General features: G+C 43.7%; 46 protein-coding genes and 2 pseudogenes (1 of these 48 running past the window's edge). 9 read left to right on the forward strand and 39 right to left on the reverse strand.

Annotation, left to right across the window (positions count from 1 at the left end; genetic code table 11):
• Positions 1-991: 991 nt before the first annotated feature.
• From M9196_RS04185 to M9196_RS04200, 4 genes are all read right to left on the reverse strand, one after another.
• A complete protein-coding gene (locus M9196_RS04185) occupies positions 992-3,007 on the reverse strand; it encodes a carboxylesterase family protein (RefSeq protein WP_250616283.1) in 2,016 nt (671 codons plus the stop codon).
• A gap of 213 nt (positions 3,008-3,220) precedes the next feature.
• Positions 3,221-4,435, reverse strand: coding sequence for a BamA/TamA family outer membrane protein (locus M9196_RS04190; protein ID WP_250616284.1), 1,215 nt, complete (start codon positions 4,433-4,435; stop codon positions 3,221-3,223).
• 107 nt (positions 4,436-4,542) lie between these two features.
• Positions 4,543-5,715 (reverse strand): patatin-like phospholipase family protein, encoded by a 1,173-nt coding sequence (locus tag M9196_RS04195; RefSeq protein WP_250616285.1) that lies wholly within the window; start codon positions 5,713-5,715, stop codon positions 4,543-4,545.
• A gap of 33 nt (positions 5,716-5,748) precedes the next feature.
• Positions 5,749-7,347: a hypothetical protein gene (locus M9196_RS04200; RefSeq protein ID WP_250616286.1), complete on the reverse strand. Its 1,599-nt coding sequence runs from the start codon at positions 7,345-7,347 to the stop codon at positions 5,749-5,751.
• 318 nt (positions 7,348-7,665) lie between these two features.
• On the opposite strand from M9196_RS04200, the gene M9196_RS04205 reads away from it, so the two are divergent.
• The 4 genes from M9196_RS04205 to M9196_RS04220 all read left to right on the forward strand — a co-directional run bounded on the left by M9196_RS04205 (position 7,666) and on the right by M9196_RS04220 (position 10,986).
• On the forward strand, positions 7,666-8,583 hold the full coding sequence (locus M9196_RS04205; protein WP_250616287.1) for a LysR family transcriptional regulator: 918 nt from the start codon (positions 7,666-7,668) through the stop codon (positions 8,581-8,583).
• A 127-nt stretch (positions 8,584-8,710) separates the two neighbouring features.
• Entirely contained in the window at positions 8,711-9,145 is a 435-nt protein-coding gene (locus M9196_RS04210; protein WP_250616288.1) for a hypothetical protein, read from the forward strand.
• Positions 9,146-9,209: 64 nt separating this feature from the next.
• On the forward strand, positions 9,210-9,479 hold the full coding sequence (locus M9196_RS04215; protein ID WP_250616289.1) for a hypothetical protein: 270 nt from the start codon (positions 9,210-9,212) through the stop codon (positions 9,477-9,479).
• A 52-nt stretch (positions 9,480-9,531) separates the two neighbouring features.
• Positions 9,532-10,986 carry a phospholipase D family protein gene (locus M9196_RS04220; RefSeq protein WP_250616535.1) on the forward strand — a complete coding sequence of 485 codons (1,455 nt, stop codon included), beginning with the start codon at positions 9,532-9,534 and terminating at the stop codon, positions 10,984-10,986.
• A gap of 333 nt (positions 10,987-11,319) precedes the next feature.
• Here the strand turns inward: M9196_RS04220 and M9196_RS04225 are convergent, their stop codons facing one another.
• The 18 genes and pseudogenes from M9196_RS04225 to rhaB form a co-directional block, all read right to left on the reverse strand.
• Positions 11,320-12,444: a glycoside hydrolase family 88 protein gene (locus M9196_RS04225; RefSeq protein ID WP_250616290.1), complete on the reverse strand. Its 1,125-nt coding sequence runs from the start codon at positions 12,442-12,444 to the stop codon at positions 11,320-11,322.
• A gap of 87 nt (positions 12,445-12,531) precedes the next feature.
• Positions 12,532-13,282: pseudogene (locus M9196_RS23675) on the reverse strand (sulfite exporter TauE/SafE family protein).
• Positions 13,283-13,446: 164 nt separating this feature from the next.
• Complete coding sequence (locus M9196_RS04240) at positions 13,447-14,214, reverse strand: IclR family transcriptional regulator (RefSeq protein WP_250616293.1); 768 nt, start codon at positions 14,212-14,214, stop codon at positions 13,447-13,449.
• An 11-nt stretch (positions 14,215-14,225) separates the two neighbouring features.
• A complete protein-coding gene (locus M9196_RS04245) occupies positions 14,226-15,533 on the reverse strand; it encodes a TRAP transporter large permease (RefSeq protein WP_250616294.1) in 1,308 nt (435 codons plus the stop codon).
• A gap of 6 nt (positions 15,534-15,539) precedes the next feature.
• The gene (locus tag M9196_RS04250; protein WP_250616295.1) at positions 15,540-16,049 is read right to left on the reverse strand and encodes a TRAP transporter small permease; all 510 of its coding nucleotides are present in this window, start codon (positions 16,047-16,049) and stop codon (positions 15,540-15,542) included.
• A gap of 55 nt (positions 16,050-16,104) precedes the next feature.
• Positions 16,105-17,088, reverse strand: a complete 984-nt coding sequence (locus M9196_RS04255; RefSeq protein WP_250616296.1) for a TRAP transporter substrate-binding protein — start codon at positions 17,086-17,088, stop codon at positions 16,105-16,107.
• Positions 17,089-17,107: 19 nt separating this feature from the next.
• Complete coding sequence (gene kduI / locus M9196_RS04260; protein WP_250616297.1) at positions 17,108-17,941, reverse strand: 5-dehydro-4-deoxy-D-glucuronate isomerase; 834 nt, start codon at positions 17,939-17,941, stop codon at positions 17,108-17,110.
• A 348-nt stretch (positions 17,942-18,289) separates the two neighbouring features.
• Positions 18,290-19,723 carry an aldehyde dehydrogenase gene (aldA, locus tag M9196_RS04265; protein WP_250616298.1) on the reverse strand — a complete coding sequence of 478 codons (1,434 nt, stop codon included), beginning with the start codon at positions 19,721-19,723 and terminating at the stop codon, positions 18,290-18,292.
• A gap of 140 nt (positions 19,724-19,863) precedes the next feature.
• Positions 19,864-21,003, reverse strand: coding sequence for an FMN-dependent L-lactate dehydrogenase LldD (gene lldD, locus M9196_RS04270; protein ID WP_250616299.1), 1,140 nt, complete (start codon positions 21,001-21,003; stop codon positions 19,864-19,866).
• Between the two features lie 359 nt (positions 21,004-21,362).
• Entirely contained in the window at positions 21,363-22,514 is a 1,152-nt protein-coding gene (gene fucO / locus M9196_RS04275; RefSeq protein WP_250616300.1) for a lactaldehyde reductase, read from the reverse strand.
• An 11-nt stretch (positions 22,515-22,525) separates the two neighbouring features.
• A complete protein-coding gene (gene rhaD / locus M9196_RS04280; RefSeq protein ID WP_250616301.1) occupies positions 22,526-23,350 on the reverse strand; it encodes a rhamnulose-1-phosphate aldolase in 825 nt (274 codons plus the stop codon).
• Between the two features lie 35 nt (positions 23,351-23,385).
• Positions 23,386-23,712 (reverse strand): L-rhamnose mutarotase, encoded by a 327-nt coding sequence (gene rhaM / locus M9196_RS04285; RefSeq protein ID WP_250616302.1) that lies wholly within the window; start codon positions 23,710-23,712, stop codon positions 23,386-23,388.
• Positions 23,713-23,722: 10 nt separating this feature from the next.
• Positions 23,723-24,721 carry an ABC transporter permease gene (locus tag M9196_RS04290; RefSeq protein ID WP_250616303.1) on the reverse strand — a complete coding sequence of 333 codons (999 nt, stop codon included), beginning with the start codon at positions 24,719-24,721 and terminating at the stop codon, positions 23,723-23,725.
• 20 nt (positions 24,722-24,741) lie between these two features.
• Entirely contained in the window at positions 24,742-25,725 is a 984-nt protein-coding gene (locus M9196_RS04295; protein ID WP_250616304.1) for an ABC transporter permease, read from the reverse strand.
• Positions 25,725-27,230: a sugar ABC transporter ATP-binding protein gene (locus M9196_RS04300; protein ID WP_250616305.1), complete on the reverse strand. Its 1,506-nt coding sequence runs from the start codon at positions 27,228-27,230 to the stop codon at positions 25,725-25,727. Before M9196_RS04300 ends, M9196_RS04295 begins: the two co-directional genes overlap by 1 nt.
• Before the next feature lie 132 nt (positions 27,231-27,362).
• Positions 27,363-28,361 carry a rhamnose ABC transporter substrate-binding protein gene (gene rhaS / locus M9196_RS04305; RefSeq protein ID WP_250616306.1) on the reverse strand — a complete coding sequence of 333 codons (999 nt, stop codon included), beginning with the start codon at positions 28,359-28,361 and terminating at the stop codon, positions 27,363-27,365.
• Between the two features lie 162 nt (positions 28,362-28,523).
• On the reverse strand, positions 28,524-29,786 hold the full coding sequence (gene rhaA, locus M9196_RS04310; protein ID WP_250616307.1) for an L-rhamnose isomerase: 1,263 nt from the start codon (positions 29,784-29,786) through the stop codon (positions 28,524-28,526).
• Positions 29,787-29,795: 9 nt separating this feature from the next.
• Complete coding sequence (gene rhaB, locus M9196_RS04315; protein ID WP_250616308.1) at positions 29,796-31,271, reverse strand: rhamnulokinase; 1,476 nt, start codon at positions 31,269-31,271, stop codon at positions 29,796-29,798.
• A gap of 243 nt (positions 31,272-31,514) precedes the next feature.
• Here rhaB and M9196_RS04320 point away from each other — a divergent pair, with 243 nt between their 5' ends.
• Entirely contained in the window at positions 31,515-32,342 is an 828-nt protein-coding gene (locus tag M9196_RS04320) for a helix-turn-helix domain-containing protein (RefSeq protein WP_250616309.1), read from the forward strand.
• Positions 32,343-32,651: 309 nt separating this feature from the next.
• Positions 32,652-33,802 (forward strand): annotated as a pseudogene (locus tag M9196_RS04325) (IS3 family transposase).
• A 137-nt stretch (positions 33,803-33,939) separates the two neighbouring features.
• On the opposite strand, the gene M9196_RS04330 reads toward M9196_RS04325, so the two are convergent.
• The 6 genes from M9196_RS04330 to M9196_RS04355 form a co-directional block, all read right to left on the reverse strand.
• Positions 33,940-34,281, reverse strand: a complete 342-nt coding sequence (locus M9196_RS04330; RefSeq protein WP_250616310.1) for a hypothetical protein — start codon at positions 34,279-34,281, stop codon at positions 33,940-33,942.
• A 192-nt stretch (positions 34,282-34,473) separates the two neighbouring features.
• On the reverse strand, positions 34,474-34,980 hold the full coding sequence (locus M9196_RS04335) for a Tn7 transposase TnsA N-terminal domain-containing protein (protein ID WP_250616311.1): 507 nt from the start codon (positions 34,978-34,980) through the stop codon (positions 34,474-34,476).
• A gap of 87 nt (positions 34,981-35,067) precedes the next feature.
• Positions 35,068-36,114, reverse strand: coding sequence for a GMP reductase (locus M9196_RS04340; RefSeq protein WP_250616312.1), 1,047 nt, complete (start codon positions 36,112-36,114; stop codon positions 35,068-35,070).
• A gap of 512 nt (positions 36,115-36,626) precedes the next feature.
• The gene (locus M9196_RS04345; protein ID WP_250616313.1) at positions 36,627-38,204 is read right to left on the reverse strand and encodes an NAD(P)H-hydrate dehydratase; all 1,578 of its coding nucleotides are present in this window, start codon (positions 38,202-38,204) and stop codon (positions 36,627-36,629) included.
• Positions 38,205-38,291: 87 nt separating this feature from the next.
• Positions 38,292-38,531: a hypothetical protein gene (locus tag M9196_RS04350; RefSeq protein ID WP_250616314.1), complete on the reverse strand. Its 240-nt coding sequence runs from the start codon at positions 38,529-38,531 to the stop codon at positions 38,292-38,294.
• Between the two features lie 24 nt (positions 38,532-38,555).
• Positions 38,556-39,464: a DUF6279 family lipoprotein gene (locus M9196_RS04355; RefSeq protein WP_250616536.1), complete on the reverse strand. Its 909-nt coding sequence runs from the start codon at positions 39,462-39,464 to the stop codon at positions 38,556-38,558.
• A 517-nt stretch (positions 39,465-39,981) separates the two neighbouring features.
• Between M9196_RS04355 and M9196_RS04360 the strand changes: the two genes are divergently transcribed.
• Positions 39,982-40,998, forward strand: a complete 1,017-nt coding sequence (locus M9196_RS04360) for an OmpA family protein (protein ID WP_250616315.1) — start codon at positions 39,982-39,984, stop codon at positions 40,996-40,998.
• A 169-nt stretch (positions 40,999-41,167) separates the two neighbouring features.
• On the forward strand, positions 41,168-42,121 hold the full coding sequence (locus M9196_RS04365; protein ID WP_250616316.1) for an ADP-ribosylglycohydrolase family protein: 954 nt from the start codon (positions 41,168-41,170) through the stop codon (positions 42,119-42,121).
• A gap of 107 nt (positions 42,122-42,228) precedes the next feature.
• Here M9196_RS04365 and yqfB read toward each other — a convergent pair whose 3' ends face one another.
• From yqfB to pepT, 9 genes are all read right to left on the reverse strand, one after another.
• On the reverse strand, positions 42,229-42,525 hold the full coding sequence (gene yqfB, locus M9196_RS04370; protein WP_250616537.1) for a N(4)-acetylcytidine aminohydrolase: 297 nt from the start codon (positions 42,523-42,525) through the stop codon (positions 42,229-42,231).
• 68 nt (positions 42,526-42,593) lie between these two features.
• Positions 42,594-45,638: an SbcC/MukB-like Walker B domain-containing protein gene (locus M9196_RS04375; protein WP_250616317.1), complete on the reverse strand. Its 3,045-nt coding sequence runs from the start codon at positions 45,636-45,638 to the stop codon at positions 42,594-42,596.
• Between the two features lie 5 nt (positions 45,639-45,643).
• Positions 45,644-46,786: an exonuclease SbcCD subunit D gene (locus M9196_RS04380; protein WP_250616538.1), complete on the reverse strand. Its 1,143-nt coding sequence runs from the start codon at positions 46,784-46,786 to the stop codon at positions 45,644-45,646.
• A gap of 175 nt (positions 46,787-46,961) precedes the next feature.
• On the reverse strand, positions 46,962-48,305 hold the full coding sequence (locus M9196_RS04385; RefSeq protein WP_250616318.1) for an ATP-binding protein: 1,344 nt from the start codon (positions 48,303-48,305) through the stop codon (positions 46,962-46,964).
• Between the two features lie 12 nt (positions 48,306-48,317).
• On the reverse strand, positions 48,318-49,022 hold the full coding sequence (locus tag M9196_RS04390; protein WP_250616319.1) for a response regulator: 705 nt from the start codon (positions 49,020-49,022) through the stop codon (positions 48,318-48,320).
• 364 nt (positions 49,023-49,386) lie between these two features.
• A complete protein-coding gene (locus tag M9196_RS04395) occupies positions 49,387-52,539 on the reverse strand; it encodes an efflux RND transporter permease subunit (protein WP_250616320.1) in 3,153 nt (1,050 codons plus the stop codon).
• On the reverse strand, positions 52,540-53,673 hold the full coding sequence (locus M9196_RS04400; protein ID WP_250616321.1) for an efflux RND transporter periplasmic adaptor subunit: 1,134 nt from the start codon (positions 53,671-53,673) through the stop codon (positions 52,540-52,542).
• Positions 53,674-53,808: 135 nt separating this feature from the next.
• Positions 53,809-54,651 carry a mechanosensitive ion channel family protein gene (locus M9196_RS04405; protein ID WP_250616322.1) on the reverse strand — a complete coding sequence of 281 codons (843 nt, stop codon included), beginning with the start codon at positions 54,649-54,651 and terminating at the stop codon, positions 53,809-53,811.
• A 27-nt stretch (positions 54,652-54,678) separates the two neighbouring features.
• Positions 54,679-55,908: a peptidase T gene (pepT, locus tag M9196_RS04410; RefSeq protein ID WP_250616323.1), complete on the reverse strand. Its 1,230-nt coding sequence runs from the start codon at positions 55,906-55,908 to the stop codon at positions 54,679-54,681.
• A gap of 288 nt (positions 55,909-56,196) precedes the next feature.
• On the opposite strand from pepT, the gene M9196_RS04415 reads away from it, so the two are divergent.
• The gene (locus tag M9196_RS04415) at positions 56,197-56,334 is read left to right on the forward strand and encodes a hypothetical protein (protein ID WP_250616324.1); all 138 of its coding nucleotides are present in this window, start codon (positions 56,197-56,199) and stop codon (positions 56,332-56,334) included.
• Between the two features lie 116 nt (positions 56,335-56,450).
• On the opposite strand, the gene M9196_RS04420 is transcribed toward M9196_RS04415, so the two are convergent.
• Together M9196_RS04420 and M9196_RS04425 are read right to left on the reverse strand one after the other, a co-directional pair.
• On the reverse strand, positions 56,451-56,642 hold the full coding sequence (locus M9196_RS04420; protein WP_250616325.1) for a hypothetical protein: 192 nt from the start codon (positions 56,640-56,642) through the stop codon (positions 56,451-56,453).
• A gap of 284 nt (positions 56,643-56,926) precedes the next feature.
• Positions 56,927-57,671: the 3' portion of a TerC/Alx family metal homeostasis membrane protein gene (locus M9196_RS04425; RefSeq protein ID WP_250616326.1), read on the reverse strand. Its footprint extends 209 nt past the window's final position; only the last 745 of its 954 coding nucleotides appear in the window; its start codon lies beyond the right edge, outside the window — the gene reads right to left on this strand; its stop codon occupies positions 56,927-56,929.

Below are 57,671 nucleotides of genomic sequence, written 5' to 3' on the forward strand. Positions count from 1 at the left end.
TAACTCCCAAATCAACTCCTATCGATAACCCCACACTAAAGCATGTTAAATTATGATTACTTTAATCACTTTTTTCGCTACTGACAATTAAGTAACGATAAATAATTGTTTCATCCTTAAAACTCGACTTATCATATTCACAAGTAGCAATTAATATAATCAGCTCAAGACAAATGTTCTTGAATGCAAAGGTTGCATCCAACTATCACGGAAGAGTCACAACTAATCAGTATATTTAAACTGGAGCTACATAATGGACATTGTTCATACTTTAATTCAAAGCTCACCATTTATAGCCTTATTTTTGACTCTATCATTAGGCTATTTGATAGTCATTCCACCCTAGCCATACCAACCTCTCCATGATAGAACAGACGTTTATATGATGACTCAATCGTCTCACCATGCTGACTAAGTGCATTCCACAGAGAAATTCCTTCCGTTATTACATCGAAAAAACAATATGATCAGGTGCTAAGTTCATTATTCCTCTGTGTAAACATCCACAAATGTAGTAAACATCCACAAATGTACTCGTATTCACCCTAAGTTCGACACACTGATTATATAACTTGGACGCCCTACCGCACTCAACGGTGGTCCACTCATATTGGCCAGTCATTACAAAAAGGGTTAGCCCTACCACGTTATACGAAACAGCAATGTGCAATAATCGATAAGTCATTGTTTTCGGGATTGATACTTTGAACACAAGATCTTTAAACCATTGCCGTAAGGGAGTGTGGAGAACGATGACGCCAACTACCTGACCAATGCAAGAACGATGCAAGAACGACGCAAGAAAGATGCTCTTCCATTAATAATAATTTCGACTAGTACCTAAGGCCGGCATGAGCAAACCCGTTGAGTCCTCTTTAGCATGCACAAGAAATTGAACCTCCCTTCTGTCCTTCTGTTTATGACCGGCATAAAAAAAGCTGCTTGGAAAACCAAGCAGCTTAAGCTAATGACATCATTTTATCGATTTACACTAGTCAATGAGGTAATGGGCCAGTACTCCCTCGCTTTCCAAACCTTTAAGACGGCCGTTTACCAATACAGGGTCAATGCCAGATTGAGTAACTAAATCCCAATCATAAACTGGCATATCCGCTGTTGCGCCGTCAATTACCCATACGTTATCAGTCCCTATTTCGTACTGTTCTCGTTCAAATAGGGATGGACTGAACCAAGCTCGAGACAGTTTATTCATCAAGGCTAGATCTTGGTCTGACACACTAAATTCAGACCCATCCGAACGAAAAGCTTTATTGAAAACAAAGGGTAATTCAGCACCATTACATGGTGTTCCAAATGAGCAGCTCAATGACTTAATCACCTGAATAATATCCGTTTCTTTCTCGTTTAAAAGGTTACCTTTGACCACCGAATTAAAGCTAGAACGATAGCTAAACTCATACATAATGACTGGCGCTTGTGTGCTAGCGTTCTCTCCAGCTTTCATCCGTGTCGGACCTGAATACAACATATCACTTGTCATTTGGTTAAATTGTTTCATGTTCGAGTACGCACCATTCAGTTCTTTTTCTGACTTCTTAGTGAAATCCTCGTAACTAAGTAATTGTTTGTTCTGATCGGCGTTGTTCAATCCATAGAACAGTTGTGTCACTGCTTCGTAAGCGGTATCGGGCAGTAAATCAATAATGTCTCCCAGTTCGAGCTGAGCGTTAACATCACCCGCTTCAATGCTCAATAATTTCTCACTGAGTTGATTTTTATGGACATCATCCATCAGCCAAGTTGCAATCATCTCAGGAATAGCTTCTGGTTCAGATTCTGAAATCAACTTAGGGTCAGAATCCATAATCAGCTCTACCACCATTGGGATTAAGAACGTGATATCTGCAATTGAACCAACCGTTCTTGAGTCGTTCGAATTAAACCCTATTACAGTCGGTACCGAAAGCTCAGTAGTAAACGGCTGTGCTTTGACGTGGTACCCTTCAATGTCCGTTCCAATCAGCTTGCTTCTATACTCGATATAAGGCGAGAACGGCATCATCGTTGCCATTGGCGTATTATCTGAACTCAATGGATTGATGCTTTGGGTTACCCAACTCACTAACTTGCTCGTCGGTTTAGATAACTCAGCTTGTCTATCCAGTATCTCAGTCAATGATAGATCTAATAAGTCTTCTACTTTATTAAGGCTTTCCGCGCTTTTACTGCCACGGAATTCGAATCCATACGGATTACTTTGCATGATTGCCTGTTGGAAATAAGAACCTGCAACGAACTCTTCACTATCTTGTTGTTGAAGGATACCAACAGACATCGCGCCAGCCCCTTGTCCCATTAGCGTTACTCTTGTTGAGTCACCACCAAATTGCTCTATATTCTCATTTACCCATTGGAGTGCCCGCTTTTGATCCCCGATACCGAAGTTGCCCCCTGTTTCTTCGCTTGTGTATGTACTGCCTAAAAGCCCTAGACGATAGTTAAAAGTAACAGCAATAAAAGGATTACCATCTAGTTGACCTTGAGCGACGATATTATCGGCGTGTAAATTTGCATCAGAACCCGAGCCTTGTTCAAAGTCGCCGCCGTGAATAAACACATAAACAGGAACTTTATCCCCATCTTCAAGGTCGCTAGGTCGCCAAACATTTAAATTTAAGCAGTCTTCTCCCTGTGTTTTTTCTGTGAGCACTAGCTGCGGGCATACCAAACCAAACTCAGTCGCGTAACCATCTTCTAAGGTGACCAACTCACTGTGTTTAAATCGAGCCGCTGTCGCATACGGCACACCTTTGAAGCTTTCAATTCTCACTTTTTTCTGAGCGCCATCTGTATCATAAACCACAACAGATTCGCTATTCGCGACCAGTTTTGCGCTACCAATTTCAGTTTCAATTGGATAGCTCAACCCAGGTTCAACTGGCTTGGGTGTAGAGGGTTTACTACTTGATGTGGTATCGCTACCTCCACACGCCACTAGCGTCAATGGAATGGCAAGAGACAAAATTGTTCGAATAGCCTTACTCATAAATTACCTTACTTTATTATATTGAGACGCACAAAGAGCTTCTATGACTTGCTCTGTGTTGTTGATGCGCTCATTTTATAATCAGCTTGGTTTTCGAGTTAATCGCATATGATGGATCACATCATCACGTTAGAACCCGATGTGAACCCATTGAATAGAAGCGGTGCGTATGCCCAACCAATGTATTCCCAACCAATGTCACTTGGAAAAGTGTTAAAAACCGGTCCCAACTTGAAAATACCCGGTTGCTTGATCTTCGCTATATGCCACATCAACCCCAACATGTATCCCATATCGCCTTGCTATTTGGTAACGAAACCCAAGACCATAGGCTGATACAGAGTCGCTAAATAGCTCTTTATGTTCGGAAGCGGAAGAGCCTACGCCGTAAAACGCATTGATCGTCCAACGATGATTCAAGTGCCACATAGTTTGTACCTGCAACGTACTCACTTCGTTACCTTGGTATTTATAGGCCGCCACCCCACGCATATCGATATACGGCTGTGATAGTGGGGGCAAATAATGCTCTTGTGTATGGAGCGAGGTATAAGAGCCAGCAAATGCGAGCGTCAACTTCTCACTGACCGGAACATATTGGAACGCGTCAACTTCAAACGTCGAAAAATCAAAATCACTGCCTATGAGCTCGTCGTAAATCAAATATTCAGCTTTAACAGATGAACCCGACGTTGGAAAAAATAGATTATTTCTAGTGTCATATTCCGCAACAATACCCACTCCTGACAAGCTGCTATCCAGACTATTATCGATAGTCGGCAATTGCCATTCATCGCCACTAAGCGACAGATCTATCGATTTAATAGCCGTGCTAAAACTGGAATACGTTTGTGATACACCAAGGAATAAATCACTATCTGGAATCCTAAACTCAACTTGGTGCTTCATTAGAAACCCTTCACTTTCCGTCGCGATTCCAAGTGAACCAGACAGTGGTGAATTCGTTGGTAACGTTAAATCAAAGCGTTTGTAGACATCGATATTCGCTCGCCCATACCCTGCGCCGCCCAAATAACGAATCGAATCATTGTTCCAAGTGTGTCGGTGCCCCACTACGGCCATCCATGTACCATTATCCGTATACGCCCCTCCCGCAACCGTAATTGAAGGTGCCAGCAACTGCGCATCACCTGCAGTTGCAGTCAGCGCCTGTTGTTTTCGTGCTTTTTGTTCTTCTTCAGACTCATGTAAGAACATGCCAAGAACACCCCCTCCTACCCCTACGGCGGGTTCGGTTATCACGATCGGTATCGGTAAAAAACCGTAAGCGTTATTAGCCAAGTACTCTCCCATATCGAGATGACCATCTTGTGGGTCGATGACCGCAAATACAGCATTACTGCCTAACAGTAGTGATGATATAAAGATTAACGCCGCAGGAATTCGTTTCAAATTTGTAAAAATCATATCTTAGTCACAAAAAAAGACCCGACTAATACTGCTCAAGCTATTTTTGCTAAGTATTAATCGAGCCAAAGTTAATTTAACATTTACGTGTTACTAATAGCTTGTAATTACGGTGCTTCCGCTACCCAAAGCTGTTGCCCTTGAGCTTTTCGATAACCATAATTATAAAGGTTGTTCATATAGTCTTTATCAAACATATTCTTAGATTTCTTATGCGCTTTAAAAGACGTGTCGACATACGTAAAACCAATGTCATAACCATTTTTCTCACTCATATACAACATGCGATACATATCGCCTCGCGTTTGCTGTAACGTTAAGTTAGAAATACTTCTTGTTAATAAATCAACACCTTTATCTTTAACTCGTGTATAGCCCGGCTCTAACGTACCATTTCTGATAACGTGTACCATTGGGGGTTCCTGTAAGCCCATTGACTCGCTAATCTGCCCATAATCAAAGTTGGATGGGTCAAAAAACATTTGGAACGTCAGTCCTCCATCAACGTGAAGCTCCTCTAATGTTTCCCCTTCATATTCAACATTAATAAATTGGGGAGGGAAAACACCCGGAATTGAAGCACTCGCCGCCAATATTTGATGGATCAATCGTTGTTTATTAGGCAATTCGCTTGCGGCTATTTCGCCGATATTCCAAGTTATTTGCTTACCCGAATCAAAATGCGTGGTACCGATAAAGAGCCGTTTACCCAATCGATGCTGCTCTGCAATTCTATCTATCATTTCATAATCATAGGTATTTTCCATCAGCTCTAGCAGACTTTTCCCATTAGTAAATGCATCTTTAAATATTGTGTTTAGGAAATTTTTTTTACCCAATACCTCCCGGTCATCCAAGCTCAACATCACGTCTTTAAGTTTGTGAATGTCTTCACCACCGGTAAAGACAAATGGTGCTATCAGCGCCCCAGCGCTCACCCCAGTAATTAACGTATACTCAGGAAGTTCACCGGCATCATAAAGACCATTAATGACTCCTGCACCAAATGCTCCGTTCGCGCCGCCTCCCGACAGCGCTAGAATATTAAGCCTATCGCCGGGCACCATCAATGATGTCGGTGTATACGAGCTTTTTAGTAAAAAATCAGGCTGTTCATGACCCCAGAATCGATACGGCTCGCTGCCTTTAAAAACTTCAGAATGCTGGATATTTACTTGTTTATAGTTTTCTTGATTAACTCGGTTATCAAGTGCATGTTTAGACGAACACGCACTCAAAACCAACACCATAACAATGATGGAGTAACATTTATTTTTCATTATTTCCGACTCTATAGTAAACGTTATTCCAAATTAAAAATGATAGCCAAGATTAATCGTAAATGAATTTCTGGTTTCGCCCTTATTATATAGAAACGTCATATTATAATGTTTACCAATCTGCTTATTGACACCAACTAAATAGGCCCATTTTTCTAGATTCACACCTACATCATATTCAAAGCTCGAATCTAACCCAAGCGCAGGTGCTAAATCCCCAGTCATTCTTGGTTTAAGAGCCTGGTATTCTGCACCGACAAATATCTGAGCACGATAATCAGCTAACTGATAACCCAACATAGGCTGCACGGTTACAATGCCATCGCCCCAATCGGCAGTAGAACCTTTTAATCGAGTCATCGAATAAGTGCTGGTTACTGAGCCAAAAAACTGTTTATAACCCATCGATAATGTTGTACCCACTCCCAACAAATCATACTGCAGTTTAACGGGAACACTAAAGTCATAAGGCCCTATTGGACCAATCACCGGTAGATCGAACTGCTGCGTCTGTGCGTCGACCATTGCTTCAACATCTATCTGCCCAACATAACCAAATACGTTCCAAAAAGGTAGAATGTTGACATCGCCACGTACCGTATACGCTTCTGCCACAACATGCGCGACCGTGTTTTCTGGGTTAACTACCCCTTCCAGAGGAACGCCACCAATAGTAAAATCCGTAAAGTTAAAGTCCATCTCTTGACGACGATATGATGCTGAGATCCCAAAAGGCAGCGGAACATCAATACCTTGCTTCCTAACCATATCAGCCATAAGTGGGAAGGTTCGGTCTAGATCGACGTACTCTTCACGCATTCTAGGATCGGAAACAACCGAAAGTAATGACTCATCTTGTACCACCGCGCCAAGTTGGTCGTCGTAATACACCACAGGTGTCATTTCAATTTCAAGTTCTAATGCTTTTTTCTTCTTTTCACCTTTCGCCGTAATTAATTTCTTATTTACAACTACGCGACCATTAGGCAAATTATCAAAGAACGTAATTTGTTTATAAGTGTCTATCGAATAATCATCCTGTTTGAATGGATTGTTGTTGGTGATAATTAAAGATACTGGCTGGCCTTCAGAAATAAGTACTTTACCGCGCATAAAGCGAAAGTATGCGATATCTTGAGGCAACGTGTACTTTGAGTAATCAAATTCGATTTCTAGATCGCCATTTTCTAATTCTGTGACCACTACCGATTGTTTGTCATACATTTCAGCATATTGTCTAAGTTTGTATTCCGATTTCGTCATCTTTTCGATACTATCGATCAGGTTAGTACTTTCGTCGACTTTTGTGGGATCATACTTAATCCTAAGATCAATATTTCCTTTATTATCGGTCGTCTGAACGAGATAAACTTCCGATTCTTGAGTTTCGCCATCTAATGTTTCTTTCTTTCTAGCATGTTCAACAACATGATCACCTTGAAGCATTGAACTTATTGCCAATTTTGGTAAATATTTAGGAACACCGTAATGCTCCATATTTACAGGCTGATTTGCTTCGATATAGTTTTCGTTTTTCAGTTCTATATCGTTTTGTGCATAGCCAAACGTGCTTACAGCAAATGGTAATAGGACTGAGATAGTTTTAAGAGATAGTTTTTTTAGCTTGAGCATTGCAAATAACCAATTAAGGTGGCACCAAATCTATGGACATTCACCATTATTCATTAAGCGTGCGCGACTCCTTGTTGCCGCGTAATTAGTGGAGACAATAGAACCCAAAGCACAAAAAGAAAGTAAAAGCGAAAGTGCAAAAGTTGGCGTCCTCGTCTCAACGAGGTGAAATATTAACCAACATTTAAAAAACTACTTAATCGTATTTGAAGGATAGAACCCTCACCTCTATAATCTAGTATTCAATCATTGACCGTGTAACACAGTCTTTGAGGCGAGTAGCTCTTGAGCTGAACATAAACAGACATAAGAAGAATTATGAACTTTAGTATTGAACAACTTCAAAGTTTTGTAGCGGTCTACGAACATGGTTCATTTAGTAAAGCGGCGCAATCTTTGGATAAACACAGAACAACCGTTGGCCAGGTCGTCAGCAACCTAGAGGATGAATTGGCTGTTGAGTTGTTTGAGCGAATGGGTAGAACAGCGCAACCAACAGAAGATGCTGTCCTCTTGTATCGCTATGCAAAACTCGTTATCGAACAAGCACGGTCGTTTGATAAAATTGCACTCAGTTTATCTTTTGGAGAGTTAGAATCCATCACTGTCGCATACAACAGCTTCATACCGCCTGGGGCGCTAAGTTGTGTCAGACAAAAGCTCCTAGAATTGCATCCTTCTATGAAGGTCAATTTCATCGTAAGAAATCGCGAAGAGATTCGGGAAGGCATTCAGGACGATTCAATTCACTTTGGTATCGTCAATATTGATGACCGAAAGTTGGTGACCAGCATCGAGTCCACACTTGTAAACAACGTTACCTTTGGGGTTTACGTATCTAAAGATAACGACATGCTCCAGCTACCATTAGAACAGAGGTGGCACGCACTTAAATCGCAGAAACAGATTGTGCTCAAGGGTCTATTGGATGACCAAATGGATGATAAGATTATCATCTCGTCCGATTACGAGATTGTCGACCAGATTACATTAGGGATACAACTTGTAGAAGATAATGTCGGATGGACCCTGTTACCTCGCCTCGTGACTTATACGGACTTTCACCAACATAACCTTGTCGAATTAGAAATCAGCACGGTGCGTGAAAACTTCAAAGTACCGATGGCCGTTTGGTCTCCACATGCTAAACACCTTCGCAGCCTTCATTCTGAAATCGTTGGCTCACTCATCTCATATGTTGAACGCGTCAATAGAGAAGCCGGTTCAAAGTACTAAACCGGCTCCACATCACCCTCGTTTAATACGCGAGGGGCTCGTCCTTCAAACCCGATTAACGAAAAACCATTCAAGTCGCTATTATCCTGGACAACACGTCAACATGACATACCTCAAAGGATAACCTATGAAAACACTACTTGTCCCAGCACTACTCGTTGCAGTTTCTACAACCGCATTCGCACAGCCTCACAACAGCCCCAAAACAAACTTAGATATAATTAACCAAGATATGAGCCATTTAGAACAAGTTGACAGTAACGTTGATATGTATATTGTCACTCAAGAAACCCCTAATTTTCAATATGTATCTTATATCGGAACACTCGAGCAAGATTTTAAAGAACGATATATCACCAGTAAGCAAGCTAAAGAGATGGAATTAGAAAAAGTTAAAAAATTCCATGTCTACAGTGCGATCAATGCGAATCAACTGACTAAAAATATTACACAACATATTCAGCGAGATGCGCCCAAGTATTTCTCGGTTGATTTCTATCAGAACGTTGTCGGTAATTCCGATATGGTTGAGTATGTCGCCAGAGTCATCGAGTACAAATAATCAATCACCAGCCTTATTTATTAGATAAGGCTGGTCATCACTAACATAATTGCCTGGCACTTATATGAAGAAATTGATTATTTTAATGCTATTTCTGCCCTCTTTATCTATTGCCGAAACCTTAGAAGTCAGAACGGTTCATGCCAGCCTAGATAGTTGGTTTAGCAACGACCACTATAGGTTCTGCAAATATAAAAATGCTGATGTGATTTTTTATGTTGTTCATAAACACAATATTGAATGTGAAGCCGAGGCTACTGGTGATATTCAGCCACCAAAAAAAGTTAAAAAACCGTCCCTAAAGGTTCCAAGAACTTGGAAGCAGGTCCAATAGATCGTCACTCGTTGAATGGATTCGACCTAAAAGGTACTAAATCATGACATTAATGAGAAACGTTCATCCTTATTTTCCACTTTTAATTCTTATTATCCTGTCTTTGTCTGGCTGTGCATTACCACAACAACAAGTCAGCCAAGAATTTGAACACAATTGGGACTACGAAACGGTAAGAAGCGACGTCGCCTTAATTAAAACTGCACCAGAAGCGATAGCTCGACGTGTGGATCTTGTACGTTCTGCGACTAAATCTATTGATATTGAGTACTTTTCCTGGGACAAAGACACCACAGGACTCATGCTTCTAAACGAGCTGATTATTGCTGCGGAACGAGGGGTAAAAGTACGCATTATTTTAGATGACTTACTTGTCTTTAACGATAAATGGTTAGCGTCCGCTGCAAGTCATCATAACTTATCGATTAAGTTATTTAATCCATTCAATGCACGCAAATCCGGATGGTTGTCACGCGCTTTCGACTTTAAAAAAAATCAATCAAGCCTAGACCACCGGCTACACGAAAAATACATCAATATTGATGGCCAAACATTAGTTTTAGGTGGCCGCAATATTGGCGACGCCTACTTTAGTTACAAGAAGAAAAACAATTTCTTTGATCTAGACGTATTGGTACGTGGCGATGTAATCTCTAGCTTTGAAGCCAATTTTGAAGAACATTGGAATGGTCCTTACACAAGCGATCTTACCCACCTGATTACCGTGAAAGAAAATCAGCCTGGCGATACCTTTCGCTATTTGTTGACGAAGAATCACAAGAAAAACCCAGACATCGTCAACGATATCGAGCATCAAATAGCGTCTTTAAATAAGCCCGAATACGTTCCAGCAAAAGTCACCGCTATATTTGACTCAGCGAAAAAGATCGAAGATGCAAAACCCTACTTTCGGTACCGTGTAGAACACTTTATCTATCGTTATCCCAGTGAAAAAAAAGACCTGTTTATATCGACGCCCTATATGTTGCCTAATGAAGACGGCTTCAAAGTCGTGAACGATTTCATAACGAGTGGGGCAAAGGTAACGTTAGCGACGAATTCGCTAGCATCTAATGATTCAGGTTTTGTACCCGCATACTACGCAACACATCGTCATGAACTGCTAGATAAAGGTCTCGACATCTATGAATATGATACTCATGCTCTTCATCTAAAAAATACGAATACTAGACAAGGCCATTACCATAACAAAGCCTTTATTCTCGATCATAGGTTAAGCTATATCGGGTCATCCAACTTCGATCCTCGTTCAGACTTCTTAAATCTAGAACTGGGGTTATTAATTGAGAGTGAAGAATTTGCGATACAACTTAAAGATTACATTATTGGTGACAGATCGTTGTTCTGGAAAGTCAACAAGAACAATAACGGTAAGCTAGAGTGGCAAAGGGGCGAACAGAAAAAAACCAAAGACCCCAACTACAGTATTATTAATAAAGCCTCAGACAAACTCTTTAAAGCCATGGATATCGAGAGTGAATTGTAATTAAGCTACTCTTTAGGTTGTATTGGGCTGTTAACTGTATTTATGCATTGTCGCTATTTAAGTTAAACCATAAATACAGTCGCGGTGGCCACTTGTGAAGTAACCCCATAAAATTGGGCATTACTATTAAGCCGCGTTAAAAAAAGAGCCGCTAAAAAGCGGCCCTTATTCAACAAATTTTGTTGAAACAACCATAAATTGATATCTACGATTTCTTTGACTTCAATAGCTTACTAGAAAAGCAACCATATGTTGATATTGATTAAAACAACCATAAGTTGATATTTTTGTGAATTGATGAAATGTGCATTCCGCTATCGGTAAGAAAGTTACTTACACTATCCTATCGACCAGCTTTGATAACCCTTCGACATAGTAATAATCGCCGTAAATCAAAGAGCAATTAATGCCTAGCCCTTGGGGGCAATTAAACGCGCCACCCGTCAATAACCCTTGTTCGTTTGGATTGTCGAAGGTTGCGTAGCGTTCGCTCAGGCTCTTCAACATCTGAGTGGCAACTTCCGTGTAATGCGCTTTTAGCTCCTCGTCATCGACTAATTCAGAAAGCAGCAGCATACCGCTTGCGGCGCAGGCCGCGGCTGACGTATCTCTAGGCGTATTGGAGTCTCTTGGCGCTCTGAAATCCCAATGTGGAAAATAATCTTCGGGTAATTGGCTGATAAAAAAATCGGCGGTTTTTATCGCAGCTTCTAAATAACGAGGCTCTCGAGTGTGGTCGAAGCTCATGGCAAAGCCGTGGATTGCCCAAGAAGCGCCGCGACTCCAAGCTGAATCTTCGTTGTATCCTTGCCCGCCATAGTATTGTTTAACATCACCAGACATAAAATCGAACTCAACCATATGCCTAACTGAGCCGTCCTCACGGATAAACTCTTTAAGCACCGTATCAGCATGTGCTTTTGCCATTAAGGTAAAGCGTGGTGCGTCAATTTGGTCTGCTGCCCAATACAGCAATGGGAGGTTCATCATGCTATCAATGATGCTTAGGCCTCTCGGATCGGCTGCAGAAACATCATTCTTGTTCCACGCAGTCAAAAATCGACCATTGATATTAAAACGACTCGCCAAGTGGCTGGCCGCTCTTAAGGCGCGGGTTCTAGAGGCTTCATTACCATGCAGTTGATAATGCTTTACTGACGTAAGCTGCCACATAAAGCCGACATCGTGGTGAATGTTGACATACTCATCAAGCGGACCGTCCATGATGTTTTCACGTTCAATGGCCATGTCCATGTAACGTTGTTCATCTTCTCTTTCATACAATAACCAAAGTAGACCGGGCCAAAACCCAACCACCCAAGCCCATGGCTTATGCGTGTCTTCATACACACCATTTTTGCTCATCGATGGAAACTTCACGTCCATTTCTTGACTGGTGACTTGTACTTTTTCATGGATTTTAGCCCATGTAGCATTTACCCAAGCATTCTTATTCATAGTGATACCCTTTCCAGTAAATTGTATTAAAAGCACACGCCCACTTTGATAGGCATATGCTAGTATTCGTTATAGAAAGTTGTTGATTTACTGCCTAATGAGGCTGGAATAGATGGTCCCAATCGCTGCTAGGCTGCATAACGCTAGTGATAGAGCGCGGACGGCTTTCTCGGGGATTCGTTCAACAATTAGCAACGCCACTCGGTAGCCCAAATAGCTCGCGGGCAAAAGCGGAAGAGCCAAGTAAAAATGTCTCATACTCATATAGCCGACCGGAATTAGTACCAATATAGAGAGCACTGAACTGACCACCAAAAACGCGGCTAAATTAGCTCGGACTAGTCTTGCTTGCTTGTGCTGCCAAAGAAGCGCCAATGGCGGCCCACCAATCCCTGAACTGGTGCCTAAAAACCCAGACAAACCCTGCAAACACCAACCGTTTAGGTGTTTCTTCCAGTTTGAAAGGCAGTAAACTCACAACGACAGCCAACAGAACGACAATGCCGATAAACAGGGAAAACTTGGTAAGAACCATAAAATACAATAGTGCAGCACCCGACATTACGCCCGGCAGCAGTCCAATAAACGCACTCCTTAATTCACTAAGCACAATGAATCTTCGATATTTAATCGCATTGATTGAAGCCAAGCACATTCCCACGATGATCATTGGGCCAGGAATGAACTCAGGAGCAAGAATGATCAATACAGGAGAAACGACGATCGCCATGCCAAACCCAGTTGTGGTCTGTATGAACGCGCCAATAAAAACGAGAACTGTGGCAATAAGTACGGTTGGTTCCATAGCCGGCATCTTTACAAAGTGAGTGAAACGCATGTCACTGCGTGTTAGTCATTTAATCAAACTAAGAGAGTGTAGCCGCAGCAAAATTACGTGCTAATACAATAACACAAATGAAACAAGGGTTCATTTGTGTTATTTGAGGTTGAACTTTTTGAGAGTGGCGCGAGTGATACAAACCATTAGAGAAGGCTTTCGCCCTAAGGGGTAAGTTTTTTTGAAATATCCTGACACAACGCCAGTAATAGGTTTTTGGTGGTCTCAATGCTATCAACGGCGTGATGGACCGCATCCGAATCTAATGTGACGTATGGCACTGTCAGTACAGCCAAAAACTGCTTTCCTGAAAAAATCGGTACACTGATATTGGTAATGCCTGAAATCTGCGGACTGGCACCAATATAATAACCCTGCTTATGGGTGGGCGTGATCAATCGGTCTGCTTGTTGAATTTCGCTTTTGGTCGCCCCACTTTGCTGCAAAATAGCTGTCTTTGCTTTGGGGTCGCAAAAACTCAGTAAAACAATACCTGACCCCGATGAACATACATCCAGTTTAGCCCCAATCTTTAGGCTAAAGCCCATTTTATATGGGCTTTCTTCACGGCCAATCACGACAAGATCTTGACTGTCATACCACGAGATATGGCAAGACTGATTGACCTTTTCGCTCAATGCCTTCATTAACGGTTTAGCGATACTGAGTAACTGTGCTTGAGGAGGGTACTGATTGGCCACGGTAAACATCTGCATAGAGAACAAATATTTACCGCTATCTTCATCAAAAGCGACGTAGCCACGGCGGGACAAAACAGACAGCACTCGGAAAATTTCACCTACGCTGCGCCCCATCAACTCTGCAATCTGCTTTTTTGACATGGGCTCTGCAGTGCTGGCAAGCAGCTCTAAGATATCTAACCCTTTCTCAAGGGCAGGCGCGTTATACTCCTGTCTAGCTGCTTTTTCCAAGTACTCTCTCCTTAGTTAACTAACCCCATCATTCGGGGAATCGTCATCGAAATGGCTGGGATATAGGTAACTGCCATTAGCACCAAAAATATCACCGCAAAGAATGGTAGCAGCGTTCTGATCACATGGTCAATTTTGATGTCACTGATTTTGCACCCTGTAAAGAGAATCGGGCCGACAGGCGGTGTAATGGTCCCGAGGGATAAGTTAAACACCAATAGAATACCAAACTGCACGGGGTCCATACCTAAATTCATACATATAGGTAAAAAGATTGGGGTAAATATGAGTACCGCAGGCGTTGGGTCCATAAAGGTACCCACAAACAATAGAACAATATTAATGATCAATAGAATGACCAATGGGTTATCTGTCAATGCCAACAATGTATCTGCAATCATTCCAGGGATTTGGGTAAATGCCATCACCCAAGACATTATCGACGATGCTGCAATCATAAAGATCACAATCGCAGTTAACTTTGCAGTGGATAATAGAATCTCAGGTAACTGCTTCGTTTTTAATGCTTTATAAATAAAGCCGAGAACCAACGAGTAGACAACAGCGATCGCTGAAGCCTCAGTAGGTGTAAAAACACCCGCTAATATGCCGCCGATTACAACCACAACCAATGAGAGACTAGGAATGGCATCTACGAACAATTTCACCCGCTCAGAAATGCTTAAGACATGACGCGAAGTATAGCCACGTCGGTACGCCATAATGCCGGCAACCAACATAACGCCGCCACCCCAAAGCAAACCCGGTAGATAGCCGCCCATAAACAAGGCAGAAATTGAGACCGAACCTGCAACAGTTGCGTAAACAATCAAGGTATTACTCGGTGGAATAAGCATGCCCGTTGGGGCAGACGCTATATTAACTGCGGTTCTGAACGCCTTGTCATAACCTTCCTTTTCTTGGATTGGGTTCATGATCCCACCAATAGCGGCCGCAGAGGCAACACCGGAGCCACTGATAGAGCCAAACAACATGTTAGACACCACATTGGTTTGAGCCAAAGCACCAGGGAAATACCCTGTTACGATCTTAGAACAGTTGATTAATCTGATCGCAATACCGCCATTATTCATTATGTTACCCGCCAATATGAAAAACGGAATGGCAAGTAACGCAAAACTGTCTAGGCCGGTGAACATTCGCTGAGCAGCAGTGGTTGTTGCTCCGGCTAAAGGTAATATGCTGATCATTGCCGCAAATGAAGGTAAACCAATACTGATTCCAATAGGCGCACCTAAAATCAAAAGAAAAACGGCTCCGCCGAACATTATTAAGGCGGCAAGCGTTGCTGCGTCCATATACGGTTATCCTCTTACGCTTAATTGCTGATATTGATGGATGAGTTTTACCTGGTTAATTGCGAAGTAAATCAGAATAAGGGCTCCTGCAATGGGAAGTGCTGCGTAGATGACACCCATAGGAATTTCTAATGCTGAATCCATCTGCCACATCTGCCTAACAGAGGCTTTGTAACCGCCCTGCCACATGACAATAAAAGCAAATACCGCAATTCCCCATTCTGTGACGATATCCACCAACACACCAACCCTTGGAGAGAATTTGTCGCGCACATACGTAATCGCCATGTGCTCTCTTAAACCAAACACATAAGCACTACCGATGAGGACAAGCCACACAAACATATAGCGTGATAACACTTCACTCACAGCACTTGGGCTGTCAAAAACATAGCGGGTGACCACTTGATAGGTCACTAAAACGGTGAGCAGCGCCATTATAGCGATGCAGGCCCGTTCCACGATCCAGTCTATGACTGCTTTAAATTTCTCTGTCCAGACTAACAATTTATTCACTAGACTCGTTCCTTGCACAGAAAGAAGCTAGGCACCCGCCTAGCTTCTTACATTGTTAGCTCAAATCGCTGATCGCTTTAGCCAGCTCTTTTTGCGCATCAGTTTTAATCAACTTTTGTTGCAAAGGCATACAGCTATCCTGGAACTGCTTCACGTCAACGTCCATGAAAGTAGCGCCGTTTTTCTCAGCCAATGCACGTGCTTCACCAATTTTAGCGTTCCACTTTGCAAATTCGTCGCGGGTTGACTCTTTAGCCAGTTTGCGAAGCGTTGCTTGGTCCGCGCTAGGTAGGGAATTGATGAAGTCATCACTGATTACAACCAAATCAGGAACCATCAGGTGAGATGTTTTACTGAAGTAAGGGGCCACTTCATAGTGTTTCATATCCGCATAAGTGATCTCGTTATTTTCTCCGCCATCAAGTACGCCTTGTTGGACTGCGGTATAAACTTCGCCCTGACTCATTGGCACACCCGTTCCGCCCATACACGTCAGCATCTCGACCATTGTATTAGACTGCATTACCCGGATTTTCTGGCCTTTCATATCGGCTACGGATTCGACATTTTTGCCCTTTGTATACACGTTGCGTGACCCTGCTGTGTATGCCGTTAGTACTTCAAATCCAAATTTCTTGGTTGATGCAAAAAGGTCATCGAGCTCGCCTGACGTGAACACTTTTTCTTGGTGCTCAATTCCGGTGTAGGCAAACGGCATCCCAATTGCAGTAAAGGTGTTGTCGTAGTTTTCAACTAATGGGTTAGCGACAACGGCCATCTGAACTGCGCCGGCTTGTACAAGCTCTAGCGAAGCTCGTTGGTCACCGAGTAAAGCATTAGGATAAATAGTCACTTTATAGCGACCATCGGTTGCCGACTCCAGTTGCTTACCAAATTCTTCCAAAGCCAAATATTGTGGGTGTTGGTCCGATTGGTTAAATGCCGCTTTAATTTCTGTAGCGGCAAAGGTCATAGAAGAGACTGTGAGTGCTGCTCCAGCGACCGTCGTGAATAGTACGTTTTGTAGAGTTTTGTTCATGTTATGTTCCTATTATTGTCTAAGCCAATGTATCCATTGGTATAAAGTCCATGTCATCGAATGTTTGGTTTTCCCCCAGCATTCCCCAGACAAAGCTATAATTCTGTGTGCCACAGCCTGAATGAATCGACCAACTTGGCGACAACACCAACTCGTGGTTACGTACAACAAGATGTCGTGTTTCGGTCGGTTGACCCATCATGTGGAAAACGGCTTGTTCAGGTTTAATGTTGAAATAGAGGTAGGCTTCCATACGTCTTTCATGAGTATGCGCAGGCATGGTGTTCCACACGCTTCCTGGAGCTAAGTGCGTGATACCCATGCACAGTTGGCACGTTTCAACGACATCGGGATGCAGATATTGATTAATGACACGTTGGTTAGAGGTTTCTAAGCTGCCTAATTCAACCAGTCTGGCGTCACTTTTTGTGATCCGTTTGCTCGGTAAACTCTTGTGTGCTGGTGCACTTAATCCGTAAACCAGTGCATCACCCTCTTTCTTTGCAATTTCTATGCTTTTAGATCCTTGCCCAACATACAACACATCCAATGTACGTAGCTCATAGGCTTGGCCATCTACAGTAACGGTGACCTCGCCTTGCAAGCAAGCCAAACCCATCTCGCGGCGTTGTAAAAAATAGTCTGTACCAAACGATTTATTATCGATCCATTCCTCAAGCACTAAGGGCGTATCTGTAGGGCATATCCCAATCGCAACGGCTCTATCGATATGGCTGTAGGCGAGCTTTACGCGAGATTGCTCAAATAGATCGTCAATCAAAAACTCTTGCCGTAGCTGAGCTGTTGAGTATTTCTTTACGTCATTTGGATTTGCGGAGTACTTGGTTTGCATCGTGTTCCCTAATGATTGCGGCTTTTAAATATAGTACCAACCATTCAAATATGATCAATGCCGTTCATATGAGAACGAATGTGAACGTGATCAATGATCGCTAAAATATAAAAAAACATGCTGTATTTTTGAGCAAGATCGCAATTTAAAACAACGTTTCAATATGCGCGTTTGACCTGATTTGTGACCGTTACTGTGGGAATCGTAAGATACAAAAATCATTAGGGGATTGTGATGGTAAAGAAGCCGCAATGACTCATCGATCTTTCGACAAAAGAATCATTAAGCGGCCTCAAAAAGCTTACTAGGTTAAACACCGAAGCTCATGTTTTATGGTTCTGACAATCATCAAGATTGCATATAAACAACTTGAGTGCTGAGGTACTCGTAAAGACCATGTTTGCCATCAGCTCCCCCGATTCCGGACTTTCTAACCCCTGCGTGAAACCCTTGCATCGCTTCAAAATTTTCTCGATTGATGTACGTCTCACCAAACTCTAGCATCTTCACCGCGTGCAGTGCCTTTGAGAGATCTTTAGTGTAAATTGAAGAAGTAAGGCCATATTCACAGTCATTGGCGTAATCTATTGCTTCATCGAGTGAGTCAACGATTTGTATGGGGAGTACCGGTCCAAACGTTTCTAACTTCATGATGTCCATGGAGTTCTCACATTCACTCAGTACAGTAGGAAGGAAGTAGTGTCCTTTTTCGTTAGCGGCCCTTGAACCACCACACTCTAACTTAGCGCCCTGAGCTATCGCTTTATCCACCGACGCTTGAACCTTTTCTAGCCCTTGTCGATTGACCAGTGGGCCCATTTCTATATCGCTCTCTTCAAGTGGGTTTCCATATCGAGTCGCTTCCATTTCATGTGTGATTTTTGCAATAAACTCTTCGGCAATGCCGCGTTGTACATATACGCGCTCTGCACAATTACACACTTGGCCCGAATTGATTATACGGGAGTCACGAATGGCCTTAACCGCTAGGCCAATGTCCGCATCATCCAAGACAATAGCAGGCGCTTTGCCACCTAGCTCCAAATTTAACTTAGTTATATTTGGCGCAGCAGCCGCCATGATATTTTCACCTGTTTTAACGCTACCCGTGAAGCTAATCATGTCAATTTTTGGGCTTCCTGAAAGTGCTGCACCTACATTCCCCTTCCCTGAAATAACATTGAATACACCATCAGGAAGATCAGTTTCAGCCACAAGTTTTGCAAACTCAAAACAGTTGTTAGGTGTCTCTTCACTTGGCTTAATAACAATCGTATTGCCTGTTATAAGCGCAGGCGCCATCTTTCGAGCAATCAAAAAGAACGGGAAATTCCACGGTAAAATACCCGCAACAACTCCAATTGGCTTTCTAAATAGAAAGATATTTTCTCCTTGGCGGTCACTGGTAATAATTTCACCTTCAATACGACGCGCCCACTCGGACATGTAATCGATATAGTCAGCGGTAAACTGCACTTCAACCATTGCCAAATCCATGGTTTTACCTTGTTCTTCACTGATCACACGCGCTAAGTGATCTTTGTTATCACGAACTTTACTCGCGATGGCGCGAAGATACTGTGCACGTTCAATAGCAGGCTTGCCCGCCCACTTACGTTTAGCGACTGTCGCCGCTTCTAACGCATTTTGAATAGCGCCGTTGTCTGAATCCGGTATGGTCGAAATTAATGCTTCCGTTGCGGGATTGAATACTTCTATACGACTTTCGCTTTCGGTAAACGCGCCATTAATAAAGTTTTGGTAGTTTCTGATTTCATCCATGTTGTGCTCTCCTCGTTTTTAGGCTGTGCAAAGCCCATGCACCGTTTCGTCGCACATTGGCCTTGCTGTTTTAACTGATGCTTATCTACTGATTATTAATAGTTAGCCACTTAGTCTGCGTGGCGTTCTACTAATCCGAATTATTTGTGGTTATAAAGGGAGTGTTGCGCTATTTCAGAAATCGATTTGGCTCCAGTGAGCGTCATGGCAACACGTATTTCTTGCTCGTAAAGCCCCAGTAGTTCCTTAACACCTTCTTCGCCCTTAGCGGCCAATGCATAGACATAAGAGCGTCCTATTAATGAGCAATCAGCGCCAAGTGCCAACATCTTCACGACATCGAGACCGCTGCGAATGCCAGAGTCAACCAATAGCTTAATCTCACCACTGACCGAGTCCGCAATGCGAGGTAACGCCTCTGCCGTTGAAAGCACACCGTCAAGTTGTCTTCCCCCGTGGTTGGACACGACAATGCCATCGGCTCCAAATAGCACAGCATCTTTCGCATCCTGATTGTCTAGAATCCCCTTTATGACCATGGGTCCATCCCAGTACTCTCGGATCCACTCTAGGTCTTTCCAAGAAATCGACGGGTCAAAATTAGCACCTAGCCAGCCAATATAGTCATCTAAACTGGTCGTTTTTCCTCGGTATACTGAAATATTTCCTAGATCGTGGGGCTTACCGCGAAGTCCAACATTGATCGCCCAATCAGGATGAGTCATCGCTTGCAGAACTCGACGTACCGGAGCGTGTTTACCGCTCATACCCGAATGCTTATCACGGTAACGCGCACCTGGCACTGGCATATCAACCGTAAAAACTAATGTTGTCACCCCTGCCGCTTTCGCGCGCTCTAAGACACTTTTCATGAAGCCACGATCCTTTAGCACGTAAAGCTGAAACCACATTGGTCGCCGTATTGCGGGTGCAACCTCTTCAATGGGACATATTGAAACGGTCGATAAAGTAAAAGGAATACCCTTTTGAGCGGCGGCTTGAGCGGCTTGCACTTCACCGCGACGAGAATACATTCCAGTGATCCCAACTGGCGCCAAAGCGATGGGTAGGTCTAGCTTTTCACCAAACAGATCAATAGAAACATCGAGATTGGACATATCACGAAGTACATTTTGTCTCAGGCGCACTTGTTGCAGGGCTTCGGTGTTTCTCTGCATGGTTTGCTCTTGGTTGGCACCTCCGTCAATATAATCAAACAGAAACTGAGGCAATTTTGACTTTGCAGCTTGACGAAAATCTGAGGGTGAAGAGATGACCATATTTGTATATTTCCCAAAGTAAGTGGGGTTAACATTGCTTAATTAAGGCAAATGCTCATTGGTAGCGTCTGTATATTCATCAACCCTACCCATCAAGGTGTTAACGGTTGATTAACATCTAATTAGATAATAAGCATCTGCGCGCCTTCAAACCTTTAAAAAACCACCTTACTTTTGGCATTTGAGGGCAATTTCATCAAGAAAGCCACCCCAGAGCTCACATATGCGCAACAAAAAGGACACATGATAGACAACAAAAAGCCCGCATAGGAGCGAGCTTTTGAGTGAGTTTAGTCAGAGTGACCATCAGGTAGTATTGATGGGTCGTGAACGGAGAAGCAACCTAAATAGCGGTTTGATTACATCGCTGCCATATACAGCTCTTCGACTTCTTTAGGTGTCGGCTGATGAGGGTTACCTCCAATACAGGGATCGGCCATCGCTTTATCTATCCATCCGCTAATGTCAGCATTTTTAATTCCCAAATGGCTGAACCCAGTAGGGATTTTTACTCTTTCCGATAAATCTCGGATAAGTCGAATAGCCAGTTCGGCACCATCTTTATCGCTCATATCCAGTGACGTCCCCATCATCGCTTCGGCAATGGTTTTGAAACGCTCAGGAACATACGCTGCGTTATACTCACAGATGTAAGGCAGCAATATTGCATTGCATACACCGTGAGGCAAATCGTGCGTCGCACCAGGCTGATGCGCCATAGCATGAACCAATCCTAAGCCTGCGCTATTAAACGCCATCCCAGCCAAGAACTGACCACAAGCTAGCTGCTCTCTCGCCTCGATATTGTTGCCATCTTCAACCGCTATAGGTAACCACTGAGTGATGATCTTTATCGCTTCAAGCGCGGTTGGATTCGTCAGCGTATGCGCACCGACTGTCGTATACGCTTCAATAGCGTGCGTCAGCGCATCCATACCGGTTGCAGCAGTAACATGAGCGGGTAATCCGACCATTAGATTTGCATCATTGACCGCTATATCTGGAATTTGATGTGAATCGATGATCACCATTTTGACTTTTCTATCTTCATCGGTAATGACCGAATTAGAGGTCATCTCAGCCGCCGTGCCCGCCGTGGTATTGATGGCAACAAAATAAGCACCATCTCGAAGTACCTTTCCAACACCATCAAAATCACAAATGTCTTTGCCTGGATTGGCAACCATCGCTCTGATTGCTTTACAGCAATCCATTGGACTGCCACCTCCAACGGCAATAAAGCCATCACACCCCTGCTCTAAGTACACTTTATGCCCTGCTCGCACCAAACTGGCTGTTGGGTTGGGGGTCACCTTATCAAACAGCACATAGTCCAGCGATTGGCTTTTGAGCTCTTCAAAGAGGCCATCAAGCACGCCTAATTCAACCAAATTATTATCAGTGACTAACATCAGCTTGGTTAACTTTTGCTCACTAAGAACTTGAACTGCATCCGTGATTGCACCTGCCCCTGTAAAGCTAAGTCGGGGTAAATTCAATGCAAATACCATAGTTAATACTCCTATAAATTGAACGTTTCTTTAAGATCTTGCATATCCTTTTCGCTCACTCCTTGAGGAATGAAACCGCTTGCCAAACAGCCCAAAAACAGTTTTGCACCTTTGTTGGCAACATCAATATAATCAAAGGCTTCCAAAGCATCGCGTCCCGTTGCAACGGCGCCATGTTTTTCCCAAACCGCAACATCAGCGTGCATCAGCTTTTCACGAGTACCATCTGCTATTTGCTGACTACCAGGCATGCAGTAAGGCACAACACCAATCCCCCGGGGAACGAAAGCACGGACTTCCGGCAGCATTTGCCAACACGCTTGGGTATAAGCTTGATCACTGTGCACATAGTCTGGGTGATGCGATAACATGATTAATTCGAGCGGATGCGTGTGCACAACACATCGATCAGAAGAGCCTTGTTTTTGCTTTGCGATGATGATTTCAACGTGAGAAATAAATTCACTGGTTGGTGAGTAATCTGGCTGACCACGTCCCCCCCAAAGTAAGTGATACCCTTTCGCTTCATCGTCAATGCGCAACACACAACCTGCATCTTGAGGTGTGGTAAGCTCGCGAATTCGCTCACCAGTACCTTTTACAAAAAAGATATGACCGGCACTCTCTTTAGGAAATGAAAACTCTCCTACAGATTGAAGCGAACAATGGGGGAACGCAGTAAGATCCTCAGGGGCGTCACCAAAAACTTCAGTAAGGTCTACCGAAATGTTGCCACCATTGCGTTCAGCCCACTCTCTTTGCCACAGGTAGGTACCGACTTCCGTCACTTTTGCGATTTCTTTAATTACCAATTCATTTAGCTCTATGTGTCTCATTGTATTGTCCAAAGTTTAGAAAACGGAAAACTGAATTAGGCTAAGTAAAAGACCTGAGCTAATTCGCTAGATTTAGGGGAGTTGTCAGAGTTGGTTTCCATGATGTCTTTCATGAATAACCACCACTTTTGGCACTCGGGTGTTTTCGATACCTGTGCCCAACGCTGTTCACTTTCAATTTCGACGTAAGCAAAAAGCGTCGAGCTCTCTTCGTCTAAAAATATTGAGTAATGTCGCGCGCCTGCTTCTTTTAAAGCCAACGCCAATTCAGGCCATATTTCATCGTGCCTTTGCTTATAGATTTGATGACAATCTTTATAAACAGACATTTTGAACGCCTTTCTGATGATTCCCTCGCTCATAGCCATCTCCTTACTTATTTTTTTTCAATAAGTTAATGATTTTTGGTAGCGCGATAACGCTGATCAGCATGACACCGATAATGATAGACATCACAATTCCTGGGACGTTTAACAGTCCTAAACCAACGGTCACCAATCCCATAAGAAAGACAGACATCACTACACCGATGATGGTGCCCGACCCGCCTAATATGCTCACACCACCTAACACCACCATAGTGATGATATTAAGCTCCCAACCTAAAGCGATGGTTGGTCTGGTGCTGCCTAAGCGAGATGTCAACATGATTGAGGCAATACCGCAAAATAGCCCAACAAGGGTGAATAGAATCAATTTGTGCCGAGCAACATTTATTCCAGAATAAAACGCCGCGGTTGGATTATTGCCGATGGCATAAGTTCTGCGGCCAAAGTTAGTTCGCTGCAGCAAAACATAAAATACGACGGCTAAAATCAAGAAACCGACAAACTCAAAACCCAATACCCAGACCACATACCCTTGTCCAAAGTAAGCAAAAGACTCTGGATAGTTTTTAAGTGCCTGATCACCGAGCAATATGTAGGTAATACCCCTGAATAGGCTCATGGTGCCTATCGTCACCACAATAGAAGGTATGTTTAATCGTGTGACCAACAATCCATTAAATAAGCCGCATAGAACACCCACTAGCATTCCAGCTAAGCAAATAGGTAGAACCCCCGCACCCGCTTCAGCAACAAAACCCATTGCTGTTGAACTCAAGGCAATAATTGACGCTACAGAAATATCAATTTCTCGGACAATAATGACCAACGCCAACGGTAAAGCGATGATAGCCTTCTCAGAGAAATTGAAGGTTGCATCAGATAACGACCAAGGGTCTAGAAAATATGGTGATGCAAAGCTATTAATAATAAATACACACACTACCGTAGCAAAGAGAAACGACTCCCAAGAAAACAGCCATCTAGGTAGTGCTTTATTATTTTCACCCTGATTATTGACGGGTTGGTTATTAATACTTTCCATTTTTGACATCCTTGTGTTCATTACGACGCCTCCTGTACAGCTTTACGCAATATAATTCGACCTAGCTTTCTTTCGGAACGAGAGTTAGCAACAACAGCGATTATGATCACAGCGCCAGAAATAGCCATTTGCCAAAAAGGAGAGACACCAATGACAGGTAGAGCATTGTTGATGATCCCTAGGAACAGCGCACCAAGCACGCATCCAATAACCGTGCCAGTCCCCCCAGCGATACTAACCCCTCCGATAACACAAGCGGCGATGACCTGAAGCTCAAAGCCATTGGCAATGTCGACGTAAGCGACGGCATAACGAGAAATCCAAAGGTAGCTTGCAACACCTGCGCACAAACCCGAAATAGTGAACGCGATAAACTGTTTCTTACCCACATCGACACCAATGTAATAGGCAGCTGTTGGGCTGTTGCCCGCAGCGTAGATTTTTCGGCCTAGTTGACGATGTTTCGTGAAGTAATACATAACCGCAATGGCAATGATGGATGCCCAGCCAAGCAGAGGTAAACCTAGAATTTCTGTTCGGGGAATTTTTAGGAAGGTCTCACTCATCTGGTGCGCATTGATCCACGCACCTTCACTTATCAGAAACACAGCGCCTCGATAAATACTCATCGTGCCCAAAGTCACAACTATCGCTGGGATCCCCATTTTCCAAACCAATAAGCCATTAATCATGCCCAGCACGGTTCCCAAGGCTGCACCAATCAAGATGATTACAGGTACTGGAAAGTCTGGGTAAACACTATTAATCGTCGCCACTACCATGCCCGTTAAAGCCACATTGGCTGCCACTGACAAATCGATACAACGGGTGATAATCACCAGCATCTGCCCTAATGCTAAAATAATCAGAATAGAGGTGTCGTTGTATACGTTTAGCATATTATTGAACGCTAAGAACTCAGGTATGATGAACCCAATAGTGAATAATAAGGCAACCACAACAACAGCTAATTGTGCCTCTCTATTTTTTAATATATCTTTCATTATACGCCTCCCGTCACGCCAGTTGCTGCGCTAACCAGTCTTTCGGCTGTAAAGTCATCTCGCGTAAATTCTTGTACTTGTAAGCCCTCACGCATCACAATGATTCGGTCAGCCATACCCATTATTTCAGGTAATTCTGACGACACCATGATTACGGCCAGTCCAGCGCCGGTTAACTCAGACATGAACTCATGGACCGCTGCCTTCGAACCAATATCAATGCCCTTGGTTGGTTCATCCAAAATGATGATCTTAGGACGTGTGGCTAACCATTTACTTATCACCACTTTTTGCTGATTACCACCGGATAAGTTTTCTACTTTTTCATGCCAACTCGGAGCTTTAACTCTCAATCGTTTGGCATACTGCTCAGCGAGATCGTACTCTTTGTCATCGTTCAAAAAACCATTGGGATGGACCGTATCGAGTTGGGGTAAGCCAATGTTTTGGTAAATAGGAAATTCGAGCACCGCACCTTGACTTTGACGCTCTTCAGGGACGTAAACGATGCCCGCTTTGATCGCATCGTGTGGTGATTTTATCGACACCACTTTTCCATCGATTTCTATGCTTCCAGACGATTTTTTGGTGACACCATAAAGAGATTGCATCAGTTCAGTTCTACCAGCTCCGACGAGGCCATAGAACCCAAGAATTTCTCCTTGCCGAAGATTAAAACTGATGTCGTCAAATTCTGTTGGGTGGCTGTAGTTTTTGATATCAACCACTTTAGCGCCGATTTCTGCATCGACCTTGGGGTAAGCATTTTCAATGGTGCGACCGACCATCATGGCGACAAGGTCGGACTCTTCTACATTGGCAATCAAGCCATTATCAACATAGCAGCCATCTCTAAATACAGTGAACCTGTCTGCTATGGTGTAAATTTCATCGAATTTATGACTGATAAACATGATCGCGCAGCCTTTCTGCTGCAAGCGGCGAACGATGCCATAAAAGTCTTCAATTTCTCGGTGAGACAGAGCTGCGGTGGGCTCATCTAAAATAACCACACTGGCTTCAAAGGACAGTGCACGTGCAATAGCCACCATGTGTCTTTGTCCGATACTCAACTCTTTAAGTAATTTTTTGGGGTTCAATAGAGCATCAATTTCTTTTAGTATCCGCGTTGATTCTGCTTCCATCCCCTTCCAATCTAGAGAGCCAGACGGATGCGTCATGTAGTGACCCGCAAAGATGTTTTCTGCGACGCTGAGTTCGTCAAATAGCACTGTCTCTTGGTGAATGGCAGTGATCCCCAGCTTGCGCGCTTCATCCGGGGTATCTAGCTTTACCTCTTGACCATTGAGGATCAATTTTCCATCAGTGGGCTGATGGATGCCGGTCATGACTTTAACTAAAGTAGATTTACCAGCTCCATTTTCACCGACTAAAGCTGTCACTTGGCCTGGATATAAATCGAGCTGAACATTGTCGAGCGCTTTCACACCTGGGAAATGCTTGCTGATGTTTCGTAGCGAAAAGATTGGTTTTACTTCTGACATAACTATGCCTTTGTTCGAAAGCATAGACCGGCACTCCGTTCCTCGTATCTATAGAGTGTGGCCTGCCAAGCCTATGCTTTACTTACCTTTCTAGTAATTAGGAAAAACGCTGGTTAGAAAAATCTCTATGGGTTAGAAGATTTTCGCAAACTTGTCTACGTTCGACTGGTTGTAGATAAACGGTGCAGCCATTGCGGCATTGCCCTCGGCATCTAACTTAGCTACACCCATGCGTCCCATTTCAACTTCTGCACTTGTTGCATCACCTTTTACTAGGTTGTACGAGATCATGGTGGCGGCGTAACCAAGGTCAATCGGATTCCAAATGGCAAAGCTCTTCACTGCTCCTGATTTTACGTGACCAGCAAGCTCAGAAGGTAATCCTAGACCCGTTACAAAGATCTCACCATTTTTTCCAGAATCTGTCACCGCCTGCGCCGCTGCAACAATACCTACGGACGTCGGAGCAACAATCGCTTTTAGGTTCGGATAAGTTTTGATCAGACCCATAGTTTCACGGTAACTTTTGTCCGCTAAGTCATCACCATAGACCGTTGCAACAAGATTAAGCTGCGGGAAGTCTGGCAACACCTTTTTCATCTCTTCAATCCAGATGTTTTGGTTAGTCGCTGTTGGCGTTGCACTTAAAATCGCGATGTCACCCTTGTCACTATTTGTAGCTTTAACAGCTTCAGCTGCTAGCTCAACGTTGATTTTCCCGATGAGAGCGTTGCTTGACGGATTAAGGTGTATCGCTCGTCCTGGTGCGGCGACACCAGAATCAAATGAAACAACCTTGATACCACGCTGTTGCGCTTTTTTAAGAATAGGGACCAATGCATCAGTATCGTTCGCTGAAATCGCAATCGCATCAACACGTTGAGCAATCAGTGAGTTAACAATCTCAATCTGTCCTTCTGCTGTCGGTGTTACTGGTCCGGTATAGATAATCTTGACTGATTCATCCAATTCTTTAGCGGCTTCCATAGCACCTTCGTGCGCTGCTTCAAAGAAACCAATACCTTGCGCTTTAACCACAAGACCTATGCGTAAATCATCTGCCATTGAATAGGCTGAGGCGACCAAACCACCGGCTAGAATTGCTGTTTGTAGGATACGTTTGATGTTCATTTTAAAACTCCATTTTTCGAGTATGTTCCACGTCTAAAGCACCGACCTTCCGACTATTTTTTTATATGTATGTTTGCCGGTGCAAGTTATGTTTGTTACAAGCTCTATTTTGACGAACTGTCTTTTTCTAGAAATGCCGTCCATTGAGCTATTTCATCGCTATTACCTTTTAAGTAAAACCTCCTCCTCGTAGCTTTTTACTTGGCTCAGCCATGACACTCCTACAGGCACCTCTTTATCCATGCAGTAGTAATCCCAAACCGCTGTCCACGGAAATGACTTTGTCTCTTCTAGTAGCGCTAGTCGGCTCGTAAAATCGCCTTCAAGCTCGTACTTTTTCAATTGTGTAGTTGGCTCCAACAGTGCACGTAGTAAGGCTTTGCGCATGTTACGAGTACCAATGACCCAGGCTGCTATTCGATTGATTGATGCGTCGAAAAAGTCCAAACCAATATTGACGCGATCAAGCAGATCATGACGGATGATTTCATTTGCAATGGCTTGTGTTTCATCGTCCAACATCACGACATGATCACTGTCCCAACGAATCGGTCGACTTACATGAAGCAATAATTCATCAACATAGAGAGAAGCGGATGAAATTTTATCTGACACCACTTCGGTTGGGTGAAAGTGACCAGCATCTAAGCAGAGCAATACATTTCGAGTCGCTGCGTACCCTAGATAAAACTCATTTGATCCCGCGGTATAAGCTTCAGTGCCAATACCAAATAGCTTCGACTCCACTGCGTCTTTGTGAAACTCTGTCGAAATCGGCTCCGCAATGATCTTGTCTAACGACTCAGCCAATCTCTTACGCGGAGCCAAACGGTCTGCTGGAATATCTTTATATCCATCGGGGATCCAGATGTTCATAACAGAGGGAGTACCTAATTCTTTTCCGAAGTACTCAGAGACTTTGCGACTGGCAATACAGTGATCGATCCAGAAATTACGAATTTTTTCGTCCGGGTTAGTCAGTGTGAGGTTGTCAGCACTTAACTCATGAGAGAAACACGATGGGTTGAAGTCCAAACCCACACCTTTTTCTTTCGCCCATTTAACCCAGTTTTCAAAATGGACTGGTTTAATTTGGTCACGTTCTACAGGTTGATCGCTTTCTAAATAAATGGCGTGCAGATTTAGGCGCAGCTCACCTGGAATCAAACTCATTGCATAATCAATATCGGCCCTCAGCTGCGCTGGTGTTTTGGCTTTGCCTGGGTGATTACCCGTTGTTTGAATGCCGCCGGTCAATTGACCATCTGGATCTTCAAACCCCGACACATCGTCGCCCTGCCAGCAGTGCATTGAAATAGGGATCTGATGCAATTGACGCATCACAGATTCAGTATCTATGCCCAATTCGGCAAATTGAGATTTGGCGTTGTTATAGTTCGCCTCTATTCGCTCTCTATTAATCATGTCTATCCCTTATAGATTAACGTTGCTAATTCGTTGAAACTCTTTCCACTGTTCTAAGAACTCTGCTGTGTGCAAGGGCTCGTAGGTTTCAATGGGGAAAGAGTGAGAAACCACCTGACGAGCGTGTTTTACGTTCTCTAGCTCGCCCAGTGCGATGAGTTGTCCACAGACGTTGCCTATGGCCGAAGCTTCAATGGGTCCAACCTTTACTGTCACACCACACGCATCCGCGCACAGTTGATTCAAGAATGTATTCTGGATACCGCCACCAATGATATGGATCTGGTTAACCGAGTCGCTTCGGATCTGCTTAATTTCCAACCAAATCCGCTTGTATTGCATCGCTAGGCTTTCAAAAATGCAGCGTGCAAACTCCCCAGGGGTTGCCGGAATGGGTTGGTCAGTTTGCGCACAGAAAGTGCAGATAGCATCGGTCATAGATTTAGGATTAAGAAAGCTTGGATGGTCTGGATCAATAAGACTTCTAAAGGGTTTCGATTGCTTGGCAAGCGTTACCAGTTCTGCAAAACTATAATCCATCAGCTCTTTTTGGACATTCTGAATGAGCCACAAGCCCATTATGTTTTTTAGCACTCTAAAGCGAGATTCGGCTCCACCTTCATTTGTGAAGTTAAGCGACTGCGCTAGGGCAGAGTTAAGTGGGTAATGGCTTTCAAAGCCCATAAGTGACCACGTACCAGAGCTTATATAAACTGTGTCATAGTCCAATACGGGTAGTGCCAATATCGCAGAAGCCGTATCGTGACTGGCTATCGATGCGACAGGGATAGATGCTACTGTTTTTGATTGTTGCGCAGAAGCATCGTTTGAAAAAGAATAGTCACCAATAAGTTGATTCGGCATACTTGGCTCAATAAGCCAGTGCTGAGGTACACCAATAGCCTCTATGAGCTGAGCATCCCATTGGCCAGATTGGCAATTCAACAGTTGCGAGGTTGAAGCATTGGTATATTCACAGTTTTGTACACCCGTTAATTGAAAACTCAAATAGTCAGGGATAAACAGCAGCTTTTCGACGTCTTCTAACCATATTGGGTTTTGTTGTTTTAGCGCCACTAGTTGATACAGCGTATTAAATGTTAAAAACTGGATGCCCGTTCGGCTATAGATAAAATCGTGCCCAAGATCGTCGACCAGTGATGACATGCATCCTTCAGTGCGATTATCGCGATAGGAAACAGCCTCTCCTAGTCTTTCCCCATTTTTATCAATGAGTACAAAATCAACGCCCCAAGTATCGATACCTATACAACCTATAGCATGACCGGCTTCTAGAGCTCGCCTAATGCCATGCTTAATTTCCATCAGCAGATAATCTACATCCCAACAAGCTTGATGCTCTCGAAGCACGGGACCATTTTCGAATCTATACAGTTCACTCATTTCCAATTGATGTTCACTGTACGTGCCGAGCATCACACGTCCGCTTGACGCTCCAATATCGACTGCTACTACCTTTTTCATACCAGTGCACCTCTTTCCTTGATGTTTCAATGTTAAGCAATCCTTTGCCACCACACCTTGAAAAAAAGACCACCTACTTCAATTTCCATTGCAAAAATTTGAAGAGCACAGCTATCGAATTCACATTTACGAAACATTTCCGCTTATATTTTGTACTCTACTGCTAAACTCACCCCATAATTAGCTAGTTCAAAATGGCGTTTCATTAGAATAAAATTAGTTAGTCAGGGAGTAACTAGAAGTATGATTCACCTCAAACCCAATGAGTTTTTCTTAAACTCAAAAAGCTCAATAACGACTGAACTTCGTTCTCCCCAAGAGCCTTTTCCTGAACATTATCATTCGTTTGAAGAAATAATTATCGTTTCAAATGGCAGTGGCATTCATGTCATCAACGACATACCAATGTGCCTAAGCAAAAATTATGTCTGCTTTGTCGCACAACGCGATCGCCATCTTTTTGAGAACGTCAGTGATCTATTCTTAAGCAACGTACTGTTTATTCGCGATAAATTTCAATCTTGTCCCCAGCTCAGCCAGTTTCTACCCAGCACAGAGACCGGCTCGGTCGAATGGTTTATCGAGGATGAAACGGCACAGCGTGTGAACTACATCATCGAACGACTAAATTTTGAATCACATTGCAACAACGTCAGTTCTGAAGCGATGTCAGAATTGCTGTTTCAACAACTCATCGTTGAGCTTTGGCGAGGAAAAATTGTCGATACCGAACGTCTTTCTCCCGATGATAGAGTCATTGCGGCCCTCGTTCATATCAATAATAATTATGCCTCAGCGTTAAACATTGATTCCCTAGCCTGCTTTGCCAATTTGCCTGTCAGAGTACTAACCAAAGAGATAAAACGAGCTACCGGAATGAGTTTTAATCAGTATCTGCATTTTATTCGAGCTAAACAGGCAATGTACTTACTCATCAACACTGAACACTCAATTACCGACATTGCCTTTGACGTGGGCTATTCAGACAGCAATTATTTTTCAACAAAATTCAAACAAGTACTGAATAAAAAACCAAGAGATATCAGAGTCAACTATCGAAAACCATTATAGTGTCCAGTTAGCCACATATGGATTCAACCAAGCTACTAGCTCAACTCTGAACCTAATAGAAAAATCTAGTACTGATAATGCTCGCAATTAAGGTGGGGCAAATTTGCAGTAAGCAGTTTCAATCGAAAACGCTTACCATTTGATAAGCGCATTCATCTTTACTGGTAAATAGATTGGATCCAACTATTCAACAATTATTCTATTACTAGAAAAATCTATTGTCGCTATTTGAGGTGTACCTTGATGGTGATCTGCACCAGCAGTTTTGGACACTGAGTTAAGTGAGTACAATCACTAATGAGGTGAACCATGACAAGCAAGAAAAAACGTATTATCCATTCTCCTGAATTTAAAGCAGAAACCCTGAAGCTGGCAGAGAAAGTGGGAGTCGCTGCAGCCGAAAGACAGCTCTCGTTACATGAATCTAAAATCTACGGTTGGCGAAAAGCCACAAAGAAGAATTCGAATATTAGCCAACGAGAACAAGAATTGGCCGTTGAAGTCGCTAAGCTAAAGAGGCAGTTGGCAGAGCAAGCAGAAGAGCTAGAAATCGTAAAAAAGGCCGCCACCTACTTCGCGAAAAATCTAAAGTAAATTGCTATGAATTTATGCTCGAACACCTGATGCAGTTTAGCATTTCCCGCATGGCTAAGGTGTTAAGAGTTTCTCGAAGTGGGTTTTATTATTGGGTTGAAAATCGCCACAAGGCGATTCAACGGCAGACAGAGCGCCAAAAGCTTGATACCAAAGTAAAGGAAGCCTTTGACGTTAGTAAAGAACGAGATGGCTCAAGACGCATTCAGAAAGAACTTGCGGAGAGCGGTGATAACCATAATGTTAAGACCATTGCCGCCAGTATGAAACGTCAGGATTTAGTAACGAAAGCAGCACGCAAGTTTAAGTGTACAACGGACAGTAAGCATAAAATGCCTGTTACTCCGAACTTGCTCGCTCAAGATTTTAACGCAACGGCTCCGAATCAAAAATGGGCGGGAGACATCACCTATATTGCTACAAGCGAAGGCTGGCTGTACTTAGCTGTCATTATGGACCTTTATTCAAGGCCAGTTATTGGTTGGTCTATGGATACTAGAATGACAGCCTCACTGGTCTGTGATGCCTTATCGATGACTTTATTCCGTCGAGGGTTCCCTGAGCATGTTATTACTCATAGTGATAGAGGTAGTCAGTACTGTTCGAAAGACTATCGAGACCTCATAAGTGTTTATAATCTAAAACAAAGTATGATTAGAAAAGGGAACTGTTGAGATAACGCATGTGTTGAGAGCTTCTTCCACTCAATGAAAGTTGAAGCAACTCAATATGAGCCGATCATGACGAGAGAACAGATGCGCCAAACGATCTTCGAGTACATAGAGGTTGATTATAATCGAACGAGAAGGCACCGTGCTCTTGGGTACCTAAGTCCAATGAACTTTGAAAAGCAAAATGTCGCTTAGCGAAGTGTCCAGTCTGATTGGAGCTGATCACTTCTTATACGCACTTTTCGCCCAGATATAACTCTCTCTACAGCTTGCTCCATCAAGGCATCAACGAATGTTGGTACTTTGGCTTTACTATTACCTTTGTCTTTATGTCAGGGAGCTAGGCTAACTGGGTTATAACCCGACGATTTGAAACCTAACCACCAGCGGTATATTGATATCGCACTTGGAATATTCCTGTCATGTAACCGTTGTAGTGCAACGCGATGTGGTTCGATAGTCTTTGGAATGATTTTTTCGCACTCACTAGCTAAATAACGAAGAATACTTAGACGAAAAGTAATTTGAGTGGCTATATTGTCAGGAAATGCGGATATATCTCGATATGTTTCTTCATCAACATCACTGGTATCGACAGCCCTGCCATCTGGATCAGGCTTTTCTTGCTGAAGTGCCGACTTCCGATGAAAACTCGAAAATGATTTCTTAGGCATAACAACCCAACTCGAACTCAGACTCAAGTGATAGTGGTGTGTCTAAAGTTGTTTGTAGTAAGTTTCGAGAAACCAAATCACACAGGAACGGTAATATTTTTCTTCCGTTTAAGCCAACGTGGAGCCCTAGACTCTTTGCTGTTTGGGTACCATTGTGTTTTAAGGTGTTAAGGAGAGTTTGATGGAAGTGGGTCAACTTATTTCTTGAAGCATATCGATGCAAAATCTTAAGGTGCTAAAAATAACCTTATCCAGTATTTCTTCCTCTGTAACCAGTTCTAATTCTAAACCTAACTCAAACGCGGCTTGTACTTTTGCTTCCCATTCACATTGAAATTCCGGCTTTGAATTCTCCATATCGGATTTTACTTCATACAGCGTATATTCACCGGTATCAAATTGAACTAAAAAGTCTGGAACATAGTTATGGGTCTTACCATTAAGACAGTATGAAAATCTTATCGGCTGGGAACAAAAGCGAATGATGCTGGACTCAAAATCAAAATGATAACAAGCAGCGCACTCTAAAAAAGTTTCTACCGTAGCTCTTTTACCCATCTTAGCGCTGACATAACGGTGTATGTTTTTCCCACGTGACTTAGTTAGGTTTCGGGCAAGATTATCAAACGCACTTTCAAGCGCTATTAAGGTGACAGTAGAAACGGAAGGTAGAGAGAAGACATAATATTGCCTCTTCATGATTTTGTCGTAAACTTACTTAAGTTTAGACCATGAAGAAGCAATATCAATTTATGGTTGTTTCAACAAATTTTGCTCAGCTTTCGCTTATGCGTCTTTGCCGTAAACGTTGTTCTCTTGCTCTTGTACACGGATGAACGTGGTACGCTTCGTTAGCTCTTTAAGCTTTGCTGCGCCTACGTATGTACAAGTTGAACGTACACCACCAAGGATGTCTGAAATCGTATCGTTCACGTCACCACGGTAAGGAAGAAGCACTGTTTTGCCTTCTGCTGCGCGGTATTTAGCAACGCCACCTGAGTGCTTCGCCATTGCGCTTTCTGAAGACATGCCGTAGAACTTCATGAATGTCTTGCCGTCTTTCTCAATAACTTCACCGCCAGATTGCTCGTGGCCTGCTAGCATACCGCCAAGCATGACGAAGTCTGCGCCGCCACCAAATGCTTTTGCAACGTCACCAGCACATGCACAACCGCCGTCACCAATGATCATGCCACCAAGGCCGTGTGCCGCGTCTGCACACTCGATGATTGCAGAAAGCTGAGGGTAACCTACACCTGTTTTAACACGAGTAGTACAAACAGAACCTGGACCAATACCAACCTTAACGATGTCTGCGCCTGCTAAGATAAGCTCTTCACACATGTCACCAGTCACTACGTTACCCGCAGAGATCGTTTTGGTTGGGAATTCAGCGCGTACACGTTGAACGTAATCAACAAGATGCTCTGAGTAGCCGTTAGCAATATCGATACAGATGAATTCTAAGTCTTCGCTTAATGCCAAGATTTCTTTCGTTTTTTCGAACTCTCTGTCAGAAGTACCCGTAGAAACGAACACTTTGTTCAAGGTCTCTTTATCCGCACCTTCTACGAATTCAGCCCACTGCTCTACTGTATAGTGCTTGTGCATTGCCGTCATTACGCCATGCTTCGCTAATTCAGTTGCCATTTCGAAGCTACCAACAGAATCCATGTTAGCTGCAATTACTGGTGTACCAGACCATTGACGACCGCTGTGCTTGAATGTAAAATCGCGGGTTAAATTTACTTGAGAACGACTTTTAAGAGTTGAACGCTTAGGGCGAAACAGTACATCTTTGAAGCCTAACTTAAGTTCTTGTTCGATACGCATTGTGTAAATTCCTTAATTTAGTAGTACTCGTTCCAGTGGGCACCTAACTTGTCTAACTGTCACAAGTGACATCTAAGCATAGTGCGTTGATAACTCGTTGGCAGACGATTTACCTTTCTTCGGACACAAAAAAACCGGAGCGTTGGCAGACGCTCCGGTTTTCAGCATTATAGGTCGGGATATTTTTCTTACAAGACTGCTTTTTTATTTTTTTTTGTGTTACCATCTCGAACATCTGCAAATCTGCTTATTGCAAACCAATTACTCCCCTCTCTAAAAAACGGCTAACTCATTGATTTAAAACACAACAGTAAAAATATAGCCTAATTATTATTGTCTCTAAAAATGCTCACCACCTGTTCAAAAAACCAACAAGCAAACGATTAGCTCACTTCCTGAGCACTTTATTTGACTCGCCTCCTGTTCAATAAGCGAACAATCCATCTACATTTAATGGAAATTTGGCAAAAAAACTTAGAGCTACCTATGTATTTACATCATTATCTGGTTACTTAATCATGGGTCGCATTCACCGCTTTACGTAAATACGGCAGTAGATCACTGGCTAACATGCCAATGGCGCCACATTCGTTCGCACTCTCATCGCCAGCAAGGCTGTGGATGAGCGTACCTAAAACAGCGGCATCAAATATTGGATAGTTTTGAGCAAGTAAGCCTGCTATGACACCCGACAGAACGTCCCCCATACCTCCAGTCGCCATTCCTGGGTTACCGGCATGGCAAATGACCATCTTATCACCGTTAGTGATGAGCGTACCTGCCCCTTTCAACACGACGACACCACCATATTGCTCGACGAGTTGACGGCTCGCTGTATATCGATCTTTCTCTACTGTATCTATGGAAACACCCAGCAGCCTCGCAGCCTCTCCAGGGTGAGGCGTCAGTATGCGTGGTGAGGTATCACCGTTATGGGGTCTGTCGGCCAACCAATACAGAGCATCTGCATCCAGAACTCTTGGCACATGCCGGTCACAAAAGAACCTTTCCGCCAGTTCAAAAACTGCCTTACTCCAATCATTTCTCCCTAACCCTACACCAATACAGGCAACGCTTGCCCATTCCAAGCGCCCTGTGACATCGTCACCAAACGCAGTTTCTGTACAGGTCGCGGCTGAACACTGGGGTTTTGTCACTACGGTTGAGACAACCATCGCTTCCGGTAATCGTGCTCTTATGACATCCACACTCTTTGGATGGGACAGTGTCGCAACAAGTCCAGTTCCCACTCTGAGTGCAGCAGCGGAAGAAAAATAAGCCGCTCCGCTCATTCCTTCATCGCCACCAACCACCAATAGCTTGCCGTTGCTACCCTTGTGAGCATCTTGTCTTCTGGGCCTCAAATACGATAACCAGTGACGGTCGGTTAACTGTCCAACCGCTTGAGTCACAGTATCAAAGTATTGGTTGACCTCTAACCCAGCAAAAACTAATTCACCGACATACTGCCTAGCATTGCCAGTAACTAAACCAGATTTAACGCCAATAAAGGTAATTGTATGCGATGCTTCAACAGCATTGTTCGTAACGTTTCCTGTATTGGCATTCACGCCAGACGGGATATCGATGGCAATAACAGGTGCTTGCGATTGATTGATACGGTCTATTATGTGTGAGTAGTAAGGTCGAGGAGCGTCTTTTAATCCAGTTCCCAAAAGCGCATCAACGATAACGTCAACATCATCAGAAATTTGATTGCCTGGAGCATGAATATTGCCGCCCGACTGAAGAAAAGCGCATTTAGCTTTCAGGGCGTCACCGGTAAGTAAGTTAGGATCACCAATTTGCCATAGCGTGACTGCGATATTTTCTTGCAGAGCCTTCGCGGCAACAATGTACCCATCCCCACCATTATTGCCTTTGCCGCAACAGACCAGAATGTGCGTGAGTTTTGGGTATCTAGATTTAAGCAATTCAAAAGCAGAATCACCCGCTCTTTGCATTAAGGTATACAGCGCTATACCAGCATGCGAAGCGGCCTCACGTTCTCCGAGTTTCACCGTCTCGGCACTGTAGACCCTACTTGGGAGTGCGCGACTGTGCGTTGATAGGGAGTGAGAATTAGGCATTTCGCTCTATCCTTCTCTACATTTGGCCAGCATCCACGTGTTCTAACCTATAGATTAATCCGTAATATTGTGTCTTTAATCATTCGATTAAAATTGCGGCCAAAAAATGTGAAATGCAAACCGTATTACAATGGCTGCAATCACAAGTGCAACCCCAAGGCGATAGTGCTTATATTCAGACACATTCATTGGAACACGTTTATAAAACATGGTGACAACGCCTTTCCAGTCATGACTTCTGCGACCGTATTGCACCATCCCCGTTAAGATGAACAATAACCCGACGATGAGTAATCCTTTTTCCGCTAAAAATAGACTGGTTTCCATTTGTCCTGCTCCTAATACATATTTCTAACCTCGATTGTAAGCTGAACCGACAATCAAAGCTGTAGGACTATAGTCTAACGCCGTTGTCGCCATTAGATCGGTTGCAATGTCTCGCCAGTCATCAATTTCCTGAGCTAAATGTTGTTGTTGCTTACTAGATAACGTGTTCAACGACTGAGCGATATAACGGGCAGCGACAGCCCGGTTCTTCTGTATTTTTTCCACGAGTGCGTCAGTATAATAACTGTCAGGATCATTCATAAAACGTTGAAATTCGGGTTGATAATAAGCAATGTCATTCCTGCGACGAAGAAGTTGGTCAACGTATCTCTGCATATTTTCGCGATGCATTTGCCAGTCAATAACCGTAATCGTCATCTCTTGAGACCAGCGGTAAGCCAAATTCTGATGTTCGTCTGTTAACTGCCCATACCAACGCTCAAAGCTGCTTTCTATTCGTTCTTGATAAATCGAACGAATGGCTTGCTCATCTAATCCTTGGTATTTCTCTAATAACTTCTTATCCTTTTTGGCTAAATTCGCTACTAATTCATCGACTTGCTCATCACTTAGCTGTTGAGTTAACGCGTACAGGTCTGGCGTCATCTGTTCGACTAATCGCTTCCCATGCGCTCGAACATCGGTCATTTGCGCGGCGACAAAACTTGTACTTACTTTGCTAGGGTCTTGTTCACGTATCGTGTCGAGTTGGCGTAAGTATATCGGCAACTCTTCTTTTTTATGCCAATGGCTTAACAACTCAATCCTGTCACTCAAAATTTCTTCTTGTCCACGGCTCAAAGATACATAGTCATCGACATACTCAATGACTATCCAATCTAAATTGCTATAAATAAACTTGGTGCCACAACCAACCATTGCTAACAACACACACCCAATTGCAATGCTTCGCTTTACGTCCTTTATCTTCATCACCAACTTTCCCATCCAAACGTTGACTACCGTACACTCAGTTATCCGATGCTCCACTTTACTCTTTCGATATTAATCATAGATGATAAAAGCCATGCACTGTAAGCAGATATACTACTTCACTCTAGCTCTGTCTATGTCGGAAAAGTACTACCCTTTGCGATTGACGTTCCTACTTTCAGTCTCGCCTTATCAACAAAATTCCGGCTTATCTTTACACTCGTACTTACTCATACCAAAGAACATTAATTCACATTGTAAATTCCCAAAATAAAAGGCCTCCCAGCCCAATATACAAGTATGTAAAGGTGTGCTTTTTTTGCTCAATACCTTTTTGAACGTTGCCGTGACCCTGTTATTTTTACCGTCGCTTTGGGATTTAGTGACCGCCAAACCATGCCAATAAAAATAACCACATATGAAACTAAGTTATTTTTTGCTAAATTTCAGTGGCTAAACTATTTTTATCATTGATACATGCTCTTATAAAACAAATGAAACAATAAAGGACGTTGTTATGAGAAAAACAGTGGTAGCGGCAGCAATAATGAGTGCCATGACCGTACCTCAGGTTACGGCTGATGATGGATTTTACTTAGGGGGCCGTTTAGGGGGCTCACAATTATCTGACGCGTGTAACATCTCAGGCGCAGAATGTACAGACAGTGGATTTAGTGCTGGTTACTTCGCAGGGTATGACTGGAACGATTATATTGCCCTCGAATTTGCCTATGATTGGATCGGAAGTTACCAAACCTCTTTTATCTCCAACGGTTCGGGTTATCTCCAAGATGAAAGCCTAAGCGCCATTACACTCGCACCTAAATTTTCTTACCCATTTACCGATGATTGGTCTGTATTTGGTAAAATCGGTGCGGCTTACACTATATATGGAGACCGCAAGGCAACCGCTTTAATGGGTGGGGTCGGCGTAGAGTATGACTTTGCGACAGCGTGGTCCGGTCGATTTGAGTACCAACGTATCAACGATGCAAAGGACGATTGGTTTAATACCGATGTTGATACCCTTTGGCTCGGCATCTCTTACTCATTCGGTAATGCAGCTGCCGCCGCTGCTGCAACTGCTGCAGCTGCAGCAACAACGCAAGTTGAACCTGCCCCAACAGAAACGGCTGCCGTGGCTGTTGTCATGACTAAAACATTTGAACAAGCTTCAGGGCAAGAGAACTTTGCACTAAATAGCACCACACTTGACGAATCACAACACTCCGACTTTGATCCTTTGGTCGCACTCATGTCTGAACACCCCGAAGCAACCGTTGAGATCGTAGGTTACACTGATACCACAGGGCCAGAAGAGTTAAACCAAAGAATTTCTGAAGAACGTGCAGAAGCCATTGCCGCATATTTAGAATCCAAAGGAATTGAGCGCTCTCGAATGACAGTGAGTGGTATGGGTGAGGCGAATCCTATCGCTGATAATTCAACTAAAGAGGGAAGAGCACAGAATCGAAGAGTTGAAATTACTGTACCTGAGTTTGAATACACAGTTGAAGAAATGAAAGCACAATGATACTAAGTCACTCTTAGTATCAACAAGCCAGCCTCTCTGAGGCTGGCTTTTTTGTGCTGTTATTTGTGCTGATTGAACACAAGTATTAAGGTTAACCGCCAATTTCACACTAAACTGTCTGATATCGTTGCTTCTTAACTATTTCATTCTGCTTTCTTCCGGATCTAATATGACGACTATTAACAACAAAGCGCTTAACTCTGTGACTGGTGCCCTTGTAGCGGATGCAGCCTCCATGGGCTTTCATTGGCTTTATGACCAAGTTTCAATTAGAACGCTTTCTAATGGCACACCCGAATTCCATGCGCCAAATGCAAAAGATTATATAGACCGCGGGTATTTTGCTCACATAAATAAACGCCCTGGCGACTTTTCGCAATATGGTGCGCAGTTGGTTGCCATGCTCGATGCTATCGCTGATTCTGGGCAATACATAGAAGATGGTTATATCGATAACTTTCGTCGCTGGTTCGATTTCGGGGGTCGATGGCAAGGTTATATCGATAAACCAACCAAACAAACACTGCTGCACATGCATGAGTGGGACGCAGGTCGATATTTTGCCGATTACCTTGGTGCAGATGATAAACAAAATCCAGCGCTCTCCAAGTTACCCGCTTTAGTCGCTCGTCATTACCAAGACCCAGAGTTATTTGATATCGCCGAATCATCAATACGGGTTACCAATAACAATACCGAAGCGGTCGAATATGGATTAGGAGCAACTGCAATATTAAGATCAGCTATTGAAGGGAAATCACCTAGAGAGAGCATCAACAGTGCTATAGGCCTTTCTCAAACAGTCGATGAGGCAGTGGCCCTAGCTGAAAAATACACGTTTCAATCTTCGATTAGTCTCGCACAAGAGCTCGGGATGCATTGCAGCTTAGAAGCGGCCTTTCCGCTAACGCTTCATCTTATTTTAAACGCCACAAGTTACGAAGCCTCGATCAGGGAGAACATTCTGTGTGGGGGAGATAGCTGCGGCCGAGCGATATTGCTAGGGGCGACGTTAGGGGCGTGCTTTGAAGGGGCTACCGAGGATATTCCAAACTCTTGGGTAAACAAAACGGCGTTACCCAAATCGCTGCTTAACTACCAGCGAATATTAGTTCGTCGCTGATGATTATGCCCAACCGATCATAATACATGAACCACCTATCAACACGCCGCAGATCAAGCAACGTGTTGAATGAAAAAGTGGCTATCCATTAAGCCGGCTTGAATAGACTAAGCCAATTTGAACTCAATGACATACAATTGCATCTCTCCCGGATAAATATCGGCGATGACACGCTTCAGTTGTGCCAACGTCATATTCTCTTGTTCTGCGTGGAGCTCAGAAATATCATCAAAACTTATCGAATTAACGGAAAGTACTTCGAGATTACAAAATTGACGTCCATCCTCAAATGTCGAAACAGGTACTACCGCACCAATTTCATAATCTTTTTCAGACGCGTCTCTTATGGTGATGGTTTTGGTGCCCGCTAAAATATCGGTTTCAAAGCGCTCAAAAAATGTCATTGCTGTTAACATAGCTTTACCTATTCAATGGATCCAGTTAGGGATCTTAATCGACGAACCTCGTCGCTCTAATTAACTAAACTCACTGTGCTACCCACCCTTGATGCGTGAACATCAAGGCGAAGCGGCATTTGTTCTTTTAACTCAGAAACATGCGAAATGATCCCAATGGTACGCCCAGACTGCTGCAGCTCAATCAAGGTTTGAATTGCTAAATCTAACGATTCTGGGTCCAAGCTCCCAAAGCCTTCATCAATAAATAACGTATCTAAGCGTATGCCACCACTGTAGGATTGCACGACATCCGATAAACCTAATGCCAATGACAGCGCAGCCATGAAGGATTCACCACCTGATAGCGTTGCAACGTCACGCCATTTACCCGTATACGCATCTTCAACGATCAAATCTAGCCCTGAGCCAGCATTGCCTTTACTGCGTACTTCTTTCCGCTTCAAGTCATAACGACCTTTACTCATCAACCTTAAGCGTTGCGATGCTTGAATCAGGACATCATCAAGTAATACTCCGAGCACAAAACGGTGTAAACTTACTTTACTGCCAGTGCGGCCATTCGCTACGTCACTCAGTGTCCCAACCACTTTATATTCTTGCTCAAGCGCATCGTTTTGTGCGTGTAGCGCTACTAAAATACGCTTTACTTTCAATATATTATCAAGCACAGATTGAGTGTTCTGTACTTGTTGCAACGCCTGATGATACCCCGCTTCTGCCTGTTTTACCGCGTCAGTAAACGCCTCAATAGTAGGTCTTGGGTGGCCGTGAAGCTCATCCGACAGTATTTTAAAACGCTCGGACAACTGAGTGCTGCGTCGCTCGTAAGTACGAATGTCGTTCTCTAGCGTTTCCACAACCGACTCAACCAGTAAAGCATCTAAAAATGACTGTTCGCGCTCAAATTCGCTGTCTTTCAAGCTCACTTGCCATTGTGCTTCACTCACCTTGCGCTCTTGTTGAAGCTGCGCACTTTGCAACGTTAGCGTTTCAAAGTGTGCCGTATAACGTGTCAGTAAATCGGTCGTTTCTTTCGCTTTTTCACGAGCCGACTCCAACCTCTTATCCAATTGGAGTCGCTCCGTTTCCACGACCCGCTGCCTACCTGATAGTTCCGCTATGGTTTTATAGGGTGAGGCGTTTTGTGACTCTAATTTTTCTGTCACGGCTTTCAGCCCACCTAACGTCGTTGCTAGCTGTTCTAATTGCTGAATTTTTTGCTCAACCTGTAGTTGCGTATCAGTAACCCGTTTATGAGCTGTCGCCACTTGAGCACTGATCGCCTCAAGGTTAATCTGACTTAATTGTGCGATGTCCGATTCTAACGTACCAATGTCTTGTGTCAGTTGCTGACTCACCGTATCTACCGCCGACGAATCAATAGCAAGCTCGGAGAGCATATCTTGCTGACGCTGTTGCAACTGCGACAGTTCATTGTTGATACGGTTACATTCAATGACCAATGCATCCAGTCGTTGCTTTAGAGCTTGTTCTTGCTGACGGTAGCCGTCAACCATATCAACCGTCACTTCATTTCCGTTAGGCTCAGCTCGGTTTGGGTGCGTTTCGCTACCACATACCGGACACGCCTTCCCGCTTTCAAGCGTCTTGGACAGCAAATAGGCTTGACCTGAGTGCCAATCTATTTCTGCCTGAATACGTTGCTGTTCTGAAGCTTTGTGATCGACGGTTACTTCGCGTATCTGAGCTTGTATCGCGCGATGCTGGGGAGCCATCTGAGATACTTGCTGAACGAGTTGATTAAGTTGTCCTATCGATTGCCGCTTACTTTGTAATGCGGCTAGAGATAAACGCTTTTCGTTTAAGGTCGCTACCGATTTTTCAGATTGTATCTGATGCTCTTTAGCTTGCTCATAGCCGTTGATTAAGCTTTGCAGCTGTAACTTACTTGCGTTAGTGTCATCGGTGAATGTCACTAACGCATTTGCTGTCTTATCTTGCTCAATACGCTGCTGTTCAAGCTGCTGAACATTTACCATGTAGCCTTTGAGCTGATATAGCTCTTCATCTAACACCTTACTCGCCAGGTGTTTTTGCTGCGTCTCTTCTAGTGCTTTCTGAGCTAAAATACTCAGCTCATTGGCTTGTGCAATTTTCTTTGCACCTACGTCTAAGCGCAACTCAAGCTCATTGTTGTCTTTAACTAGCTTACTTTTTTGTTCAAACGCTGCACGTAATTTGGTCGCCGACTGATAAGCTGCCAGCTTTTGTTTATTGAGCACATCGCCCATTTTATTTTGTTCATGCTCATTCATTGCACGTTGAACGTCGTCTCGTTCTTTAAACTTGCGATCCTGCGTCGTCGCCAAGTCATACTGTTTTCGCTTGTCAGCTAATTCCACCTCGACACGGGTCAACTGAATTTTAAGCTCATTCAGCTGTGGGGTTTGTGCCTGCTCTTGATCGAGTAACTGCTGTTCAGAATCCAAACCTGCAACTTCTAACGCACCTTTAATTTGGTTATCGAACTCATCCTTTGCTTTGCGAATACTTGCCGCTTTATCGAAAAGCGTTCGCTCGATACTGCTGTATATATGCGTCTGAAATAGTTGGCCAAAAATCTGCTCTCGCTCTTTCGAACTTGCCGTAAGCAATTCTCTAAACTTACCTTGGGGCAACACCATCACTTGACGAAATTGTTTCACATCCAAGCCAACTAACTCTTGAATCGCCGTTGCCACCGGCTTAGGCTTATTCGCGATCAAACTTTGATCGCTAAGCTTCGTGAGTACCGCTGAATGAGTGCGCTTTGTCGTCCCCTCGCCTCGCTGCTTAGGCACTTCTTGATCAGGGCTACGCTCGATACAGTAAACGTGTCCAGACAACTCAAACTCAAACACCACTGACGTCAATAATGTCGCTTCGGCGTAGTCACAGCGCATTTGATCGCCCGTTCGCTCACTGCCTGTTGTTTCGCCGTAAAGTGCATAGCAAATTGCATCTAAAATCGAGCTTTTTCCCGCACCTGTTGGTCCATTAATCAAAAACAACGGCGAAGTGCCCAGCAGAGAAAAATCGACCACTTCGGTCTTGGCAAAGGGTCCAAATGCGGAGAGTGTTAATTTAATCGGTTTCAACGTTGCTACTCCTTATTACATTTGGACAATGCGCCAACGATGTCAGCGACCATTGATTCTTGCTCATCGGTTAACACTTCTCCTTGAACGTCGTGGAAGAAATCTTTGAACATGTCGAGTTCAGAGTGCGCCAACCTAGCCTGTGTCATTTCTCTATCCACACCAACCAACATGCCCGGCTTTTCAAGGTGCAACACATTAGGGTAGACGTCGCGTAATTTCGCCATAGGGTCTAGGATGGCGTGCTTATCCATTAGTCGTACTAACAGGTAGTCTTCGTTGTGCTCATCATATTGCCCAGACTCAAGTAACTCAGACAACGTCCCTTCCAAAATACGCATGTTATGTGGCGCAGTCAGTGGGATCATAGTCGTGGCAACATTGCCATCCTCATCAAGCTCAACCAATGTCATGCTCTTATTGTGGTACTGCTCTGAAAAGGAGTACTTCATGATAGAGCCTGAATAGCGAATATGCTCAGCCCCTCTCTTTTGCGCCTGATGTAGATGACCCAATGCTACGTAATTAAAATGGCTAAAATGACGAAAGCTCACCCGATCAGCACCACCTATCGACAGGGTTCTTTCTGATTCTGAAGGTTCAGCTCCGTCAATAAAACAATGGCTAATGAGAACATTGTGCTTTGATGAGTCCATCACTTCGCTGAGTTGTTGCGCCATGATGCGATGAGCATCATCATGATTGCTGACCGTGACATTATAAAAATGACGGACATGCTCAGGGTCACTATACGGCATGCCGTAAAAGTGCACGTCAGGGTTACCAGTGGTCGAAATAACAATTGGTGTTGTCATCTGCTCGAGACTGCTGATGATATGAAGCCCAGATCGGTCGAGCTGACGGGCACCAAACCCAAGGCGCTTAGCGCCATCATGATTTCCAGAAATCATGATCACTGGCACGCCAATGTCTTGAATTACTTTGGTTAAGAAATCATCCAAAACCTCTATCGCACTAGTCGGAGGCACTGAGCGATCATAAATGTCACCAGCAATAACAAGCGCATCAACGTGATGGCTTATTAAATAGCGCTCAATTTGCTGCAATATGACGCGCTGATCGTCTAATAATGAGACGTTGTGAAACTGCCTGCCTAAATGCCAGTCTGAGGTATGGATAAATTTCATACGGTTCAATTCGTTACCCTGTTAATACGTTAGCTAGGCTAGTATATAACGTTAATCAACAGTTGGAAGCGATAGATTCTGAATGAAGAATTTGCGGACGACGAGAGACAACCAAACTCGGTATCTACATCGACATCCACGACTTGAAAGAGAACTAAACGGCGAGAATTCGCCTTTAATCAGCAGGTTTATGCGGGAAGATGAGACAAAAACATGCACCACCTAGTTCGCTATTACACACACTCACTTTACCACTGTGACGAAGCATAATGTGTTTCACAATTGCTAACCCCAACCCATAACCACCAGATGTGCGATCACGGGCTTTATCAACACGATAGAAAGGCTCAAATAAGGAGGCCCAATGCTCTTGCGGAACGCCACATCCATCATCGTGGACCTGAATCACTAAGTGTTCTTCGTTACTTTGTACCTTTACAACAATTTTTTCATTGGCATAGCGTTTGGCATTACTCAATAAGTTAACGACCATTCTACACAGAAGAAATGGATCCACATTTGACATATGCGGTACATAGTTATCAGGGTGGTTCGCTTTATTAAGTGCACTATCGATATTAATCGAGGGGTCGACATAAATAGAGAAATCGACGCCTAGGTCCTTTTTCCATTTGCTTTCATGCTGTTGTAACCACGCCGCTACATCAATATTCTCCAGATGAACCACGGCGTCGGGGCGTTCTACACGAGCGTAGTACAATAACTCGTCAACAAGTGTTTCCATGTCCTCGGTGTCTTCAATGATACTCTGCAATTGGTCCTTAAGTTCAGGTGAGGAAACTTGATCAAGTAACACCTCACATTGCCACTGGATACGGAAAATGGGCGTTCTTAATTCATGAGCCACCGCATTGGTCAACGCCTTGTTATTGACCATTAGGTTAGCGATTTCGTCCGCCATTTTATTGAATTTTCGGTTGAGTTTCCCTAACTTTATCCAGTGCCTTTCTGACGCGCGAGCGTCAAAATTGCCACTTGCAAACTCAACCGCCGTTTTTTCCAACACGCGTAAACGCCGGCTCAGAAACCAGATAAAGCCCGAGCTAAACGCAACAAAACTTGCAAGGAAAAACAACCAAACCACCTGATCACCAAACTCTATAGCTTGAAGTAATTCTGAATCAGGGTCGTCATACATTTTGATATAATTATTATTGGTGTCAAACTTGAGCCAAAGCTGATCGTTATCGTCGAGTAAATAGGGTGTACCGGGTTGCTCATGAAAGTATTGCGCGATCTCATCGGGAAGCTCAGTTTCCGGCATCGAATCAAGCAAGCGGTGTGTTTTGGTCGCGAACATTTGCAATAAATCTTTCGCGCGCTCATCACTTTCATTGATTGCGACATGGTTCATCACGTCTCTAAAAGCTTCAACTTTTAAGTTTGCATCAACAAGATCTGGGTCAGATTTGCCGTATATTAAATACTCATAACCGACAATACTCGCCCCAAATAATAAAATAAGCCCGATAAGAGATTCTATAAATATTCGCCACATACTCTGATGACCCTAAACTGACCAACCATCAGAAACAAACAAATAGCCTTTGCCACGTACGGTGATAATCCCTTTAGGATTAGTCGCATCGTCAAAGAGCTTTTTGCGTAACGTCACAATACGGTTGTCGATCGTACGATCGATACCATCATAATCAATGCCACGCAGTTTTTTCGTTAGGAAGTCACGCGATAAGGTTTCGCCTGGGGACGATGCAAGCAACCACAGTAGATCAAATTCGCTATCAGTAAGGGGCACATCGACATTTTGAAATTTACAGTTTCGGCTTAATTGGCTAATGACCAATTGCCCATACTTCAGTGAGTGTCCTGTCTTGGTGACCTGTTCGTCTGAAGACTTACGTAACAAGTTACGGATCCTAGCAAGCAAAACCCTTGGTTTCACTGGTTTGGTTACAAAGTCGTTTGCTCCAGTTTCCAAAGCCGCGACATGATCAAAATCATCATCACTGGCGGTTAACATGAGAATTTTTCCGAAGTAACTGTCTCGTACTGAGCGACAAATCGATAGGCCATCTTGCCCAGGAAGCATTAAATCTAACACGATAAGATCGGGGCCAAATTCATGAATAGCTTTTTCGGCTTTTGCACCATCTAACACCGATTGAACTTGAAAACCTTGAGTTTCAAAGTATTCGGCGAGCATCTTATTCAATTTGACATCGTCTTCAACAATTAGCAGCTTTTGACTATCCATCACTCATCCATAAAATCTATACAATCTATACAATCTATACAATCTATACAATCGGGCGATACCATACAGAGTTTTACATATTTACTCAATCACACCTATATTGTATTACATCACCATCAAAACTACATATATTCGTAAATTAATCGGTTCATTCTCAGCATTTACTAACATACTCGTAAATAGTTTGATACTGCTTCAGAGAGTTTTTAGCCTCTGTCTCATGAATAGTCATTGGAGAAGGTTGTGTCACGCATTTAATGTAAGTCATCGTCATGCCAATACTGACAAATTCATACAAAAAAGCACCCCATAGGAAACCCATGAGGTGCTTTACGAATGACGACATTATCGGTTTTTGAATCGACTACTCGTCATCAAGCGGGATTAACTTGGTGCTCCCCCCTTTAGCTTTTTCACGACGATGCTGAATCAAGGCATAGAAGCCTGGAATAAGCAATGTACCGGCAAGTAGCACACACAGCAGTCCGCCTACAAGGGAAATACCGAGCGAGTTTTGACTCACGTGCCCTGCTCCAGATGCAAATACCAAAGGTATAATACCTAAGATAAATGACCATGACGTCATGTTTACCGCCCGGAAGCGTAATATCCCACCACGTACAGCGGCATCGTCAATCGGCCTATCTTTATCTTCACGCTCATTTTTAGCAAATTCAACGATAAGAATGGCGTTTTTGGCGGCGAGCGCGATTAATAAAACCAAACCTATCTGGGCATACAAGTTCAGTGGCGTTCCCGTCAAATTCAACGCAAGGAACGAGCCGAGCGTTGCAACGGGCACGACTAAAATTATCGCAAGTGGAATGGTCCAACTTTCGTACTGCGCCACCATAAACAAGTAAATGAAGATCAGCGCTAATGCAAAGGCAAAAATAGCCTGATTGCCTGCTAAGATCTCTTGATAGGCCATCCCTGTCCATTCATATTGGTAGCCCATTGGCAACACGTTTGCTGCTACGCGCTCCATTGCTGCCAACGCATCGCCACTCGAATAGCCCGGCGCAGGCTGCCCTTGTATCACCGCGCTTCGATACATGTTGTATCGCCATGCCACATCGGGTTCAAACACCTGTTCGTAATTCACCAGTGTGCTTAGCGGTATCATATCACCGCTTGCGGAGCGAACATGGAACAGCTGCAAGTCATCCATACCACTACGATATTCCGCATCCGCCTGCATCGTTACACGGAAGTTCTTACCAAACATCGTAAAGTCATTCACATAAAGTGACCCTAAGTTGCCCTGTAAGGTTTGGAATATTGATGATAAAGGAATACCAAGTTGCTGTGCTTTTTCTCGGTCAATATCCACGTAGTAATGAGGAACATTGGCACGGAACGTACTAAACGTATAGGCAATTTCAGGTTGCTGATTCGCTTCCTGAATGACCTCTTGCATGACATTCGCCAAATCGGTGCGACTACGTCCTAATGTGTCTTCTAGGACAAATTCAAATCCCGATGCTGCACCCATTCCTGGAACCGCAGGTGGCCCCATAGCAAAGACGACCGCACCTGGAATTTCCTGAGCTGCCATGCCGTTGATACGCGCGGCAATAGCATTAGCCGAATGATCGCCATCAAAACTATTACGTTCACTCCAGTCTTTCAACTTGATGAACATCGACGCTCCATTAGATGCTGCAGCGCCAGTCATGAACGCATAACCGTTGGCGACCGTCACACCATCAATGCCTGGCTCTTGCTCAACGAGGGCCATCAAGTTGCTTGTGGTTTCTGTAGTTCGAGACAATGAAGCGGAATCGGGTAACTGCACGTTAACCAGCAAAATGCCTTTATCTTCTTGCGGTACAAACGCCGTTGATGTCGATTTCGCGAAGAAGGTTACCGCCGTTAACGCGACGACAAAGAACGCGATGAGCAATAATGCTTTCTTAACTAGAAAACCCGCTATTTGCCCATACTTTAACGTAATGCGCTCTAAGCCTTTATTAAAGGTTTGGAACCAACGAGCCGTATTGCCTCCACCTTGTTTCAACACCAAAGAACACAGTGCTGGCGACAAGGTTAATGCATTAATAGAGGAAATAATTACCGAGATACAAATGGTCAACGCGAACTGTCGGTACATTATTCCTGTGATACCAGGTAACAAGGTTACCGGAATAAACACCGCCAAAAGTACCAGCGTCGAGGTAATGATTGGACCGGTTACCTCTTTCATCGCCATTAAGGTCGCTTTACGAGGTGATAACGTTGGATCGCGTTTCATGATGGTATCCACGTTTTCAATAACGAGAATCGCATCATCTACTACGATACCAATTGCCAAGATCAACCCAAATAAGGTTACCGTGTTAATGGTAAAACCCGTCATGTTCATGATGGCGAAAGTACCAATCAATGACACAGGTATAGCCACAACAGGTATCAATGTTGCACGGGCACTGCCTAAGAACAAGTAGGTAACGGCTATGACCAAAAGAATCGCTTCAATAAGGGTTTTTACTACCCCTTTAATCGACTCAGCAACAAAAATTGTTGTGTCATAACTGGTTTCGTACGCCATACCATCTGGGAAGTTGACACTTAAGTTGTCCAACATCGCCATCACAGCTTTGCCACTTTCCAAAGCGTTAGCATCCGACTGCAGTGACAACGTCACGATGGACGCATCTTGCCCTCTAAACTCACCGGAGCCATCGTAGAACTTTTTCCCTAATTCGACACGAGCCACATCTTTTAGGTATACCGTTGAGCCATCAATATTGGCGCGTAACACGACATTTTCGAACTCACTGACACTTTCTAAGCGCCCTTTGGTCACCAAGTTGAATTGTACTTCTTGGGGATCTGCATAAGGGGCTGCCCCCACCCGCCCAGCCGCAACCTGCACGTTTTGTTCAGCAAGCGCCGAGTAGACGTCCGATGTGGTCATTTTTAAGTTGGCGAGCTTGTCCGGATCTAACCAGACACGCATTGAATACTCGCCGCCCCCTATAACGCCCACTTCACTGATGCCCTTAACACGCGCAAGCTGATCTTTGATATTCAGGTTAACGTAGTTAATTAGGAATTTGTCGTCGTAGGTGCCATCAGGAGAATAAAAGTTGAGTACCATTAGCAAGTCAGGTGAACGCTTCTTCACCGTCACGCCAACCATACGCACTTCTTGAGGCAGTTTAGATTCAATTTGAGACACACGGTTCTGGACATTGACTTGCGCCATGTCGGGGTCAGTACCGATATCAAAAGTTACATTGAGCGAGTAAGACCCATCATTGGCACTTTTTGAAGACATATAAATCATGTCTTCTACACCATTCACCGAGGTTTCTATCGGATCGGCAATGGCTTCTTCAACAACTTCAGCACTTGCGCCAGTATAGTACGCCGTCACACTTACCGAAGGAGGGGTAATTTTAGGGTATTCCGCCACAGGCAAGACCGTTAAGGAAATGGCGCCTGCTAGCGTTAATATAATAGAAATGACCAAAGCGAACTTCGGTCTTTGAATAAAGAAACGACTTAACATTTAGGCACCTTGTTCGGTTGATTCCGGTTGCTCAACTCGTACAGGAACTCCATTCCTTACACGTTGTAGGCCCTGCGTGATCACAACATCGTTCGTGTTTAAACCCGCTTTGATGATGATGCCACTCTCTATCTGAGGCCCTAGTGCCACGTTGCGGCGTTCGGCAACATCACCTTCCATAATCACCATCACAAAGTCGCCTTCGAGATCAGTTTGAACCGCACGTCTTGGCACTGTTACTACATCAACGGGTTGTTTTTCCATTAGCTCAACGCGAACGTGTTGCCCTGGAAGCAAACGTTGACTAGGGTTATCAACAACCGCACGCATTGCCAACGTCCCCGTGTTAAGATCAATTCGGTTACCTAGAAAATCTAGCCTTCCTTGATGATCAAATAACTGTCCATTTTCAAGGATAACATTGACCGCTACGCCGTTTGATTCATCGGTTCCATCACCTTCTATTGAGTCCATCCCCAAAACTAAACGCTCTCGCTCACTAATGCTAAATGAAGCATAAATAGGATCCATGCTAACGAGTGTCGTTAGGACCCCAGAAGAAGGCGATAATAGGTCACCGGTACTGACCTTGCTATCAGCAATTCGACCAGTAAACGGTGCGCGAACTTCTGTATAAGAGAGATTTACCTCAGCAACTTTTAGCTGAGCTTGACCCGCTGAAAGTTGCGCGCGTGCACTCATAAGTGCCGCAGTCAATGCGTCAAACTCAGCTTGAGATATGTTATTGGCTTTAACTAGGTTTTGACCTCGAGCGAAATCTAGTTGTGCTTTTTTGAGGGTAGCTTCTGCTTCTGAAATCTGTGCATTAGCACTCGCGACTTGAGCTTCAAACGATGAAGGCTCAATGGAGTACAGCAGTTGACCTTTTTCTACGATTTGTCCTTCATAAAAGTGTCTTGCTTTTAAATAGCCAGAAACCTGCGCAGTAATAGCAGTATCCTCTACCGCATCCATACGACCGATATAAGACTTACTTTGCTGATGCTGAACGACACTGACCTCTTGTGTTTGTACAAGAGGTAACGGCGCAGAAGATTGATTAGCGTTATTATCACCACAACCCGTAAGTAACGCAGTTGTGATTAAACTTAGAACAAGTATTTTTTTAGGCATTGAAACACCAATTATATTTAAGTTGGAACAGGCAAGCCACAGTATCCAACGAAAAGTCATGTCAATGTCCGAGAATCATCAGCATGTTCAATGAAAGTGTTTCAAAATATAACAGTGTGTTTTTAAATGCGTTTCCTATTTTTCTTTCGGGAATGCAATGGAATATATCAGCATAAAATCAGCGCGAATTTCTTGCTCTAAATGCGTAGCCAACTCAGTCGGACAAAATATCATCACATTAACGATTTGCTCGCCAGTAGCACCACTAGAGAGATAGACATGAGGTTCAGATCCAGGCAAGTCTACACCTGCGTGTTTTTCAATCACACCGTTGTAACGACGGGCGACATCAATAAAGCTTTCGCTGTGATTTTCTATTTGAACGATTAGGTCAGGCACAAGTGGAAAGAGATTGTCAAAGCCCGGCACAACAATAGAAAAATGATGATAGACGTAGCGCTTCATAAAATTCAGGTTTTTCACCGCGTACGTGAAGAACATGCTATTAGGCAGCGTGATGGTTTTGCCAGTAAAGTGGTAATGACCATGATACAGGTCGATTTCCTGAACGACCGTCGCCATAAGGTTGTGTTCGATCACTTCCCCACTGGTCTTACCCACTTCTATCCAATCACCAATTCGAAACGAGCGTGAGCTTGCTCGTTGAATAGAGCCAGTAAAACACAAAATAATTTCTTTGGACGCGACCACTATCGCAACCGCAATCGCCGTTACCGACAATGCGAACTCACTGATTTCCGATTTCCACACAAGAAATAGAATCAAGACAATAAGTGCAAATGACCAGTTTTTGGTACGAGACATCCACTTACGTTGGTCTTCAGAGATAAATGCAACATCGCCGCGGATTGCGCCTAGCGTAATCCGACGGACAATGAGTATAAAGAAGAGAATTAAAGCACTTAGCAGGAGTTTATTTTCGTATAAATACGCTATGACTTTTTCTATGTCTTCCATGAGAGCCTACATCAATTATCGTTTGCCTCAACGATACCGAATTGCGGTCTCTTTCGCAATTTGCACTATCACTTTTACTGCTAATTCCATGCCTTGAACGGTAATAAACTCATGAATACCATGAAAATTGTAACCGCCAGTAAAAATATTTGGACACGGTAGTCCCATGAAGGATAGTCGAGCACCATCTGTCCCACCGCGTATTGGTTTGATATTTGGTTGCACGTCACAAGCGATCATCGCTTTTTCAGCAAGCTCAATAATATGTGGGTGAGGCGCCACCATTTCACGCATATTCGAGTAGTTATCAACCAGTTGTAAGCTCACTTTCGCGCGTTTACTGCCTAAGTCAAACGACGCCACCTTATCCTGAAGAAACGCTTTTCGTCTTGCTAGGCCTTCACTTTCGAAATCACGAACAATGTAATGCAATGTCGATTTCGCGACGGACATGTCTGCAGAACCTAAATGATAAAACCCTTCATAGCCTTGGGTTGCTTCAGGCGTTTCATCGCTTGGCATCTGCGCATGGAATCGTGATGCCAACGTCATGGCGTTAACCAATTTCCCTTTAGCGGTTCCAGGGTGAACACTGACGCCTGTAAACTCCACTGTCGCTGCTGCTGCGTTAAAGTTCTCATACTCTAACTCTCCTACAGGACCGCCATCAACCGTGTACGCCCAGTCCGCTGCGAATTTTTCAACATTAAAAAGATTCGCACCACGTCCTATTTCTTCGTCTGGGGTAAACCCAACCTGAATGTCGCCATGTGGAATATCAGGATTCGCCATCAAATATTCTACTGCGGTAATGATTTCTGCAATGCCGGCTTTATTGTCGGCACCGAGCAACGTTGTGCCATCGGTGGTAATAATGTCATGCCCATGTAAATCATGCAGATCTGGATATTGAATGGGTGATAACACTTCATCCCCTTTCCCTAGTGCAATATCGCCGCCAATATAGTTTTCAAGCAGCTGCGGTTTAACATTACGACCAGAGGCATCAGGTGCCGTATCCATGTGGGCAACAAAACCAATCGCTGGAATCTCACCTTCTATGTTTGATGGTAACGTCGCCATTAGGTAACCGTTATCATCGAGGCTGACATTCGATAGACCTAAATCAATCAGTTCCTGTTTTAAATACTCTACGAAATGCGTTTGCCCTGGTGTACTTGGGCAACAACCTTTAGATGAGTCTGATTGCGTGTCAAATGTGACATATTGAAGAAACCGATCCGTAAGACTTGCCATGTATTTCACCTAACTATTATATGTAATCGGGAACCATAATACGGATTGGAGTCATCGAGATGTTGAGATAAATCAGATTATATTACTTCAATAGAAATGAGTTCACTTAACATCCTCCCTATCACCTACGCCTCAAAAAACTGAGTCTGGGTTGATGCCTCTGGTTACTAAGCTGACTAAAATAATCCGCATAGTGGCACGAGATGCCACCTTATCACCGTAGGCAACACGATTATCAACTTGTGGGGCTGGAGCGCGTGTTTAATTTTGAAAGAGAGTGACAAGACGATGAACGATATCTATTTCATGTTTTCTTCTAAGTATGTTGGGCAAAATCCCCGTGTAACGGATGAGCAGTTTGAAGCAGAGAAAAAAAGACGCGAGCTCGTAGAGCAGAGGCAACGTGAAGGCGGCTTAGCTGACTAACCCCAACGTGAGCTTCGTGGGTGCTTCACTCTAGAAAATAAAGCGCGCTACCACTCATAAAAAATGGGCATCAACTCGCGTTGATGCCCATTTTTAGTAATCATTTAGCTTGCGGTTTATCGGTTAAGACCAATATCGCGCTGCATATGACCAGATAGTTCATTTGCGTAGTAAGTATTCTCTACTTCGCCTTTACCGAACATAATATCTAGCAGGTGAGTAATCAATCCTTTGAAGTTAACCGCGTAGGCTTTCTTATCCATAGAGGGTGCTAGAGCGATGGTTTCGATATTCATTGCTTGTGCCATGATTGCCTCTCTTTACAAATTCATTTTTCGTCGTTGTTGGGGCAATAATAAGCAACAAGACGTGGGTAAAAAAATGACAAATTTTGGAAATTGAGATTAGTTATTCTAATGAAACAGGCTTTTAACAAGCGTTATTTTTAACGATTCATATTTACCGCATAATTACCCACAAAACAACAAATCGGGCAAATAATTGCTCATTTACCCAAACTGTTACGCTCAATTGTTAGACGCTTGTTACTTAAAAATAATCCCTTTTCCTTTTAGAATTCAACCGCCTCTCGTTAACTGTTCTTATCCAGCACTTTAGGTAAATGACGCTCATGATACAGCGACGCTAATGTTGCTAGTACCATAGTCATCAATATTACGGTAAGGGATACCCAGGTAGGTATTGCCCAAGTACTTCCGACCAACAACATTTTGATACCGATAAAAACCATGACGAAAGACAACGCTGGTTTCAAGTAAACAAAACGGTTCATCATACCTTCAAGTACAAAATACAATGAACGTAGCCCTAACAAAGCAAACACATTGGCAGCTAATACCAAGAAAGGCTCTCTTGTAACGGCAAAAATCGCCGGGATAGAGTCAAGCGCAAACAACACATCCATAAACGCAATCACACCGATAACAATAAACATTGGCGTAAAGACACGTTTACCGTTTTCTTTCACCGACAATTTATTGCCACGGTAATCATCTGAAACTGTGAAGAGTTTTCTGATGATTCGCTCCGGTAAAGGGTTTATTTCATCTTCACCATGATCGCGTGCTAATTGTATACCCGTCCAGATTAAAAACGCCGCAAATAAGTACATGACCCAGTGGAACTGAGCAAGAAGCTGCGCCCCTACAGCAATCATGATTGCGCGCAGAACAAGTGCACCAATTACGCCCCATAGCAACGCTCTTGGTCTCAAATGAACAGGCACTGTGTATTGGTGGAAAATAATCGCGAATACAAACAAGTTATCGATGCTGAGCGACTTTTCAAGCAAGTAACCCGTTAAAAACGCAATGGTA

The sequence above is a fragment of the Vibrio methylphosphonaticus genome (assembly GCF_023634655.1).
Taxonomy (GTDB): domain Bacteria; phylum Pseudomonadota; class Gammaproteobacteria; order Enterobacterales; family Vibrionaceae; genus Vibrio; species Vibrio methylphosphonaticus.

Coding starts and splice junctions, on each gene's coding strand:
- M9196_RS04185 (WP_250616283.1), bottom strand. CDS start 3,007: ATGAGTAAGGCTATTCGAACAATTTTGTCTCTTGCCATTCCATTGACG.
- M9196_RS04190 (WP_250616284.1), bottom strand. CDS start 4,435: ATGATTTTTACAAATTTGAAACGAATTCCTGCGGCGTTAATCTTTATA.
- M9196_RS04195 (WP_250616285.1), bottom strand. CDS start 5,715: ATGAAAAATAAATGTTACTCCATCATTGTTATGGTGTTGGTTTTGAGT.
- M9196_RS04200 (WP_250616286.1), bottom strand. CDS start 7,347: ATGCTCAAGCTAAAAAAACTATCTCTTAAAACTATCTCAGTCCTATTA.
- M9196_RS04205 (WP_250616287.1), top strand. CDS start 7,666: ATGAACTTTAGTATTGAACAACTTCAAAGTTTTGTAGCGGTCTACGAA.
- M9196_RS04210 (WP_250616288.1), top strand. CDS start 8,711: ATGAAAACACTACTTGTCCCAGCACTACTCGTTGCAGTTTCTACAACC.
- M9196_RS04215 (WP_250616289.1), top strand. CDS start 9,210: ATGAAGAAATTGATTATTTTAATGCTATTTCTGCCCTCTTTATCTATT.
- M9196_RS04220 (WP_250616535.1), top strand. CDS start 9,532: ATGAGAAACGTTCATCCTTATTTTCCACTTTTAATTCTTATTATCCTG.
- M9196_RS04225 (WP_250616290.1), bottom strand. CDS start 12,444: ATGAATAAGAATGCTTGGGTAAATGCTACATGGGCTAAAATCCATGAA.
- M9196_RS04245 (WP_250616294.1), bottom strand. CDS start 15,533: ATGGACGCAGCAACGCTTGCCGCCTTAATAATGTTCGGCGGAGCCGTT.
- M9196_RS04255 (WP_250616296.1), bottom strand. CDS start 17,088: ATGAACAAAACTCTACAAAACGTACTATTCACGACGGTCGCTGGAGCA.
- kduI (WP_250616297.1), bottom strand. CDS start 17,941: ATGCAAACCAAGTACTCCGCAAATCCAAATGACGTAAAGAAATACTCA.
- aldA (WP_250616298.1), bottom strand. CDS start 19,723: ATGGATGAAATCAGAAACTACCAAAACTTTATTAATGGCGCGTTTACC.
- lldD (WP_250616299.1), bottom strand. CDS start 21,003: ATGGTCATCTCTTCACCCTCAGATTTTCGTCAAGCTGCAAAGTCAAAA.
- fucO (WP_250616300.1), bottom strand. CDS start 22,514: ATGGTATTTGCATTGAATTTACCCCGACTTAGCTTTACAGGGGCAGGT.
- rhaD (WP_250616301.1), bottom strand. CDS start 23,350: ATGAGACACATAGAGCTAAATGAATTGGTAATTAAAGAAATCGCAAAA.
- rhaM (WP_250616302.1), bottom strand. CDS start 23,712: ATGAGCGAGGGAATCATCAGAAAGGCGTTCAAAATGTCTGTTTATAAA.
- M9196_RS04290 (WP_250616303.1), bottom strand. CDS start 24,721: ATGGAAAGTATTAATAACCAACCCGTCAATAATCAGGGTGAAAATAAT.
- M9196_RS04295 (WP_250616304.1), bottom strand. CDS start 25,725: ATGAAAGATATATTAAAAAATAGAGAGGCACAATTAGCTGTTGTTGTG.
- M9196_RS04300 (WP_250616305.1), bottom strand. CDS start 27,230: ATGTCAGAAGTAAAACCAATCTTTTCGCTACGAAACATCAGCAAGCAT.
- rhaS (WP_250616306.1), bottom strand. CDS start 28,361: ATGAACATCAAACGTATCCTACAAACAGCAATTCTAGCCGGTGGTTTG.
- rhaA (WP_250616307.1), bottom strand. CDS start 29,786: ATGATTAATAGAGAGCGAATAGAGGCGAACTATAACAACGCCAAATCT.
- rhaB (WP_250616308.1), bottom strand. CDS start 31,271: ATGAAAAAGGTAGTAGCAGTCGATATTGGAGCGTCAAGCGGACGTGTG.
- M9196_RS04320 (WP_250616309.1), top strand. CDS start 31,515: ATGATTCACCTCAAACCCAATGAGTTTTTCTTAAACTCAAAAAGCTCA.
- M9196_RS04330 (WP_250616310.1), bottom strand. CDS start 34,281: ATGCCTAAGAAATCATTTTCGAGTTTTCATCGGAAGTCGGCACTTCAG.
- M9196_RS04335 (WP_250616311.1), bottom strand. CDS start 34,980: ATGAAGAGGCAATATTATGTCTTCTCTCTACCTTCCGTTTCTACTGTC.
- M9196_RS04340 (WP_250616312.1), bottom strand. CDS start 36,114: ATGCGTATCGAACAAGAACTTAAGTTAGGCTTCAAAGATGTACTGTTT.
- M9196_RS04345 (WP_250616313.1), bottom strand. CDS start 38,204: ATGCCTAATTCTCACTCCCTATCAACGCACAGTCGCGCACTCCCAAGT.
- M9196_RS04350 (WP_250616314.1), bottom strand. CDS start 38,531: ATGGAAACCAGTCTATTTTTAGCGGAAAAAGGATTACTCATCGTCGGG.
- M9196_RS04355 (WP_250616536.1), bottom strand. CDS start 39,464: ATGAAGATAAAGGACGTAAAGCGAAGCATTGCAATTGGGTGTGTGTTG.
- M9196_RS04360 (WP_250616315.1), top strand. CDS start 39,982: ATGAGAAAAACAGTGGTAGCGGCAGCAATAATGAGTGCCATGACCGTA.
- M9196_RS04365 (WP_250616316.1), top strand. CDS start 41,168: ATGACGACTATTAACAACAAAGCGCTTAACTCTGTGACTGGTGCCCTT.
- yqfB (WP_250616537.1), bottom strand. CDS start 42,525: ATGACATTTTTTGAGCGCTTTGAAACCGATATTTTAGCGGGCACCAAA.
- M9196_RS04380 (WP_250616538.1), bottom strand. CDS start 46,786: ATGAAATTTATCCATACCTCAGACTGGCATTTAGGCAGGCAGTTTCAC.
- M9196_RS04385 (WP_250616318.1), bottom strand. CDS start 48,305: ATGTGGCGAATATTTATAGAATCTCTTATCGGGCTTATTTTATTATTT.
- M9196_RS04390 (WP_250616319.1), bottom strand. CDS start 49,022: ATGGATAGTCAAAAGCTGCTAATTGTTGAAGACGATGTCAAATTGAAT.
- M9196_RS04395 (WP_250616320.1), bottom strand. CDS start 52,539: ATGTTAAGTCGTTTCTTTATTCAAAGACCGAAGTTCGCTTTGGTCATT.
- M9196_RS04400 (WP_250616321.1), bottom strand. CDS start 53,673: ATGCCTAAAAAAATACTTGTTCTAAGTTTAATCACAACTGCGTTACTT.
- M9196_RS04405 (WP_250616322.1), bottom strand. CDS start 54,651: ATGGAAGACATAGAAAAAGTCATAGCGTATTTATACGAAAATAAACTC.
- pepT (WP_250616323.1), bottom strand. CDS start 55,908: ATGGCAAGTCTTACGGATCGGTTTCTTCAATATGTCACATTTGACACG.
- M9196_RS04415 (WP_250616324.1), top strand. CDS start 56,197: ATGAACGATATCTATTTCATGTTTTCTTCTAAGTATGTTGGGCAAAAT.
- M9196_RS04420 (WP_250616325.1), bottom strand. CDS start 56,642: ATGGCACAAGCAATGAATATCGAAACCATCGCTCTAGCACCCTCTATG.